Source organism: Limnohabitans sp. T6-5, assembly GCF_003063315.1.
GTDB lineage: Bacteria > Pseudomonadota > Gammaproteobacteria > Burkholderiales > Burkholderiaceae_C > Limnohabitans_A.
In genome coordinates, this window is the sequence record NZ_NERV01000003.1 from 567012 (window position 1) to 621287 (window position 54276).

A 54276-nucleotide genomic window follows, 5' to 3' on the forward strand; every position below is an offset into this window, starting at 1 on the left:
GTAATACTGGTGGTAAATGGCTTCAATGACGTGGTGCGACACGTCCAGCGCCGTCAGATCAAACAGCTCGAAGGGGCCGAGTTTGAAGCCGACCTGGTCGCGCAAGATGCGGTCAATCGTGGCGAAATCAGCAATGCCCTCACTCACGATGCGCAGGGCTTCGGTGCCGTAACCACGCCCTGCGTGGTTGACGATGAAGCCAGGCGTGTCTTGCGCCTGTACGGGGGTGTGCCCCATCTGGCGGGCATATTCGGACAGACGCTCGCAGACGGCAGCGTCAGTTTTCAGGCCCGCAATGACTTCCACCACTTTCATGAGCGGCACAGGGTTGAAGAAGTGGTAGCCCGCAAACTGGGCGGGGCGCTGCAAAGCGGCGGCAATGGCGGTCACCGACAGCGAGGAGGTGTTGGTCACCAGCACCGCCGTGGGGGGCAGCACCTTTTCCAGGTCTGTAAACAGGCTCTTTTTGATCTCGATCTTCTCGACAATGGCCTCGACCACCAATTCACAGTCGGCCAGGTCTTGCAGGCTTCTGGCCCCCAGCAGGCGGCTTTTGTAGCCAGCCACGATTTCGGCGGTCAGGCGGCCTTTTTCATGCAACTTGTCCCATTGCTGGAACACCGCGTCACGGGCTTTTTGAATGGCTTCGGCTTGCGTGTCATACAGCCAGACCTGGCTGCCCGCTTGTGCGGCGATTTGGGCGATGCCCCGGCCCATGGCGCCGGCGCCAATGATGGCGACTTTTGAAAATGCGAGGGTCATGTAGAAAAATGAAAAGTCATTGACCATAAGACCAGTTGCTTCACACCCGGTGACACCTGTCAGGTGTTCAAGGCGGTAACTGGCGCGTAACGGGGCATTATCGCCCCAGATTCAGGGTTCAACCGGGGCGGGGCAAAGGGTGAAGCCGGGCATAACGCGTGGCCAGCGCGCTCAGGCCCATGGCCACCAACATGCCCATCAGGCTGAAATGCGGCAAGGCGATCAAGCCCTGGTGAACAATCACGGCCCCACCGATGGTGGCCCCCAGGGCCTGCCCTGCATAGATGGCCGAGGTGTTCAAAGCCACCGAGGCTGACGCCAACCAAGGCGCTTGGACAACCAGGCGTGCTTGCTGGGCCGAGTTGGAGGCAAAAACACCCAACCCCCAGGGCAGCAGCGCCAGACCCATGGCGATCCAGCTGGTGGTCCAGGGGGTCAGCAGCATGCCTGTGGCAATGCACATCAGGGCCATGAGCACGGCGCGGGGTGTGCCCACCCGCTCAATGTGACGCGACAGCAAGGCATTGCCCACAAAGCCCATGGCGCCATAGCCCAGCAGAAGGGCGCTGAACTGGGCCGGACTGGTGGAAAAGCGGGTCGTCACATACGGCGCCAGATAACTGAACAAAATGAATTGACCGGCTGCCGACATCACCGTGACGCTGAGCGTGACCAGCAAGGTGCGTGACGACAAAGTTTGCCGCCAAGCCGCTGCAGACAAGGCGGGGGGGACCACACGCTCAGGCATGCGGCGCCAAAGCCACAAGGCACCCACGAAAGAAAGTGCCGAAATCAGAGCCATGGACCAGCGCCAACCCCACACGCCGCCGATCCAGGCGCCCAGTGGGATGCCGATCACCGACGCCACCGACCACCCCAGAAACACAAACGTGATGGCCCGCCCGCGCTGGTGCTCGGGCACCAGCAGGGCAATGCAAGAAGCCGCCTGGGGTGTGAAGATGGCTGCTGCCAGCATGGCCAACATGCGACATGCCAGCAAACTGGAGAAACCGGGTGCCACGGCCGCCATGGCATGCCAAAAGCCATACCAAACCAAGCTCCAGCTCAGCAGTTTTTTGCGATCCCAGCCGGCCACCCAGGCCGCCAGGAAGGGAGCGCCGAGGCAAACGATCAGGGCACTCACGGAGATCAGTTGCCCCGCTCGGGTCACTGAAACCTGCAATGAGGCGATGACGTCGTTCAGGATGCCGGTGGCGATCATCACGCCACTGCCAATGACCACATTGCCAAACAACATGGGCCACAAAACCCCCGGAAGACCTTGTCTGGCTGTGGATGCGGTGTGGAACCTCACCTGGTCAGCGCCGCACTTGCAAGGCGCCAGGATTGACGATGTTCGTCGGCGTGCCTTTGATGTAGTTCAGCACGTTGTCAAACGCGGCGCCCAAATACATTTCGTAGTTGTCTTTTTCGACGTAGCCTATGTGCGGTGTGCAAATGCAGTTTTCCAGCCGCAGCAGCGCCGTGCCTTGCAAAATCGGCTCGGATTCGAAGACATCGATGGCGGCCATGCCCGGTCGGCCCCGATTCAATGCCCCGATCAGGGCATTGGCTTCGACCAGCTCGGCACGGGAGGTGTTCACAAACAAAGCCGTGGGCTTCATGCGTCCCAGATCTTCGGATGTGACGATGCCTTCGGTGGCCTCATTCAGACGCAGGTGAACGCTGAGAACGTCTGCCTCTTCAAAAAATGATTCTCGGCTGGTGGAAGCTTCATAACCATCACGCACCGCCCGGACTCGGGATTCATCGCTCCCCCAGACCCTGACATTCATACCAAAGGCTTTGCCATAAGCTGCAACCAATTGACCGATCTTGCCGTAGCCCCAGATGCCCAGGGTTCGGCCCTTGAGTACTGTGCCCAGGCAAAAATTGGGGGGCATGGAACTCGACTTGAGTCCGGACTGTTGCCAGGCGCCGTGCTTGAGGCTGCTGATGTATTGGGGCAAGCGTCTGGATGCGGCCATGATCAGTGCCCAGGTCAACTCGGCCGGGGCCACGGGCGAGCCCACGCCTTCGGCCACGGCGATGCCGCGTTCGGTGCATGCGGCCAGATCAATGTGGCTGCCTGCACGACCCGTTTGAGCGATCAACTTTAAACGAGGGAGCTTTTCAAGCAAGGCTCTGGTCAGGTGGGTGCGCTCACGGATGAGCACAATGATGTCTGCATCTTTGAGCCGGACAGACAACTGACCAATGCCTTTGACAGTGTTGGTGTAAACCTTGGCGGGGAAGTTCTCGAGCTTGGTGGCGCAGTCGAGTTTGCGGACGGCATCCTGATAGTCGTCGAGGATCACAATATTCATCCCCTGATTGTGCCTTGACCAGACACAGATGAGGCGCCAGGCAAAGCATTTTGATGCGATGTGTTACGAGACCCACTGCCGATGCCTGGCAGCGGTAGGGGTGGCCAGCATGTCAGATGTGTGAGTGCAGGGCCTCAAGGGCTGCCAATCTGTCCAGTTCTGCGCACACATCGGCCATGCGGCCGGATATGACCATGCGCCCGGCGCCCGTGGTGCGCTGATCTGATTCGCTGATTCTCATCACTCGCAAGGGGCGTGCTGAGGGCATTGACGCCGGGGCATTGGGCATGTTCATGCGAGTCATGGTTTGCGAGGGTGACGGAGCGCATGTTGCGTGGCGCGTTGGCCAAACCGGGCGCAGTCGTTTGGCAGATGTCGGGCTTGTGATGGACGCTGGCGCAGCGCGTTGGAAAGCAGTCAGACCTTGAAACAGACCCGAAAAAGCAAGCAGAGCGATTCCCATGTGAAACCTTTCAGAAAATGGAGGTTGGACACAGGCAGGATTGCAAAATGGGCTCATTGCACCAGGGCTGACAAATAGGTTTGTCGGCGCCCGCCACCTGGTGTAACAAGCAGCAGATTTACATGAGCAAGGTGTTGCGGATCAGGCCCACGGCCAAGCCTTCAATGTCAAAAGGCTCTTCGGGGTTGACCACAATGGTTTGGTAATCGGGGTTTTCGGGCAGCAATTCGATGCCAGTGGCAGTTTTGCGCAGGCGCTTGACCGTGACCTCATCACCCAGGCGGGCCACCACAATTTGACCATTGCGCACGTCTTTGGTGGATTTGACGGCCAGCAGGTCGCCGTCCATGATGCCCGCGTCGCGCATGGACATGCCGCGCACACGCAGCAGGTAGTCGGGTTGCTCGGTGAACAAACTGCTTTCGACCTGGTACGTTCGGTCCACATGTTCTTGAGCCAGAATCGGCGAACCTGCGGCCACGCGACCCACCAATGGCAAACTCAGCTGACCCAGGCCGGGCAAGGTGAGGCTGAACATGTCCGACGGCGGGCGCAGCTGGCTGCGAGTGCCGCCCTTGAGGCGGATGCCGCGTGAGGTGCCGCTGACCAGTTCGATGGCGCCTTTGCGGGCCAGGGCCTTGAGGTGCTCTTCTGCCGCATTGGCCGACTTGAAGCCCAGAACACTGGCGATTTCGGCACGTGTGGGGGGGGCGCCGGTGTTGGCGATGGTGTTCTGGATCAGTTCCAGAATTTCCTGTTGCCGGGCGGTGAGTTTGGGGCTGTCGATCATGGCAGTTTCCTTTTTGAAGGACTGGGTGAGCTGTTTTTTCATCCAGTGACTGTATTTTTAACCAGTTTTTAAGGCTGTGCAAGTGGTCCAGGTAAAAAAAATCGAAAAAATCGTGGTTTTGGGAACCGGCGGCACCATTGCCGGCACGGCGGCCAGTGCCAGTGACCACACCGGCTACACCGCCGGGCAGCTGGGTGTGCAGCATCTGCTGGACGCTGTTCCTGGCCTGAATGACACCCTGCATGGGGCTGCCCTGGTGTGCGAACAAGTTGCGCAACTCGACAGCAAAGACATGGACCACGCCACCTGGCAGAAGTTGGCACAGCGCTGTACCCACTGGTTGGCGCAGCCCGATGTGGGCGGCATCGTCATCACCCATGGCACCGACACGCTGGAAGAAACCGCCTGGTTTTTGCAGCAGGTGCTCCACACCACCAAACCGGTGGTGCTGACGTGCGCCATGCGCCCAGCCACAGCTCTGGCGCCTGACGGCCCGCAAAACCTGCTGGACGCCATGGCCGTGGTCCTCGACCCGATGGCGCGGGGTGTGCGGGTGGTCTGTGCAGGCCGCATCCACCGTGCCCGCGATGTGCAAAAAGTCCACCCCTACCGGCTGGATGCCTTCAGCTCGGGTGAAGCCGGTCCGCGTGGCTGGATCGAGCAAGGCCGTGTGCGTTGGGCCGACCCGGGCAGCTGGCCGGTGGCGCATGTGCATGCCCGTCAGGTGCTGACACAGCCCACCGCCGACTGGCCTTGGGTGGCGCTGCTGCACAACCACGCAGGGGCCGATGCCCGCCAGGTGCATGCCCTGGTGGCCGCTGGTGTGCAGGGCCTGGTGGTGGCGGGCACGGGCAATGGCACTGTTCATCAAAGCTTGTTGACCGCCTTGTCCGAAGCGCAAACACAAGGCGTGGCCGTGCGCCTAGTCACGCGCTGCGCCGAAGGGCAGATCGTGGGGCAAGCCGCAGCGCTGCAAACGGCACCCCTGGGACTCAATGCCTACAAGGCGCGGGTGAGCTTGATGCTGGATTTGATAGTGGCCTGAGGTTTTTCGGTCAATTCACGCGGAGTGCGCTCGCTTCGCAATGCCCGAAGTAGTCGTCCCTGATAAACCCCTGAAACCCGCATGAATGCTAGCTTTCAGGGTCATTCCCAATGTTCAAAACTCCCACATTGATATTCAATTGAGCCTGTTTTCTGGGAGTTTTTGAGGCCCATATGTCCATCACCGCCGATTTCTTTCGCAACCGCCTCGATCAAATGATCGATCTGCGTCATCCATTGGCTGTTTTGGCCAACCGCATGCCTTGGCAAGAAATCGAAGCTTCTCTGGCCCACCTCTTTGCCCGCCAGGTTCGCGCAGGCAAGAAGATCGAAGACTCGGACTTGTTTGGAGCAACCGAAGTGATTGCCGGTGCTGGCGTCTCCAAAGCCGGACGCCCGCGTTTACCCACCCGCCTGATGGTCGCCCTGCTGTACCTCAAACACGCCTTCAACGAAAGCGATGAAGACCTCATCCAGCGCTGGGGCGAGACACCCACTTGGCAGTACTTTTCTGGCAACGAGTACTTTGAACACCGTTGGCCCTGCGATCCGACCCAACTGGTCAAGTTCCGCAAATTGCTTGGCGAAGAAGGCGTCGAGGAACTCCTGGCCCGCACGATAGAAGTGGCCGTGACCTTGAAGCTGATTGCCAAGAAAGAGCTCAGTCAAATCATTGTCGACTCCACTGTTCAAGAGAAAGCCATCGCCCACCCCACTGACAGCAAGTTGTTGGAGACCGCTCGCGTCAAACTGGTCGAAGCGGCCAAGGCCCAAGGGATCGAGCTCAAGCAAACCTACGCCAAAGAGGGTCAGCTGCTGGGCTACAAGGCTGGGCGCTACGCCCATGCCCGCCAGTTCAAACGCATGCGCAAGGCCATCAAACGCCAAGCCACCATCGTGGGCCGATTGCACCGCGAGATCGCACGCAAGATGACGACCTTGAGCCAGGCCGTTCAAGACGCTTTGGGCGTGAGCATCGACAAAGCCAAACGGCTGATCGCCCAGTCGCGCAGCAAAAAGGCGCAAGACAAACAACCCAAGCTATACAGTTGGCACGCCCCGGAAGTGGAGTGCATCTCCAAAGGCAAGAGCCGCAACCCGTATGAATTCGGCGTGAAGGTGGGCATAGCCACCACGCTCAAAGGCACCTTGATCGTGGGCGCCAGAGCCTTCCCTGGCAATCCGTATGACGGCCACACTTTGAATGAACAAGTGGAACAAGCCAGCATCCTCATGCAAGCCCTGGACACCAAGCCGCACAAGGCCATCGTTGACCTGGGCTACCGGGGTGTGGACAAAGCCAACCCAGACATTGACATCAAGCACCGGGGCAAATTCAAAAGTCTGACGGATGAAGACAAAAAAGATCTCAAGCGGCGACAAGCCATCGAGCCCATCATTGGACACTTGAAAGCAGATCACCGAATGAACCGGTGCCACCTGAAAGGGTCACTGGGCGACAGTTTGCACGCGGTGCTGTGCGCAGCCGGTTACAACATTCGGTGGCTGCTGCGCATGATCGTTAAAAAGGGCATCAGCCTTTTTTTGCGCCTGCTTTTGTCAACCGGTTTGGGGGAGTTGGGGCACCGATTGCGGCAGTTTTTTATGGGTCCCTCGGTCAAGTCCGGATCAATGAACTTGACCCTGGTCTGAAAGTGAATTTTTCAGGGACGACGAAGTAGCCTCATTGGCGGCTCTATTTGTCCCTCAAGTTGCATCAGTGCGCCGTTTTATCAGTCACGATTAGAAAGGATCCTTACCGCTTTAGCCAATATCAAAATAGCAGCTGAATTGACTGCTCGAATTTCGTTAACGAGTGATTGTTCATCTTGCGACAAGAACAAAGAGTTTGAATTTTTCCTATCTAGCCATTTTTCAGGAATATTAAGCGATTGCTCTATGCGCCGAGCATCAATAGTCTCTAGTTCACGCAAACCACGTTCATATTGACTATATAAAGATTGTCCTATAATTCCAAGAAGTGCGGCGAAATCATCTTGAGTTGCATTAAAGAATGCTCGGAGTAATCGAAGATTTTCTGGTCGATGCTCCGCACTGTAACTGATTCCATGAAACTCTGCATTTATAAGCTTTTCCTGCTCTCTTTCCTCTCGGTGAGCACGAAATTCGTTAACTCTCGATCTAAGTTCCTCTTTTGTTGACATTGAATTCTCTGAGTCAAAGAAAATTGATGTTTAGATTTTGTGTTTTGCGAGTTTTTTGCTTTTAAATATGGTTTTCAAAATGAGAGATTGTTAGGAATATTTTGTAAATCTCTTTTTACTTGATTGAAACGAGATTCAGTTGTCCATGTGAGTATTTGAATAATTTTTTCGTTTGTTTTTAATGTTGTTAAAACGTATCTAACTTTAAGGCCATTTTTGAGCGTGCCTCCGATTTCTCCTTGTAGTGCATCAAATCCATTGACTTTAATTTTTTCAAAATCGGAGAATGTACTGTTGGTTAAATTGCCGGTGAGCCTTGTTTTGGTGTTTTCGGAGTATGCTCCCCAATCAGAAATATCTGAAATATTATTTGTATTTATAATTAAATATGTATCGGCAGTGGGATTTTTTAAACTTAATTGCGGGGATTGATTTGGAACAAGTAGTGGCATCCAACCAGAATCCAGCGTGATCTTGAATGTTTGATCTTTAGAACTGAAGCTCAAAGGAGCTATAGGTGTTGATTGGGTAGAGGTTGCAGTAGTTTGCGAAATTTTTGGTGCATCTGCCTCACGATATCCTGCTTGCTTGTATTTGTTTATACATTCTTCAGTCATTGCATACGCTGCTGGTGCACCAATAATACCTATTCCAGAAGCTTCGCAATTGGCAGCATGTCCATTATCATTAATCATTTGGATGGAGCGAGAAACACAACCAGAAAGAAAAAAAGATATTGCAATGAATGCAGGAAAAATAATTTTTTTGTGATTCATAAATTTCCCTGATTGTAGTTTTCCTGTTGGCGAAAATACTTTTGAAGTTTAAATTTCAAGTTGAACGTCCTTTTGTTGGACGTTCAATGCCTTACTATTATAAATTCAGTATTTATTTTTAAGAAAAGCTTAAAAATCAGTCAGCCAGCGCCGCAAAGGCGCGTGCGGTGATGTCTTCCACGCTGCCGGTGCCGCTGATGGCGCGGTACTTGGGGGCGGCGGCTGCATCGGATTTGGCCCAGTTGGAGTAGTAGTCCACCAGTGGGCGGGTCTGGGCGCTGTAGACGTCCAGGCGTTTTTTGACGGTTTCTTCCTGGTCGTCGGCGCGCTGCACCAGGGGTTCGCCGGTCACATCGTCCATGCCTTCGACTTTGGGGGGGTTGAACTTGACGTGGTAGGTGCGGCCCGAAGCGGGGTGTGAGCGGCGGCCGCTCATGCGCTCGATGATGGCGTCGAAGGGCACATCAATTTCAAGCACGTAATCGAGCTTGACGCCTGCGGCCTTCATGGCATCGGCTTGGGGGATGGTGCGGGGAAAGCCGTCAAACAGGAAACCATTGGCGCAGTCGGCTTGGGCAATGCGTTCTTTGACCAGGTTGATGATCAGGTCGTCGCTGACCAGACCGCCGGACTCCATCACGGCTTTGGCTTGCAGACCCAAGGGGGTGCCAGCCTTCACAGCGGCGCGCAACATGTCGCCAGTGGAGATTTGAGGGATGTTGTATTTCTGGCAAATGAAGGTGGCTTGTGTGCCTTTGCCGGCGCCGGGTGCGCCCAACAGAATCAGTCTCATGGGAAGTCCTTATTGTTTGGAATCGTTTCAGTCAGGCTCGCCTGACGGTTGTTTTTGAGAATATCACGCCTGCCTCTAAGCAGACTTACGGCGCATGCCCAGGCTGCAGGGGGTCAGTTGGCCAGCAGTTTGCGCACGCGTTCGAGGTCTTCGGGGGTGTCCACGCCAGGGCCGGGCGCTTCGTCGGTGACGTGCACCGCAATGCGGTGACCGTGCCACATGGCGCGCAGTTGTTCCAGCGATTCCATGGTTTCGACAGGCGCAGGCGGCAGCTTCGGAAAGAGCGCCAGAAACCCGGCGCGGTAGCCATAAATGCCGATGTGGCGCAGGGGGGCAGGGTTGGGCAAGGCTTTGAAGGATGAGCCCGATTGCCCGTCACGCCACCAGGGGATGGGGGCGCGGCTGAAATACAGCGCCATCTGGCGCGCGTCCATGACCACTTTGACCACATTGGGGTTGGTGAATTCTTCCAGGCTGCTGATGGCGTGTGCTGCCGTGCTCATGCTGGCGTCAGGGCGATCGGTCAGCAGGCGGGCCACCTCGTTGATGAGTGCAGGGGGAATCACGGGCTCGTCGCCTTGCACATTGACCACGACGGCGTCATCGGGCAGGCCGAGCAGTTGGCAGGCTTCGGCCAGGCGGTCGCTGCCGCTGACGTGGTCCTGGCGCGTCAGCAGGGCCTCAATGCCATGCGCCCGGCAGGCCTGAACAATGCGTTGATCATCGGCGGCCACCACCACACGGCTGGCCTGCGACAGCAGCGCTCTTTGAGCCACGCGCACCACCATCGGGGTGCCTGCAATGTCGGCGATGGGTTTGTTGGGCAGACGGCTCGACGCCATGCGTGCCGGAATCAGGACCGTGAAGCCCTTGGAAGCAGGTGTGCTCATGGGCGGGGCTCAGAGTGCAGGGCGCAGGGCCGCGAGTTTGTCGATTTCTTCGTCGCTCAATGTGCGGGCTTCGTTTTCCAGCAGGATCGGGATGCCGTTATGCACCGGGTAAGCCAAGCGGGCGCTGCGTGAGAGGAGTTCCTGACGCTCGCGGTCAAAGTTCAGAGGGCCCTTGGTGACCGGGCAAACCAGCAGTTCAAGCAATTTGGTGTCCATGTGCCGATGATACCGGGCAGCGGGCGGCCCAGCGCGAGTCAACGCGACGCTGAAACGTTTACGGGCATTTTTTGTGCAATCAAGGCATCCAGCGCGCGCCAAAAGCCGTCTTCCGGCGTCAGTTGCAGCGGCACCGCCAGAGCGTGGGGATCGTGCTGCCACAATTTGGCGGCATCTTTTTCGGTGCACAGCAAAGGGCGCTGCGAGGTGCTGTGAGAAGTGGATGTGGGCCACTGGGCATAGTCGTGGTGGTCCGGCAAGGCGGTGGTCTGAGCCACGCGCATGCCTGATTGCCTGAGCATGTCAAAAAATGCCTGAGGCCTGGCCAAGCCAGCGACCGCATCCACGGCTTGAGCTTGCAAATCGCCCAGTAAAACAAGTTGCCCATCGGAGGCCCGTGCATGCGGGGCCAATTGCCTGCGGGCTTGATAACCGCCGCCCACCGCAGAGGGTCCGGTGTGCAGCAGCAAATCCACTTGGCGTGGCCAGGTTTCACGCAAGGGGCCTGCGGGCAGCAGCCAGCCATTGCCGACACCGCGCTCGTCCATCACGCAAATTTCAATGTCACGGGCCAGCGCCAGATGCTGCAAACCGTCGTCACAGACGAGGATTTGCACTTCGGGGTGGGCTTGCAGCAAGGCACGGGCGGCATCGGCGCGCAGCGCTGCCACCCACAAAGGGGCACCGGTGGTCTGGTGGATCAGCAGCGGTTCATCCCCCACGTCCTGCGGCTGACTGTCGCGTTCCACAGGCCGTGTGTCACGGGTCACGCGCCCATGGCCGCGTGAGATCACCCCGACACGCAGCCCCTGCGACATCAGGTGTTGCACCAGGGCGATGGTGGTCGGGGTTTTGCCAGCGCCGCCCGCCACCACATTGCCCACCACAATGACCAGAGCGGGCACGCGTTCGGACTTGAAGTAGCCCGCCCGATAGGCCCAGCGCCGCAACAGCATCAGCGCGCCATAAAGCCAGGCCACAGGCAGCAACAGCCTGGCGACCATGCCGCGACCTGACCAGACCTGGGGCAGATGCTGGTGAAGGTAGGCGCGCAGGCTCATGTCAACTCAGGAGCCGGGGACTTCGGCCGATTGGGTGGCGAAAGTGATTTGCGACAAGCCGCTGCGCCGCGCCGCTTCCATGGCATTGACCACGGCCTGGTGCGTAGCCGAGGCGTCGGCGCTGATGATCAAGGTCACATCTTTGCTGGCCAAAGGCGTCAGCACTGCTGCCAGCGCGCTCACCGAGGTGCCGCCTACGGGGGACTTGTTGATCGCGTATTGGCCCTGAGAGGTGACCGTCAGAATGATGTGCCGTGGACGCTCGGTTTGCTTTTGGGCGTCGGCCACAGGCAAGGTGAGGTTGATCTCGGTCAGGCGGGACCAGGTGGTGGTCAGCATCAGGAAGATCAGGATCACCAGCAACACGTCAATGAAGGGGATCAGGTTGATCTCCGGCTCGGGCGAGCCGTGGTTTTTTCGGAATTTCACAAACAACTCACTCAGTCGCGCAGGTGGGCCAGGTGGCGAGCGAAGCGTTCAGCAGCCACTTCCATGGCCAGCAGGTGGCCATCGACGACCGCTCTGAAATAGCGCCAGAACATCAAGGCCGGAATGGCCACGATCAGGCCCAACGCCGTGTTGTACAAGGCCACAGAGATGCCGTGGGCCAGTTGCGCGGGTTGGTTGTTGGCGGCAGTGTGGGCGCCAAAAATCTCGATCATGCCGACCACCGTACCCAGCAAGCCCAGCAAAGGTGCAGCAGAGGCGATGGTGGCCAGTGCGGGCAGATAGCGTTCGAGCTGCTGAGCGGCAATGCGACCCGCCATTTCCATGCTGGCATGGACGTCTTCGTTGGTGGCTTGCGGGTTTTTTTGCAGGCTGCGCAGGCCGCTGGCCAGCACGGTGCCCATGACGCCGGTGTTTTCCAGCCTGGTGATCACGTCCTCCGTGGGAAAGCCGCGGCGGGTGGCATCCAGTGCCTGCTCCATGACCTTGGCGGGCATGATTTTGTTCGTTTGCAGCTGGAACAAGCGTTCGACGATCAGCGCCAAAGCCAAAATTGAGCACACGATCAAGGGCCAAATGGGCCATCCAGCGGCTTGTATGATGGATAACAAAGCAATTCCTTCCAGTTTCATAACGTTCACAAACGGCAGTGATTATGGACGATGGTCAAAACTGTTCTGATGAGTGCGCCATGGCGTTCGGGAGCACATTTTGAGGCGGAGTTTCTGTGGATAACTTTGTGAAGAACTCCTAAATACAGTTTATTAGGTACTTGTGTTTGTGGGTGATTTTTAAAATTCATCTGAATCAATGAAGTCAAAAAATGTTTTAAATCAAAGACTTAAAGCGATTCTGGAATTTCTGCTCGATAGAGAATCGGTCTTTCATGAGAAGGTGCATGCCTGTGGAGTACTTGATGTACGCGGCATGCGCTTTAGCGGAGCAAATCGGTTTGAAACCCTTGAAAAATAAGACACCATGGCCCTTTTTGATGATTTGACGCCGCGTGCGTGGACAGTTTCGGCGCTGTGCCGCGCCGTGGCTGATGCGCTGGATCTGCGCTTCAACCCCGTCACGGTGCGCGGCGAGATTTCTGGCTTCTCTCGCGCAGCCAGCGGACATTGCTACTTTTCGATCAAGGACGATGCCGGGCAAATCCGTTGCGCCATGTTTCGCAGAGCGGCCAGCCTGATGAACTTTTCGCCCCGCGATGGTGAGTTGGTCGAAGTGCGTGGCCGATTGGGCGTCTACGAAGCCCGGGGAGACCTGCAGCTGGTGGTCGAATCCATGGAGCGGGCTGGGCAAGGGGCCTTGTTTGAGCAGTTTTTGCGGCTCAAAGCCAAGCTGGAGGCCGAGGGCCTGTTCGATCCGGCCCACAAGCGAGACCTCCCCGAACAAGCGCGAGCCATTGGCGTGGTCACCTCGCTGGGCGCCGCCGCCTGGCACGATGTGGTGACGGCCCTGCAAAGACGGGTGCCGCACATTCCCGTGCTCATGGCCCCCGCCTTGGTGCAAGGCGCGGGGGCCGCCGCCACGCTGGTTCAGGCCTTGCAGAACATGTACGCCCTGACCGCGGAAGACAACCCCCTGAGCCCACCTGTGGACGTGATCTTGCTGGTGCGTGGCGGTGGGGCCATGGAGGATTTGTGGTCTTTCAATGATGAAAACCTGGCCCGCGTGATCGCCCAAAGCCCAGTGCCTGTGATTTGTGGCGTGGGCCACGAGACCGACTTCACCATCGCCGACTTTGTGGCTGATGTCCGAGCCCCCACGCCCACCGCTGCCGCTGAAATGGCCGCGCCCGACCGGGGTGTCGGGCTCGAAAGCCTGTCCGTGCTCGAACACCGCTTGACCCGTGGCCTGTTGCGTCAGCAAGACCGCCAAGCCCAGCGTTTGGATGGCATCGCCTCGCGGCTGGGCCATGGCATGCAGCGTCAGCAAGACCGGCAGTCCCAGCGGCTGGACAGCGTGGCGGCCCGATGGGGCGTGGGCCTGGAGCGCCAACAAGAGCGCCAGGCACAGCGCCTGAGCGCCATCGCCGCTCGCCTGAGTCGCCCCCAGGCCTTGCTGGGCCAGCACAGCCAGTGGCTGGACCGCTTGGCGCATCGCCTGCAAGTGGGCGTGCAAAGCGCGCAGACCGCAAGCAGCCATCAGCTCGAACGCCTGGATGACCGTTTGCGTTTCAGTCAGGGCCAACAAATGCAACAGCGCACTGAACGGCTGGAGCGCGCCGCATTGCGCCTGTCGTCGGTCGACCCGCACCGCGTGCTGGAGCGCGGCTACGCCTGGCTCAGCGACGAAACCGGCCTGGCCATGACGCAGGTCGCCCAATTCCAACCCGGCCAGAAAGTTCGCGCCACCTTGGCCGATGGCGATGTGCCGCTCACCGTTCGGCCCAGTCGGTGATTTCAAAACGTCGAACTCTGCGAGTGCCGACGGGGTAAGGCCTGCGGATTTTGTGGGTCGGTGTTCGCAGACCCCGACATGAGGCTGAGGTCGGCGGTTTTTTGGAGGTCGAGGGGCTTCAGCCCCGACAACTGTGCGCTGACCCACAATGGGGGAGCTGGCAGGGGCGGTTGAATAACCCTGGCTCGAAGGGCGATCGCTCAGCCTCTAAAATGCACGGGTTGACCAACAACCCGTAACCCCACAAGAGGATCCATCATGGAACACACCTTGCCCGTACTGCCTTACGCGATTGACGCATTGGCCCCTCACTACAGCCAGGAAACTCTGGAGTTTCACCACGGCAAGCACCACAACGCTTACGTCGTGAACCTGAACAACCTGCAAAAAGGCACTGAATTCGAGAGCAAGAGCCTCGAAGAAATCGTCAAAAAGTCCAGCGGTGGCATCTACAACAACGCTGCCCAGATCTGGAACCACACCTTCTTTTGGAACTGCATGAAGCCCCAAGGCGGCGGCGAGCCCACTGGCGCTTTGGCTGAAGCCATCCATGCCAAATTCGGCAGCTACGCCGCATTCAAGGAAGCCTTTGTCAAGAGCGCAGTGGGCAATTTCGGCTCCGGCTGGACCTGGTTGGTCAAAAAGGCCGATGGCTCTGTGGACATCGTCAACATGGGCGCTGCGGGCACCCCCCTGACCACCGCTGACAAAGCGCTGCTGACTGTGGACGTGTGGGAACACGCCTACTACATCGACTACCGCAACCTGCGTCCAAAGTTCGTGGAAACTTTCCTGAGCAACTTGGTGAACTGGTCGTTCGCAGAAGCCAACTTCGCCTGATCGAAGTTCATCCTTCTGTCATAAGCCCGGCTTGTCCGGGCTTTTTTATCAGTCCATTGCGCCGCTATGTGCTCCATGTCTGCGACGCTGAAAGGTGTCTCTTTGATGCGTTTATTGGCTCTATTTCATGTTTTGTCGCGTCGTCGTCTGCTGACAACGGCATTGTCTTTGTTCGCCTTGACGGCCGCCGCACAATCGCCTGCGCCCATCAAGTTGGCACTCATTGAAGGCCTGAGCGGCCCTTTTGCCAACACCGGCGAAGCGGTGGTGCGCAACATCGCCTGGGCTGTAGAGCGCGTCAACGCCCGGGGCGGCGTCAAGACGGCGCAGGGCCTTCGCCCCTTCGCGCTGGAGCGCTACGACAGCAAGGGTCAAAACGAGGAAGCTTTGTCGGCCCTGAAGTCGGCCATTGACGATGGGGCGCAAGTGGTGTTGCAAGGCAATTCCTCGGCCAATGCCGCAGCCCTGATCGACGCCATCAACAAGCACAACGAGCGCGAACCGGGCAAGCGTGTGCTGTTTTTGAACTACTCGGCGGTCGATCCTGCACTGACCAACGAGAAATGCAGCTTTTGGCACTTTCGCTTTGATGCCCATGCCGACATGCGTGTGGCCGCCCTGATGCAGGTTTTGCGTGAAGACAAAAAGCTCCGATCGGTTTACCTGATCGGGCAGGACTACAGCTTTGGGCAATCTGTGTTGCGCGAAGCCCGCCAGCAACTGCAGGCCCAGCGCCCGGACGTTGCCGTTGTGGGCGAGGAGCTGCACCCCATGGGCCGCGTGAAGGACTTCTTGCCTTACGCGGCCAAGATCAAGGCCAGCGGCGCGCAGGCCGTGATCACCGGCAACTGGGGCAATGACCTGACGCTGCTCGTCAAGGCCGCCCGCGAGGCGGGTTACGAGGGCAAGTTCTACACCTTTTATGGAAATGCCTTGGGCGCCCCGGCGGCCATGGGTGATGCAGGTGTAGGCCGTGTGGTGGCGGTGGCCGACTGGCTGCCCAATGTGCCGGGCCAAGCCAGTGAGCAGTTTTACCGGGCTTTTCGCCAACGTTTTCCCAAGCCGAACGAAGACTACGTGCACTTGCGCATGCAACTCATGATCGAAGCCTTGGCGCAGGCCATGGAGCGCGCAGGCAGCACCGATCCGGTGGCCGTAGCCCTGGCACTTGAAAAAGCACGCGTCAGTCTGGCTGGGCAAACCGGCAGCATGCGCGCCGAGGATCACCAGTTCCAGCAAGGTCTGGTGGTCGGGACGATGGCACGCCAAGGCACGCCAGGGGTGCCTTTTGATGTGGAAGGCTCAGGCTACGGCTTCAAGGTCGTGCGTCAAATTCGGGCCGAACAGGCCCGCATGCCGACCACTTGCAAGATGATGCGCCCCGGTTGATGGGCGGGCATCCTCGCATTCAGCTCATTGGGTTTCGCCCACAGCCTCTTTGACACATTTCTTGATGTTGCTGGTTTTGGCAGCACCGGCCAGCTTGCGCTCGGCTGCTGCGGCTTCACATTTGCTGGTGGCATCGGCCTCGCACTTTTTCAGAAATGACGTTTTGGCGGCACCTGCCAGCTTCTTTTCGCTCAAGGCAGTGTTGCAAGTGGCGTCTTGAGCCCAGACGGAAGTGCAAAGCAGGGCGATCACTGCAAATGACAATTTTTTCATGATGATGATTTTGTGGGTTAAAAAATCAAAATCATAAGTCATTGGTGGCCAAGCCTTGAATGTGTCAAAAAGTAGCGGTGTTTGTCCCGCATGCACCATGCAACTGGCGTCAGGCAGTTTTTTTCAAACCCATCTGGCAGATCGGTCTTGCAGGTCGGCACTCGCAGAGTCCGACAAGTGCGCTCTGGCGTCATCGTCTGCATGGGGGCGCATGCAGTCCTTGTGGCCAAAAGCGCAGCAGCCCATTGGCCGAGTTAAAAAAAATGCGCCCCGGAGGGCGCATAAAAAAGAAAAGTCAGGCAACTGCAGGAAGCACTGACGACCTCAGTATACTGTTTTTTCATACAGCACCCAAGAAGCCGTCATCGCGAACTTGTCAGGTCTCCTGGTCCACATCCTGTTGGAAATTCGCCTGGCGCAAGGCGTTGTCGCCGCCCATCCAGGCGCCATAGAGTGCGTCAAAGTCGTGCACGATTTGCTCCAGAGGCATGTCGTCGAAGGCGCCCCGCTGGTTCACGTACTCCATGTGGCGGTGCCCCGATTTATCGAAGGGGTGATAGATCGAGTCGTTGCTGCCATCAAACTCCAGCGGCAGCAGCCCGAATTTGTCGCAAAGCTCGATGTTGAAGGCCGGGGTGGCCTTGACCCACTGGCCATCCAGCCAGATGTCGGCGTAGCCGTGCCAGATGAAGAGGTCGGTCTTCATGGTCTGGCGCATGCGTTCAGTGCTCAGGTGGTTGCGCACATCGGCATAACCAGGGCGGGCATGCAGCCCGGCCGCACGGCAGACCGCCACCATCAAGGCCGCTTTGGGCACGCACCAGCCGTAGCCGTTGGTGATGACCGTGCTGGCTTTCATGCCTGCGGGCGACAAATCAATGCGGTACGGGTCGTAACGGAACTGGTCGCGCACAGCCAAGTACAGGGACACGGCCTTTTCCCGGTCCGTGAGGCCCTGTGCGTGTTCATGGGCAAAGGCCATCACCGCAGGGTGATCGCTGTCCAACAACGTGGTGGGGGCCAGGGTGAGTGCAGAAAGCTGGTTGGTCATGCCTTTGACTGTAGCCTGTGTGGCAGCCGGGGCGGTGTCACCGTGGTTATCGTGCCTGACTGGCCGCTTCTGGGGCGTGTTTGTCGGATGCTTTTTTACTGTATCGGGTCATCAAGTTCTCCCGGATACGAATGAGGGCCTGAGCTCGCTGACCGTGCCTAAAAATCCAATGCACTCGTTGGGCATCGGTGGTGGGGGATTTCCATCATTGGATTCCTGAGCCCATGAGTTCTTCCTTTCGGTTCTTGACTTGAATCCCCAACTCATCCAGGTCCAGTTCGGTTTTCTTCGCTTTTGGAAACAACTCGGACTCTTCTTCTTTGACATGGTGATTGACGTATTCGCCCAGCACCTTGACTTTGGCGTTGTACAAAAAATCTGTCGGATCCATGTCCTGCAATTGCGTAACCAAGTCCTTGACGGATGCATGCTCAACTTCAGCTTCATCAAGCAGGTCTTTTGCGTCCTCTGAGCCTGTGCGTAAAGCCGGGTAGAACAATTCTTCTTCGACAGTCGCGTGGACCGTGAGCAGGGTGCATATTTGCTGAACTGCTATACGGCGCTGGGCCGTTGATGCTTCAAGGTCCACCAATCTTTGATAGGCCGTGAAAAGTTTTTTGACTTCTCGGTGATCCTCTTTCAGCAGCGTCAAAACGCCTTGGTTGGGGGGGCTCCTTGTGCTTTTGCTTGATCGAGGGGAGGTGCCTGTGGAGGCTGACTTGGAAATGGTCATGAATTTTCCTTTCATTGAAAAAGTGAAAAGTGAAGGGCAGTTGTTCCTTGTACAAATGCCCCGGCCTTCAAGACTTAAATTTCCCAATAGGGGCGTTTTTCATAGAACTTGTAGATGTCGCGATTCCATTCCTCGCTGGCCATTGTTGGCCAATTTGAAGAGTCAAAACCAGGTGCGCTGGTCAAACGCTCCTCGTTCACATCCAATCTGTAATCGTCTTGCTCATGGTTGTAGGTGAGCGCTGAAAATGGAACGGCAAAAAGTTTTTCGCCCAAGCCGAGAAAACCTCCAAATGAGAGCACCGCATAGGCCACTTTTCCGCTCACGGGGTCTAGCATGATCTCTTTGATATCGCCAAGATTTTTCCCCGCGGGGTTGACAACATCTTTGCCTATGACGTTGGAGGCCTTGATCGGTGAATTCCCGAAAGCTACCGATTGTGTTTGATTCATGTTGAATCTCCTGTTTAAAGTGAAGGAACCTGATACATGTCAATGCAGTCATCCCAACGCATTGATCAATGGGTCCCAAATCCACTCTATTTATCCCTCGTTGGGCGGTCTGTGCGTCTGCACACTGGGCGTGAAGTCTCACATTCAAGGCAAGAAGGGGATACCTGCTTGCTCAATGGATGTCGGATCAGGAACGGGATCAAGTTCACGCTGTGGCGTCGATGACGTGATATGGCTTTTGATGACTGCATCGGAAAGCGCATTTGTAGCGCCGTCTTCATGACCCAAGCCCAGAGCAGGCCATGTCATGCCGCACAGTGCGGCATATCCACGCCAGCGGCATCTTCAAGATGTTGATTTGAAAGCATCCGACGGAGGTTTTCCGCCGGGGCCAGGCACCATCTCGCTGCGTTTTTTCCCATCCAAACCTGGCGTAGCGCGCATATCGGTATCCACCAGTCCTGCGTCCAGGTCACGTTTAGCTTGCAGCATGACCGGGTCAGGTTCTTGGGTTGTATTGGGGATTGACTCGTCCCGCTCATGTGGCAGTGGCAAATCCAGACCAGGTCCACCTGTATCGCTCTTTTTCGGATCTTGCAGTGGATGCGTTCCAGGCGTCTTGACATCGTCGCTCGGTTCAGGCTCTGGATCGATGCCTGTCGGGTGATCGCCTGTGTATGGAATCGAAGGATCGTGCGGGGTTTCTATGCCCTCATGTTTCTTCTCAGGTGGGATTTCGCGGTTTGGTGTTGCAGAAACAATGGACATTTGAAATCTCCTTGAAATGGTGCAAGGAAAGCAAGGCTGCAAGCACCTTGGTCATATTAGGGTGGAGTTTCAATGCTGTTGGTTCGCCATTTAACGCAAGCCTATACAAAGTAGATGCAAGTCAAAAGCTGTCACCATGTCAATGCCGTCATTTAAAAGCTAAAGGGGGTTTGACTGAATACGCGTTTCAAATTGTTGTTGTGCAAAAGCCCAGACCATGCGTGAAGCGTCTGGCCCTTTCGGGTCCGAATAGGCTTGCGAGGCTGCGCCACCACTCCATGCATGACCTAAGCCATTGACTGCATGGAGCGTCACTTGCAATTGTTTCCCGACGAACCAGTCCGTAGAAAAGAAAGAATAACGCTTGCCCCGCTGAACCAGACGCGCTGCTTCAGGTTGCGCTTGGGCGTGGGCGGCCCATATTTGCGCCGCTCGCAAACCATTGGCTTGAGACACCACAGGATCCAGGTTTCCCTGGATCACCAGCAATGCGGGCAAGTTCAGGACCTGCTTAGGCGCGCGCAGGGATATTCGATAGCGTCCATGCATGGCGGCCACAGCAGCAGCAGAAGAATTTACCAAAGTAGGTTCAACACCCGAATGCATCACGACCGCGGTGAATCGATGGGGAAAATGCAGCGCTGTCAACGCGGCCATGCTGGCGCCCGCTGACATGCCTGCAATTGCTACGCGCGAAGAATCCACCGCATGCAAGTTGGCGGCATGGTCCAAAGCAGCCATGATGCTGGCCGCTTCCAACTGCGCGCGTCCGCCGCGTTTTTGAAACCAATTCCAACACCCCAGCGGATTCGTCATTCGGTCTTGTTCTGGATACAGCACCATAAATCCAAAAATCCTCGCCAGTCGATTCATGCGAGTGAGTGCAGAAAAATCCATCGCATTCTGATCACAGCCATGCAACATCACCACCATCGGACAGGCCTTCTTTGCCGGCAGGTGGGGTGGCCTGTATAGGCCATATTTCCGCACACCTGCAAGGCTGTGAGTCACGCCTGTCTTCCAACCCTTTTGAGGATTTTTAGAGATGATTTTTGATAGGTTTGCCGCCGCTTCAGAACGCAAGCTTGATCGCAACCATTTTTTTGTCGCACGGCCTGCGCCACTCAACACAGAGCGTGCTCCGTGTTCAACCATGTTCGACCAAAAATTCCAAGAAACACGACGGGCCATGATGTCAAAAACTGCCAATGGGTTTGAAAGGGGTTTTCACAGAAACAGCAAATCAGTCGTCATGATCGAGATCTTTCAGACTTGAGGATAAGCGCTTGCCGCTCGGGGTGGCGATGAAGTGAGACGGCTTGGATGAATGCATCGCGCAGGGCATTTGTATAGGTGTCCCCGACGATCAAGCCGGGGTCCATGCCTGCGTTCACCTGTTGCAATGGAACCTCCGCATATTTCAAAAGAGCTTGGGAGGCACCCATGACCAACAAGGTTTTACCGTGGCGATACGTGTCTTTGATGCAGTCCAGCGTGTGGGGTTCGTTGGCCAAATTGTTCACACATTGCTCCCCTTCAGGCAGCACCAAGGCGTCAAATAAAAAGCCCGGTTCGGTTTCGAGTGACGCATCCGCCACAAGCTCAACGCCATCGGCCGTTTTGACTGCACCGATACACGGCGCGACGAAAAGCGCAGCCGCGCCTTGCGCACAAAGTGCGGCATGCAAGGCGACGGCGCTTTTACCCAGCATGCCATCAGCGGCCAGGATGGCGATCTTGCGCCCGGTGATGGAACCATCTCCGGGGCGGGCAGTCAGCGACAGCAGTGAAGAAACCAAAACTTCAGCTTTGACGGGCTTGGCCAATGCCATCGGCATGGCGGGCGGAAGACTTGGCATGCCCAAGCCATCAGCCACCTGCTGAGCCAATGCTTCTGAGACGTTTCGCAGCGACGAGATCATGCGTTGGCGAATGGCGGGTACGGTCAGCTTGCTCAATTCAAAGCGGAATGCCGCGGCAATATGGGCCTGCTCCAGTGGTGTCTGACTTTTAAAAAACAAGGTGGCTTGGGTGTAATGGTCAGCAAACTTGTCGGGCTTGCCACGCATTTTTGAATGATCTTCCCGGGCCTGCAAACGCTCGGGCACCGTCACAAAGCCTTGGCTCGACCCTGCCTGAAACGGACACCCTCCACCGAGTGAATTGGGCTCATAAGACACGCGTCCTCGAGGAATGGCTTGACGGTGCATGCCATCGCGCTGGTTGTTGTGCACTTGATTGATCGGGCTGTTGATGGGGATTTCATGAAAATTGGGTCCACCCAAACGCGATATCTGGGTGTCCACATAGGAATGAATACGCCCGGCCAGCAAAGGATCGTTTGAGAAATCTATACCCGGTACGACATGTGCGGCGCAAAACGCCACCTGCTCGGTCTCTGCAAAAAAATTATCTGGATTGCGGTTCAGCACCATGCGCCCCACCAAGGTGACCGGAACAACTTCCTCAGGAATCAGCTTGGTGGCATCCAATACGTCGAAACTGAACTTGGCGGCTTGCTCTTCTGTGAAGATCTGCAGTCCCAACTCCCACTCAGGGAAGGCACCTGATTCAATGCGCTCCCACAGATCACGACGGTGGTAATCAGGGTCTGCTCCTGAAATTTTCACCGCCTCGTCCCACACCAATGAATGCGTGCCGAATTTGGGCTTCCAGTGGAACTTCACAAACACGGATTCGTCATCGGCATTCACCAATCGGAATGTGTGCACGCCAAAGCCTTCCATGGTCGCGTAACTGCGCGGAATCGCGCGATCACTCATGACCCACATGAGCATGTGAGTGGACTCGGGCATCAGCGAAACAAAGTCCCAAAAAGTGTCATGCGCACTTGCAGCCTGGGGCATTTGGTGATGCGGCTCGGGCTTCACCGCATGAATCAGGTCAGGGAATTTGATGGCATCCTGAATAAAGAAGACGGGCATGTTGTTGCCCACCAAATCCCAATTGCCCTCATCGGTGTAAAACTTGACGGCGAAGCCTCGCACATCACGCGCGGTGTCCTTGGAGCCGCGTTCGCCCGCCACGGTAGAAAAGCGAACAAACACCGGCGTGGACTTGTTGGCCGCTTGAAATGGTGCAGCGCGGGTGAGATGCGTCAAGGGCTCATAGCATTCGAAATAGCCATGTGCCCCTGAACCGCGTGCATGGACAATGCGCTCGGGAATGCGTTCATGGTCAAAGTGGGTAATCTTCTCGCGCAAAATGAAATCTTCCAACAAGACCGGGCCGCGCAAACCCGCCTTCAGGGAGTTTTGGTTATCGCTGACAGGCACGCCCTGGTTGGTCGTCAGCATTTGGCCGTCAGAATCCACGCGCACTCGGTCCAATGAAGCGATGCTCCCATTCATGCCTTGTGCTGCCACGCTCCCCGTCTTTTGCGTGCTGTTTTGCTCGGTCAGTGTGCTGCCCGAGGGCAGACGCGATTGGGCCTGTGCAGTCTGTCCAGCGCGCTGATTTCGAGCGTTTGCACGCCCATGCTCTAAACCTTTCTGGGTATTGAACGGCATACTCGCCGCCAAATTGTCTGTTTGCTGCGCCTTGTCGGCCGCACTGCTGCTCAGGTCTTGTGACGTACTTTTACTTTTGGTATTGCGTTTATTCATGCTGATACACCGCCTTTTCAATCATCAGGAAGCCAGAAAAAGAAATTGAAATCTCAAACCTATCGCATAAACAATGCAATCAAAATGATGATGGGAATTGGGATGCCGAGTAAATACAAAAGTACTGAACGCATAGATTTCCTTTTTGGGTTGTATGGATTGAAAAAATCCGGAGGCATTACCTGTCACGCTGGCGCCCGCCATAAATAGCGGTCCAGCTGGCCATAAAAGCCCCGGCAAGCATGGAAACGAATAACCATAAAGTCGCATAGGTGGATGCTTTGCGCGCCTTATCTGCTGCATCACGCGCAGACGTTTGTGCCGCCTTGAGTCTGGCTTGCATGCGGCTATAGACGTCATTGACCCGTTGTTCCGCTTCTTGCTGACTCAAACCCGTGCGTTGCGCAATGAGCTGAGCCGTGTAACTCGCATCCGCTGGAGGCAAAGGCCCAGAGCGCAAGGAATTCATGAAAATATGCGAGACCTCAGAACGCTGCTGCGCATTTCCCGACATGGCTCCACCCGTGTTGTCTCCAGCAGCATTACGAGGTGAGTTGGTTGAACCTGTAGAGGGCTGACTGCGAAACAGGGCGTCGAGAAAATAATCTGTTCGGTTGTTGTCTGCATCAAATTTTGAGGGCTCAGTATTGCCCAGTGCCACCCCCGCCATGGAGGCGCCATTGACAACGGTGGTGCCGACTTGAGTTGCCGTGCCAGCGATTGAACCGGCAAAAGAAGTCAATAAAGATGCCGTCGCCAAAGAAGCAATGGTCCAAGATAAAAAACCATGTGCCGTGTCGCGAAAATAGACTTCATTCGGATGAACCGATACCCAGCGTGTTCTCAGCCGACCCGCGATGTAACCCCCAAGTGCAGAGGCGATCACTTGTGTCAGGGCCAACCACCCGATCGTGGAGACCCCAAAACTGATGGCACTGATCCCTTTTTCGGACCAAGGCGATACGGCAGATAAACCTAAACCCGTCCCCAGTATCAACAAAATGAGCGACATGATGGCAGTCACTGCTGCTCCCGCTAAGATGGCGCCCCACGATACAGCACTGGCCTGAATATCAACAGATTTAGGCCTGTCAGCTCCGGTGTGTAAATCACGAGGGTCATGAATGATATTTCCCTCTGCAAGTGCTTCTGAAGTATTCATAATTATCCTGACTTGAATTGCAAATTGATAGAGTGCCTGTCATTGATAAACTGCATGGGCACCCCGAACAGGCAGTTATCTTTACGGTAAATGGATCTGTCCAATGCATCTGTGCGACTACCCACACATCCTGGAGGATATTGTTCGATGGTTCACCTTGTTGTTGCTTGGATTGGAATTTCAATGGAAATTAAATGTTCATTAAAATATAAATTTTATTAATTATTACTTACATTGTATTAATTTGCTTTCTAATTATTGCAGTTTAATAAATAAAACAATTGATGACGGTTTCAGCTGAATTTTCATAAACAAATTCATTTTCTGGACGTTTTTTTATGAGCGGCGTAAAGAAAATTGAGGGTGAATAAAATGCATGACAATCATGTAAATAACACGGACGACTTGAACTCAATTTGTTGAAATATTTACGAAATATTCAGTTGTTTTGTAAAGAGCCTGAGTCAGCCCCTCGCTGAGCTCAGGGTATTTTTCACAAATCACTTGTGTTGCGAACTGCCACGATCACCAGAACCTGACTTATTGCGGCTCCCTTGGCTCTTGTCATCGTCGTTCGTTTTTGATTTCTGATCACTTCCTTTGTGCTCACTCGATTTATGCGAAGTCGAAGATTCATGGGCACTCTTGGAACTTTTATCCCCAGACTTGGAACTGGAGTTGTCGGGCTGCTTTTGGGTCATGGAATATCCTTTTCATGGTTTGAAAATCAATGATCCGTAGGCCAACAGAACCTACAAATTCATACTAATCAAGGGGAAAATACCGCTCCGTGCGGTAGCCAACATGGCGCTGCAACAAATTGAAAAATTCAACAGGAGCGCTGACATGACCCCCGAAGAACTTTTGCAGCATCACGACCAAGGCCTTTTATGGGCGCAAGTGCCGGGCACAGTGGGCGGCCCCGATGGGGCGGCGGCCTATCAACAAGCCCTGGCAGTGCGTCAATTGCGCATGCAGCGCGGCGAAGTGCCCAAGGGCTACAAGATCGGCTTCACCAACCGCACGCTCTGGCAGCGCTACGATGTGTATGGCCCGATGTGGGGCACGGTCTGGGACACCGGACTGGTGTTTGCCGATGCGTCCGGCTCGGGCTCATGCAATATTGACCTGGCCCACACCTGTCAACCCCGGCTGGAGCCCGAAATTGTGTTTGGCATGCGCGCCACGCCACCAGCCAACGCCAGCTTGCAGCAATTGTTTGAGGCCATCGAATGGCTGGCGCCAGGCTTTGAAGTGGTGCAGTCGCATGCCCCAGACTGGAAATTCACCGCCACCGACACCATGGCCGACAGCGGTTTGCATGCCCGGTTGCTGGTGGGCCAGCGCCTGCCTGTGCGCAGCCTGGCCCCCGATGCGCAGGCCTTGCATGCCCTGTTGGCACAGGCTCAGGTCACACTGTTCAAAAATGACCAGAGGGTGGAGCAGGGCACGGGCGCCAACGTGCTGGACAGCCCGCTTAATGCCTTGCAGCACTTATTGCAAGAATTGCGCCAATGTCCAGGTTCCGCCGATTTGCAAGCGGGTGATGTGGTCACCACCGGCACCTGGACTGATGCATGGCCGCTGCTGTCCGGTGAAACCTGGCGCGCCGAGTTTTCGGCATCCTTGGGCAGCGTGAACGCCCGCATCCGTTAAAAGCCGAATGTCGGCCCTTCGCCGAAGCCAGCCATGTTGGAGTTGAAACTACCGACCTACGAGTGGGCTGTTGTAGGTCGGCGGCTTCAGCCCCGACACGGGCTCGCGCCAAAGCCAACAGGGTGGGGTCAGTTGCATTGACCCACAACAAGCCGTGCAGTGGCCCTTTCGTTAAAGCGGTTATTGACGCAAAGACCACTGAGCCGCGCTGCTAGACTCGGCCACTTTTAAAAATCCAACGCAGACATGCTCCACGATTCACCCATCGACATCGTTTATTTGTGGGTTGACGGGAACGATTCGAGCTGGCGTGCCAAACGTCAGGCGGCCCTGCAGCAACTCCCCAGCGACTCCAGCGCCGCCATGGCCCGTTACAGCAATGTCGAGGGCCGTTTTCGGGACAACCATGAGCTGCGCTACAGCCTGCGTGCGCTGGAGAAATTTTTCCCGGACCATGGCCATGTCTACATCGTCACCGATGCGCAGGCCCCCGATTGGTTGCGTCCATCTGACCGACTGACCCTGGTGGACCACCGCGACCTGATGCCCGAAGCGTCTTTGCCCACTTTTGACTCGGGGCATATCGAGTCCTGGATTCACCACATTCCGGGGTTGTCTGAGCGGTATTTCTATTTCAACGACGATGTGTTCTTTGGTGCCCCTGTGCAGTTGGATGACTGGTTTCATCCGGATGGCTTTCATGTGACGTGGTCGGATGACCCCGAGGTCAGCGACGAAGCCATGCGCATGGACGCCACTTCGCTTGAAAACGCTTGCCGTCTGTCGATCCAGTGGTTAAGCGACAAAGCTCGTTTGGGTTCAACCGCTTTGCGCGAGCAAGACCCGCTGTACCAAAACACATTCCGCACCTTTGCGCATTCACCCCGGCCCATGCTCAAGTCGATCTTGCTCGAGCTGGAAGAGACGGCCCCCGAATTGTTCGCAGCTGTCAGATCTACGGTTTTTCGCAGTTGGGACAAACCCACCATCGTGTCGGACTTTGTGCTGCGCTGGGCCTTGGCGCATGGGGTGGCGAGCGTCCGGCCATATCGCCATTGCTACGTGTCGACGGGCGAAGGCGACCAAGACGCGCAGTTGCAAGCCTTGGTGGCAGATTTCGGATCCTTGGATTTTTTTTGCATCAACGACACCACCGACGATGCACACACCAGTGACCCGCGCTTGCAAAATGTGCTGACAGTGTTGCAGTCGATCTTGGCCACGCCTTCGTGTTTTGAAAACGCGTGCTCGGCGGCGCAACAGATCGCAACGACCCATGTCACGTCGTTCGGTTTTCATGACCATTGCCCCTCTGCGCAGGCGCAGCATCCACCCAATGCTTTTGGGCTTCAGCAAAGGGCTTGAGCGTTCTGTCATGCCCTGGCGCATTGATTGTTAGCGCAAGGAATCAAGCGTGAGCTGTGAGGGCGGCAAGGGAAATTCCTCGTTGTCGAAATCATTCAGTGCTTGGCCCACAGCGGCGGTTGATGCCTGATGCGTATGCACAAGGTCTTTGCTGAGTTGTTTGGATTGGTGCTTGGTGGCGCGACCCCGAACCCGCATCCGCCACACTCTGAACGAGCGGGTTTTCAAGCGCGCACGCATCAAAGCGATCACCTGCGGTTCGCTCAATGCAAACTGCAAAGCAATGGCTTCAAACGGTGTCTCATCCTGCCAGGCCATGGCCACGACGATTGACGCATCAACTTCAGACAAGGCCGTTTGTGGTCGTGTATGTGGGGTCATGTCGAGGCCATCAATGGGCGATGTCAATGGGCCCTGTCAATGGGCGATGGCGGTTGATCGGGGATGCTGCCGGGTTGGTCGCTGTGCTGAACCTCAAAGCCATCGGCAATAAAGGCGGGGCCTTTCATCAGCATCACGATCACACAACCGATGCCCACCGTCAGCACCAGGGGCCAGTGCGCCACAACCACGCCGATGGCGATGTAAAGCCATTGGGTCCATACCCGCTGCGCCTCTGGTGTGCTGACCTCAAGCGTCCAGAGGTAAAACAAACCGACCAAGATCAGCGGTAAAAACGTACCCACCAGCCAAATCCATGGCAGTTTCTTCCAAAGAACCCATTCCAGACCAGAGGCGGTTCGGGTAAAACCCGGTAATTTTTTGAGCCAATTCATGCTGCTTTCCTTTGACGCCGTATTGACCGTTTGGTGGGGCCAGGCCGCGTGATGCATGCGAGCCCTGTTTCGCGCATCCCTGATTTCACACCTTCTGAAAACCCACGCGCAGCAGATGGGCAATGGTCAGACCGTCTAGCGATGGGGCTTATGGCAATAAGGCTGTTGTTTCTTGCCGCAGCATGCGCACCATTTCTTGCGCTGCGGGCGACAGGCTGCGGTTGCGCCGGGTCACCACGCCTATCGGGCGCTGGATGTCCGGGCCGGTCAGGCGCCGGGTGACCACGCCTTCTTGCTGGACAAAGGCGGCGGCCAGCTCGGGCAGGGCGGCCACGCCCAAACCTGCCTTGACCATGGCGTGGATGGTGGCGATGTGCTCGACTTCGTAACGTGGCTGGAAGGCGATGCGGTGCGCCATGAAGGCGGCGTTGGCGTATTGCCGCACGCTGGCGGGCAGCGGCATGGAGATGTGCGTCAACTCGAGCACTTGCAGCCAGTTCAGGGGGGCTTGGCTTTTGGCCAGGCGATGGCCCAGGGGCATCAGCAAGACAAAGCCATCGGCCGACAAAGGGGTGTAGTCCAGGTCGGCGTAGTCGGGGTTGGCGGCTGTGAGCGCAAAGTCCACCGTGCCTGCGCGCACCAGGTCAAACGCAGGGCCGGACAGGGTGTCGTGCAATTGCAGCGGAATCTGCGGGTACTGCGCCGCAAAGCGGGCCATGACGCGGGGCACCACCGTGGCCGCCAGTGAGGGCAGGGCGGCCAGGCTGACCTTGCCGGTCTGGACTTGCGTGATGTGTTGCACCCGCTGCACGGCTTCTTGCGTTTGGGCGTTGAGCAATTGGGCTTGTTCGACAAACACCTGGCCTGCGGCGGTCAGGTGCACGCTGCGGGTGGTGCGGTCAAACAGGCGCGTGGCCAGGGCCTCTTCGAGTCGGGCGATCACCCCCGACACCGCTGATTGAGACAAATGCACCTGCGCGGCGGTGCGCCTGAAGCTGCCGGTTTCGGCCAGCACCAAAAAGATGTCCAGGTCGCGGGGCGTCCAGTTGAGTTGCGCATTGATCTGCATAACGAATCAGTTTATAGAAAAATACGGCTGGACGAAGCAATGCACGGTTCCTAGACTGGGTGCACTTTCACAGACACTTGCTGGACTCATGATTTCTTCACACCTTTCACAAGCCCGCACCGTGGTGGTGGGCGGCGGCACCATGGGCATGGACGTGGCCATTGTGCTGGCCCGTGGCGGCAGCCAGGTTACCGTCATCGAGCCCGATGCGGCCAAGCGCCAAGCACTGGCTGCGCATGTGCGCCACAACCTGGAGCCCTTGGGCATGGCCCACCGCACTGAGCGCGTGCAAGCCGTGGCCGATTTGGCCGACGTGAGCTGGCCCGGCGTGAGCCTGCTGATCGAATGCATTCCTGAAAAATTGCCGCTCAAGCAAGCCCTGTTTGCGCGTCTGGCGCAACTGGCTGCGCCCGCGACGCTGCTGTGCAGCAACAGCTCCAGTTTCCCGATCAGCGCCATCGCCCAAGGCCTGCCCACGGCCGAGCGCATGCTGGGCCTGCACTTTTTCATGCCTGCGCATTTGGTACCGCTGGTGGAGGTGGTGCTGGGCTCCCAATCCCATGTTCAAGAAGCCGAGCAGCTGTGCGATTTCATGCGCGGCTGCGGCAGCGTGCCGGTGTTGGTGCGCAAAGACAAGCCCGGTTTTTTGGCCAACCGCATGCAGCACGCCCTGGCGCGTGAGGCCTTCGCCCTGATCGACGAAGGCGTGGCCTCGCCCGAAGACGTGGACGCAGCCGTCCGTTTTGGCTTTGGTTTCCGTTTTCTGGCGGCAGGCCCGGTCATGCAGCGCGACCATGCGGGCCTGGAGGTGCACACCGCAGCGGCGGCCAGCATGTACCCCAGCCTGGCCGTGAACGCTGAGCCCGCCCGCGTATTGCAAGAGCGTGTGGCCCGGGGCGACTTGGGCATGAAGACGGGCCAAGGCTTTTTCACCTGGACGCCCGAGACCCAAAAGGCCGAGCGCGAGCGCTACGACCGCTTGCTGCGCCAGGGCCTGGACCTGCTGGCGTCTGAGCTGCCGCCGCTGAACCCGCTCGATTGATTCCCCTTCCCAGTTTTTGACAAGGCAAAACCATGGCTGTTTTTTCGCACCCCCTGCTGATCACCGTCGCGCCCAATGGCGCCTACAAGCAGCGCCCTGACCACCCGGCCTTGCCGATTACCGCCACCGAGCTGGGGCAAACCGCCAAGCAGTGCCTGGATGCCGGTGCGGCCATGATCCACATGCACATCCGCGACGCAGAGAGCCGCCACAGCCTGGACGTGCAGGGCTACCGCGATGCACAGCAAGCGGTCAAGGCGGCGGTGGGCGATGAGCTCATCATCCAGATCACCAGTGAAGCGGCCCGTGTTTACAAGGCGCCCGAGCAAATCGCCATGGTCACCGCGCTCAAGCCCGAGGCCGTGTCCGTGGGTTTGCGTGAAGTGGATCAGCCCGAGATCGGCGAGGCCGGTCTGGCGCAGTTCTTTGGCTGGTTGGCCCAGGAACGCGTGATGACCCAGGTCATCGTGTACGACGTGGCCGACCTCCAGCGCTGGCAAGCCTTGCGGGCGCAAGGCGTGATCCCCGATGCGCCGTGGTCGCTCTTGTTTGTGCTGGGCCGTTATTCGGTCGGCCAGACCTCCGAGGCCAAAGACTTGTTGCCCTTTGTCATGGCCCACACTGGGCAAGAGCCGTGGTCCATGTGCGCTTTTGGTGCGGGCGAACACGCTTGCGCCACCACCGCTGCGGCCTTGGGCGGGCATGTGCGGGTGGGTTTTGAAAACAACCTCTTGCTCAACAACGGCCAGGTTGCCCCCGACAACGCCGCGCTGGTGCGGCAAGTGGCCGATTCGGCCCGCGTGCTGGGCCGCAGCCTCTACACCGCGCTGCAGGCGCGTGAAGCCTTTTTCGCGGCTTGAACATTACAAATATCACCGGAGACCACACCATGAAACGCAGCACTTTTTTCGCCGCCATGTCAGCAGCACTCTCAGCAGCCTTGCTGAGCGCCGCCTTGCCCTCACTGGCCCAGGACAACTACCCCAGCAAAACCATCCGTTTTGTCGTGCCTTACCCACCGGGCGGTCCGACCGACCTGATGGCGCGGTTGATTCAAGGCGAGCTGACCACGCGCCTGGGCGTGACGGTGGTGGTGGACAACAAGAGCGGCGCCGGTGGCAACCTGGGCAGCGCCGAAGTGGCCAAGCAGGCGCCTGCAGACGGCTACACCTTGCTGCTGGCCGCCAGCGGCCCCATGGCCGTGAACCCCACGCTGTACCGCAGCATGCCCTTTGTGCCCATGACCGATTTGGCGCCCGTGATCCAGATTTCTGCCTTCCCGCTGGTGCTTGAAGTGCACCCCAGCGTGCCGGTCAACAACGTCAAGGAGCTGATCGCGCTGGCCCAAAAGCCCGACAGCAAACTCGCTTTTGCCTCCGCTGGCAACGGCACGCCCCAGCATTTGGCCGGTGAGATTTTCAACACCCAGGAGAGCACCAAAATCACGCACATCCCCTACCGGGGTGCGGGGCCAGCACTCAACGACTTGATCGGTGGTCAGGTGCAAGTGATGTTCGACATTCTGGGCAGCTCCTTGCCCCACATCCAGGGCGGCAAGCTCAAGCCCCTGGCCGTGACTTCGGCCAAGCGTCACCCCTCATTGCCCAATGTGCCCACCATGATCGAGGCCGGTGTGCCGGGTTACGAGCTGACCGGCTGGCATGGCATCGCGGTGCGTGCGGGCACGCCAGCGCCCATCATCCAAAAGCTCAACACCACGCTGAACGCCATGTTCAATGAGCCCGAGTTCAAGAAAAAGTGGGAAGCCATTGGCACGCCCGTGGTGGGCGGTACAGCGGCGCAGTTTGGTGACTTGATCCGCAAAGAGACGGTTCGTTTGGGTCAGGTCGTCAAGAACGCCGGGGTCACGCTGGACTGAACCCCCTGTGAATGCACCCGGCCGCCAGGCCGGGTGTGAGGCGCAAGCCCGGCCTGGCGAGCGTTGGGTCAGACCCCGCCTTGCGGGTGTGTGGGGTCGATCCAGAGCACGGTCTCGGGCTTTTCGGCGGGCTCGATGTCCATGTTGACGGCCACCGCTTGACCATCGCTGCGGCACAGCACGCATTCGAGCGTTTCGTCTGCGCTGGCATTGATTTCCTGGTGCGGCACATAGGGCGGCACGTAAATGAAATCGCCCGGCCCGGCTTCGGCGGTGAACTCCAGCGCATTGCCCCAGCGCATGCGGGCTCGGCCTTTGACCACATAGATCACGCTCTCCAGTGGCCCGTGGTGGTGCGCCCCGGTTTTGGCATTGGGGTGGATGTGCACCGTACCGGCCCAGAGTTTTTGGGCGCCGACGCGGGCAAAGTTGATGGCCGCCTTGCGGTCCATGCCGGGTGTGGAGGGCACGTTGCCGTCGAGTTGGTCACCTGGCACGACGCGCACGCCGTCGTGTTTCCAGTCGGTGTGGGGGTGGTCGTGGTGAATGTCGTGTGTCATGTGGGTGGCTTTCTTGAAGGGGCTTGGGACGTGCGCGAGTCTCAGCTGCGTTGCCAGCTTTCGGGACGGTACAGCTTGAACAACTGCTCGGGCCCGATGGTGAAATAGTCGGCCGGGCCGCCCGCGCGCAAAACGTGCTCGGCATTGGCAGTGTCGTACACGCCGTCTTTGAGCAAACGCTCATCAATGTGCACCCCCACCACCTGGCCAAAAATCATCCAGGTGCTGACCTTCTGGCCGTCCAGGCCTTCCAACTGCAGGATCTGGGTGCACTTGCACTCAAAGCTGACCGGGCTTTCAGCCACGCGGGGCACGCTGACAATGCGCGACGCTTGCGGCGTGAGGCCTGCCACGTCGAACTCGCTGACCTCGGGCGGCACCGCATCGCAGGTCTTGTTCATGGCTTCGGTCAGCGGGCGCGTCACCAGGTTCCAGACAAATTCGCCCGTGGCTTCGATGTTGTTGAGCGTGTCCTTGCGTCCGATGCTGGAAAAGCCGATCAGCGGCGGCACGTAATTGAAAGCGCTGAAAAAGCTGTAAGGCGCCAGATTGAGCACGCCGCTGGCGCTGCGGCTCGACACCCAGCCGATCGGGCGCGGCCCGACGATGGAATTGAAAGGATCGTGTTTGAGACCGTGACCCAGGTGGGGTTCGTAAAAATGCGTCATGTCTGCACTGTATAGCGCGCAGCCCATGCCAAGCAGTCATGCGCAAGACATGTTGATCTTGCCGCACGCGTTTTAATGCGTCGGTGACCAAGTCGCTCAATACCGGTCAGCCATGCAGGCGCTGAGCCACCTGACACCCACGGAGACAACACATGGAATTTTCAGAACTCATCAAGGCCCGCAAAAGCGTTCGCGGCTACCAACAAAAACCAGTTCCTCGCGAGGTGATCGAAGAGATCCTCTCGGTGGCTAAATGGTCGCCCTCGTCGATGAACGCACAGCCCTGGCATGTGCATGTGGTCACGGGCGAACCACTGGATCGGATTCGCCGGGGCAACACCGAAAACATGGTCAAGGGTGTGCCACCCAAGCGTGATTTCCCGATGAAAGAGGCCTATGAGGGCATCCACCGCAAGCGCCAGGTGGACATCGCGATTCAGTTGTTCGACGCCATGGGCATCGCCCGTGATGACAAAGAGCGCCGCACCGATTGGGTCATGCGGGGTTTCCGCCAGTTCGACGCGCCTGTGTCGCTGGTGCTGACCTACGACAAATACCTGGAGCCCGCCGCCATCAGCCAGTTTGACCTGGGTGCTTTGTCGCACGCCATCGTGCTCGCCGCCTGGGAGCGGGGTCTGGGCACCGTGATCAACGGGCAGGGCATCATGCAGTCGGCTGTGGTGCGCGAGCACGCGGGCATTCCGGACGACCAGAACATCATGATCTGTATCGCTTTGGGCTACCCGGACGAAGACTTTGTGGCCAACACCGTCAAGTCGGTGCGCGAGGACGAAGCCAACTTTGTGCGTTATGTCGGTTTTTGACCGGATGGCCCGGCATGGCGCATTTCCCTGTAGGCGCTTGCCCTGCAAGCAAAAAGCCAGAGGTCCACATGCGCCGCATCGCCAGCAGGGCTGGCTCCTACAAAAACCATGACCTCGCTCAACGCCTTTCCTTGTGATTATTTTTCCTTTTGAGCTAAGACCACCATGACCGATTCATTGACGAGCGACGAACTGACCTTTCGCGACGAAGTGCGCGCCTTTTTGGCCGCTGAGCTGACCGACGAGATCCGTCTGGGCGGGCACCGCACCTCGGGCATTTTTTCGGACTACGAGGTGGGCATTCCGTGGCAGCGGATTCTGGCCAAGCGCGGCTGGGCTGCGCCGCACTGGCCAGTTGAGTGGGGTGGCTGCGGCTGGACGCCCCGGCAACACGACATTTTTGCCAGCGAGATGGCGGCAGCCGATGCTCCCAAGGTCTCGCCCCTGGGCTTGGTGATGGCTGCGCCCGTGCTGGTCGCCTTTGGCACACAGGCTCAAAAAGAGCGCTGGCTGCCCGACTTGCGCAACGGCGTGAGTTACTGGTGCCAGGGCTACAGCGAGCCGGGCTCCGGCTCCGACCTGGCCTCTCTGCAATGCCGTGCCCGCCGCGAAGGCAACGAATGGGTGATCAATGGCTCCAAAATCTGGACCACCCACGCCCACCGCGCCACGCACATGTTTTGCCTGGTGCGCACCGACAGCAGCGGCAAACCGCAGCAAGGCATCAGCTTTTTGATGTTTGAGTTGAACAACCCAGGCATCCAGATCCGGCCGATCACCAGCATCTCGGGCGACCACGAGTTCAATCAGGTCTTTTTTGACGAAGCCCGCGTGCCCGCTGACGCCCTGATTGGCGAAGAAAACCAGGGCTGGACCATTGCCAAATTTTTGCTGGAGCACGAGCGGGGCGGCTCCTCTGCGCCGTTCTTGCGGGGTCGTCTGGCGCGGCTGCACGAGTCCTTGCGCGATGCGTTTGCATCAGGACACGCAGACTCCGAGCACGAAGACATCACCTTGACCCTGGCCAACGCGCAGTGCCGCATCGACGCCTTGCACGCCTGGGAACAACAGGTGCTCACGGCGCGCATCGGTGGCGGCGCGCAGCCTTGCTGGTTGCCTGCAGCCCCCTCGATGGGCAAAGTGCTGGCGACCGAGCTCAAGCAGTACCTGACCGAGCTGGGACTGAGCATTGCCGGCCCTTACGGTGCCACCAGCCTCACGGTGGAGGAGGCCAGTGCGCACACGCTGCCTGTGCCCGAAGAGTCGGTGTTCGCCACTCGTGCGTATTTGAACGACCGTGCCGCATCGATTTATGGCGGCACCAACGAAGTGCAGCGCAACCTGATTGCACGCCACATTTTGGGCGCCGAAGTGGTAGAGCCCGTGGTGCCCACCGACGAAACGCAGGCCATGCTGCTGGCCAGTTTGCAAGGCTGGCTGCAAGACAAGTTTCCTTTCGACAAACGCGCTCAAATGATTGCCACACCTGAAGCGATGGCGCCGCTGTGGCAAGGCTTGAGCCGTGAGCTGGGCCTCTTGGGTGCGGCACTGCCCGAACACTTGGGTGGCATGGGCGGTGGTTTGCCCGAGCAAATGCTGATCTGCCAGGCCCTGGGCGCGGCCTTGGTGGCCGAGCCATATAGCAGCACCGCCGTGCTGGGCGCGACCTTGCTGCAAGCGCTGAGCGACCCGGCAGCCGATGCTTTGCTGCAAGGCCTGGCCGACGGCCAAGTGCGCTTGGCCGTGGCGGCGCTGGAGCCCGCTGGGCGGACTGACTTGAGTCGGGTACAGACCCGTTTGCACAACTCGAACGGCCAGTTAAACATCAGCGGGCTCAAAGCCCTGGTTCGCGGCGCAACTGGGGCGACGCACTGGCTGGTGAGTGCGCGAGACGAATCGGGCCAACTTCGTATTGGCCTGATCGACCCCGCAGCCAGCGGCGTGCAGCGGCGCGATGTTCACCTGATCGACGGTGCCTGGGCGTCAGAGCTGGCCTTTGACCAAACGCCCGTGCACGCCGTCTTGGGCCAGGCAGACGCAACGGCTGCACTCATGCAAGCCTGGGACACAGCCACCTTGGCCGCAGGCGCCGAAGCTGTGGGCGTGATGCAGGCCCTGATGCGCGACACGCTCAACTACACCAGCCAGCGCAAACAGTTCGGTCAGCCTTTGGCGGCCTTCCAGGCCCTGCAACACCGCATGGCCGACATGTACCTCGCGCTCGTTCAAGCTGCTGCCGCAGTAGGTGCTTGTGCCGATGTGACGGGCGACAGCCCGGAGCGCCGCGTCGAGCGGGTGTCATCGGCCCATGTGACGGTGCTGCGTGCGGCCCGCTTGGTGGGGCAGGGCGCGGTGCAGTTGCATGGCGGCATGGGCATGACCGACGAGCTGGCTGTGGGCCATGGCTTCAAGCGGCTGACGGTGATTGAGCAGCAATTTGGCGGGGTGGCGCAGCATTTGCGGCGGGTGGCGGCTTCTCGTTCAGGCCTTGGGTCATGAGCATGTCTTCTTGGCAGACCCCATGTCGGGGCTGAAGCCACCGACCTACAAGGCAAAGTCTTTGTGTTGTGTAGGTCGGTGGTCGAAGACCCCGACATGAACCCGCGCAACCCCCATCGCCGTGCTTGATGCCGTGCTTGTGGCCCCAGTGTCGGACTCTTCGTGTGCCGACCTGCGAAAGTCAAGATTTTCGCGCTGTAGGTCGGCAGCTTCAGCTCCGACGTTTTAGGCGTTGGCACAGGCCCATGTCGGGGCTGAAGCCACCGACCTACAAAAATCAAAATTTGGCCCTGTAGGGTGGTACTTGAAGAGTTCGAAAGGGTGATGGAACGGGTGCCTCAGCCTCGCATCAACTTCTGAATCAAATCCGCCGCGCCTGAAGCTTCGTATTTGCGCATGAGCTTGACGCGGTAAATCTCCACGGTGCGGTGGCTGATGCCCAAAGCTTTGCCAATCTCTTTGCTGGTCAGGCCGTCCATCAGGTGGGCGGCGACTTCGCGTTCGCGGGCGGTGAGTTCGGCCTTCACGGGTTTGCGCTCCGACAGGTCTTCAAAGGTCCAGATGCCTGCCTCGTGCGGCGCGTCACGGTTCAGGGCTCGGCCCGTCACATGGCACCAGAAGGTCTCGCCTTTGAAGCGGCCATCGACCCGTTTCATGACGCGGTCGTCGGCGTACACGCCCTTGGCGTTCAGGATGGGGGTGATGCGCTGGCCGGTGCGCTCATACTCGTCAGCGCTGGGGTAGAGCAGCTGAAAGGTCTGGCCAATCAGTTGTTCGCGGGGTACACCAAACATTTCGCACACGCGCTGGTTGCAGTCGACCATGGTGCGGTTTCGCGAGAGCACCATGCCGATGGGGGCCAGGTCAAAGGCCAGGCGGTAATCGATGTCCTGTGTCATGGGGACGCTTTTTGTAGGCGCCAGCCTGCTGGCGATGGATTTTGGTGAGCGCGTTATCGCTTGCAGGCGATCTCCCACACAACAGCCCATGTCGGCTGGGTTGCTCTAAGGGCCGCCCTCTACGAAAAACTACGTAGTTGATTACGTAGTATCGTAGCGTTCTCTTTCCTGAATGGAGTTTGGCGTGAACAAGATTTTTCCATCCGCAGCCGAGGCCTTGAAGGGCATCGTGGCTGACGGGCAACTCATTGGCGTGGGCGGTTTTGGCCTGTGCGGCATTCCCGAAGCCCTGATCGACGCTTTGCGCGACAGCGGCATGCAAAACCTGACCGCGATTTCCAACAACGCAGGCGTGGACGATTTTGGTCTGGGCAAGCTGCTGCAAACCCGCCAGATCAAGAAGATGATTTCTTCTTATGTGGGCGAAAACAAAGAGTTTGAGCGCCAATACTTGGCCGGTGAACTTGCGCTGGAATTCACGCCCCAAGGCACGCTGGCCGAGAAGCTGCGCGCGGGCGGCGCGGGCATCCCGGCCTTCTTCACCAAGACCGGTGTGGGCACCTTGGTTGCCGAAGGCAAGGAGCTGCGCGAGTTCGACGGCGAGACCTATGTGATGGAGCGCTCTTTGGTGCCCGACGTGTCGCTGGTCAAGGCGCACCGCGCCGACAAGTCCGGCAACCTGCAGTTCCGCTACACCTCGCGCAACTTCAACCCTGCGGTGGCCATGGCGGGCAAGATCTGCGTGGTCGAGGTCGAGGAGATCGTTGAGACCGGCGAGATGCACCCCGACAGCGTGCACCTGCCTGGCATTTATGTGCACCGCATTGTGCTGAACAAGCACCCTGAAAAGCGCATCGAGAAACGCACGATCACCGAGAAAGCAGGAGCCTGATATGAGCTGGAGTCAAGACCAAATGGCCGCGCGTGCGGCCCACGAACTGGAAGACGGTTTCTATGTGAACCTGGGCATCGGCATCCCGACGCTGGTGGCCAACTTTGTGCCTGCAGATAAAGAAGTTTGGCTGCAAAGTGAAAACGGCATGCTGGGCATTGGCCCTTTCCCGGTCGAAGACGAAGTCGATGCCGACCTGATCAACGCGGGCAAGCAGACGGTGACGACCATCAAGGGTTCGTCGATTTTTGGCAGCGAGCAGTCGTTTGCCATGATCCGTGGCGGCAAGATCAACCTGTCGATCCTGGGCGCGATGCAGGTGAGTGAAAAGGGCGATCTCGCCAACTGGATGATCCCCGGCAAGATGGTCAAGGGCATGGGCGGTGCGATGGATTTGGTGGCGGGCGTCAAGCGCGTGATCATCTTGATGGAACATGTGGCCAAGAAAAAAGACGGTACCGAAGACCTGAAGATTTTGCCCAGCTGCACCTTGCCTCTGACGGGCGTGGGCGTGGTCGACCGCATCATCACCGACTTGGCCGTGATGGACGTGACCGACGCGGGCCTGATGGTGGTTGAGTTGGCCCCGGGTGTGACGCCGGAGTTGCTGCAAAGCAAGACGGGTGTGAAGCTGATTTTCTGAACCTGAAATACTCGAACTTCATAAAAAGCCACGAATTTCGTGGCTTTTTTATTTTTTATGACAAATTTTCGAATTGAATTCAAATAATTAAAATCAATTTCTGGCTGCTACGTATTCTCGAATGATCAAATTTCGTACAAAATAGTAATTTTTGACGGTTTCTGGAATGTCGACTCCAAATTCAGATCGCGTACGCGGTGACCTCTTGCGCGAATGGCGTGTTGCGCAGCAGCTTGAAATGAGCACGGTGGCCAGGCGCGTGAATTTGTCATCCGCCCAGATTCAGCAATTGGAGGAGGGGGGGGCCTCCTTGTTTTATTCCGAAGCCATCAAGCACAACGCCGCCCGTAAAGTGGCGTTGGCTTTGAACGGGGATCCTGCCAGCGTCATTCGCATCGTGGCTCACGAAGACGGTCAAGGCGCTCTGGCGCATCAAGGTGTACAGGTTCTCGATGAGTTGGTTCAGTTGTCTGAACTGCAAGCGAAATCGGAAAAAAACAAATCATCTTCCGCGCATCGAATTATTCACCCGCTCGTTTGGTTGGGGGCTTTGTCGGCGGTGTCTGTTGGCGCCGCGTGGCTGTATCAGCAGCCTGAACTGATCAAACCTTGGGTGTCCATGGATTGGGTGCCTATGCATTGGTTTGAATCCAAACCGCCCGTGCTTCCTGCCCCCGAGCCACAAGCGCCTGCGCCAGATACGGTGGCCGATGCATCGGATGCGCAGCCCAGCTCGGTGGCATCCCAATCAGAAGCCTCTGCACCTATTGCTTTGGCGCCCGCTGACACTGCGTCGCCCAGCAGTCCAGCATCGACAGCGGTGGTGGCTGTAGCGTCGCCCGATGCGCTGTGCCAGAGCACCGAGCCGGGCACCTTGTTGACCTCAAAAATCCCCAGCAAAGCCGGTGACATGGTGTACATCGTGCCGCTCAAAGCGGGATCGGTTTGTGCCAAGGATGGCGCTGGCAAGAACACGGTGCTGACTTTGCAGGCGAAAGAGGGACGCAGTGTGTATGGTCCCCCTCCATGGCGTTTGTATTTTGAACACATGGATCAGGCGCAGGTGTATTTCCAGGGCGAGCGTTTGCGTTGGCCCGAGGTGCCCACGCGCTCGATTGTCCTGCGCGAAGTCAAACCGCAATAAGCCGCTTGGTGTGCACCGCGCACCAGCCCTTGATGACTTGCTGGGCCCCTTTGGGGGCCTTGTTTTTTGGTGCGTTCAGTTGGCTTCAAAAATTTGGTGTTGGGGCCGTTTGCAGCTGGGCCTCAAGTTGAGCCACTTGATGACGCAAGCGCTCATTTTCTGCAGTCAATTCCGCCACCTTTTGCTGCAAGACGCCAAGAGTTGGAGGCTCTGAGTCTTCATGCGCCGTTGACTCTTCCTTGGGGGGCTTGCGGTTCACTTCACGCACGCGTTTAGCCGCTTGCTTGAGCTCGTCCTTGCCGCCCAGCGCGGCGGTTTTTTGCTCTTCTGCGGGCAGTGAAGCCACAGCCGCAGCCGCGTTGATGGAGATCGTGCCTGCTTTGACCGCCGCCACCAACTCAGGCGCTGCCTGCTTCTGGATTTTTTCGATCTGCACGACCTGGCTGTTGCTCAGGCGGGCGGCTTTGGCAATGTCGGCGCGGCTTTTGAGTGGGTTGGCTTCGCTTGCAGCGATGTCCTGTGACCCTTCTTGCGTTGACGGATCGGCCGAAGTCGCATCTGTTTCTACCGTGGCGGCCACGGCAGTGGCACGGCGCTCGGCCAGAATCTCGCGCTTGCGCAAAGCCAGCACGCCGCGCTGAAAATCCGACACGCTGCGCCTGCCCAAGTGCTGGTCGATCATCCACAGGTGCACATCTTCCATGGATTGAAAGCGCGGGTTTTGCACCGTCTGAAAGGGCAGGCCGTGTTTTTGGCAAATGCCATAGCGGTTGTGCCCGTCGACCAGCACATCGCCCCACAACACCAACGCATCGCGGCAGCCTTCCGCCAGGATGCTGCGTTCCAGCGCGGCGTGTTCGTCGGGCGTCAAGGGGTCGATGTAGGCTTTGAGTTCTTCGAGGACGGTGATGTTCATGGGCGCTGCCATTCAAAATGCCGAAGGCCCCTTGCGGGGCCTTCTTTCATGCTGGAGCGGGCGAAGGGAATCGAACCCTCGTTATTTGCTTGGGAAGCAAAAGTCCTACCATTAAACGACACCCGCGAAGGCGTGTAGTTTACTTCAGGATATCGCCCATGCAGAGGTATTTGATTTCCACGTAATCGTCGATCCCGTGGTGTGAGCCTTCGCGGCCCAGGCCGGACTGTTTGACGCCACCAAAGGGCACATGCTCGGTGGCCAAAATGCCCACGTTGATGCCCACCATGCCGTATTCCAGCGCTTCGCTCACGCGGAAGATGCGGCCCACGTCGCGGCTGTAGAAGTAGCTGGCCAGGCCAAACTCGGTGTTGTTGGCCGCGTCAATGGCTTCTTGTTCGGTCTTGAATTTGAAGATGGGTGCAAACGGGCCGAAGGTTTCTTCCTTGGCGCAGACCATGTCGGCCGTGGCATCGGCGATCACCGTGGGTTCAAAGAACTGGCCGCTCAGGCGCTTGCCACCGGTCAGCACGCGGCCGCCTTTGGCGATGGCGTCTTTCACATGGCGCTCGACCTTGTCGAGTGCGGCAGGCTCGATCAGCGGACCCTGGTTCACGCCGTCCTCAAAGCCGTTTCCGACCTTGGCAGTTTGGACCTTGGCGGCGAACTTGGTGGCGAACTCTTCGTACACCGCTTCTTGCACATAGATGCGGTTGGAGCACACACAGGTCTGGCCCGCGTTGCGGTATTTGCTGGCAAAGGCACCTTCCACGGCGCTGTCGATGTCGGCGTCTTCAAACACGATGAAGGGCGCGTTGCCGCCCAGCTCCAAAGACATTTTCTTGACGGTGGGGGCCGATTGCGCCATCAGGATGCGACCCACTTCGGTGGAGCCGGTGAAGCTGATGTGGCGCACCACGTCGCTCGCGCACAGCACCTTGCCCACGGCAATCGAGTTGTCGCTGTCGGCGGTGACCATGTTGAGCACTCCGGCGGGGATGCCCGCACGAATGGCCAGTTCGGCTGCTGCCAAGGCGGTGAGCGGTGTCAGCTCGGCTGGCTTGATGATCACCGGGCAACCCGCAGCCAGGGCCGGTGCGACTTTGCGGGTGATCATGGCCAGCGGGAAGTTCCAGGGCGTGATGGCCGCGCACACGCCAATCGGCTGCTTGAGCACCAGCAGGCGCCGGTTGTTGTCGAACTGGGGCAGGGTCTCGCCATTGATGCGCTTGGCTTCTTCGGCAAACCACTCGACAAAGCTGGCGCCATAGGCCACTTCGCCTTTGGCCTCGGGCAGGGGCTTGCCTTGCTCGGCGGTCATGATGCGGCCCAAGTCGTCTTGGTTGGCCATCAGCAGGTCGTACCACTTGCGCAAGATGATGCTGCGCTCTTTGGCGGTTTTGGCTTTCCAGGCGGGCCAGGCAGCGTTGGCTGCGGCAATGGCTTGCTCGGCCTCGGCAGGGCCCAGATTGGCCACATCGGCTAAGTGCGCGCCTGTGGCCGGGTCGGTCACGGCAAAGCGGCTTGGGCCAGCGACCCATTGGCCGTTGATCAGGGCGTCGGTCTTGAGCAGGCTGGGGTCGTTCAGCTTGGCGAGGGGTGGGGCGAGGGGGGATGTGGTCATGGTGTTGTGGGCTTGTGGTGTTGGAGCAGGTGCCGGGCCGCTGGGCGCTGGCTGTTCAAAACGCTGAGCATATCGGGCAAAAAAGGGCCGCTGTGTCGCGCAGTTAACGCAGCGCTTTGGCGCTTGTCAATTTGGGAAGGCGTCAGCTTGAAGCGAAGGGATTGACCAACTTCACCCCGGCCAGTATTTCACCGGTGCCCATGTCCTCGGTGAGCAACACTGAGCACCCCGCAATGTGGGCGCTGGCCACGATCAGGGCATCCCAGTAGCTCAAGGCGTGTTTTTGGTGCAAATCCAGCGCCAAGTCGATGGTGTCCGGGGTCACCGCCGCACAGTCGAGTTGGCGGTAGCAATGCAGCTGTTCGCGGATGTGTGTGTGTGACAGGCCCAGCTTGAGCAGTCCGACCTGGATGTATTCGTTGAGCACCTGCGTGGAGAGCACGCCCAAGCGCTCAAAACGCAGGTGGCGCAGCACATCGATGGCGATGCGCTGTTTGCGGGGCTCGTCGGTGCTGTCGGCATAAACCAGAACATTGGTGTCGATGAAGCAACGGGCTTTGGGCAGGGCCAACAACGGACCCCAAGGCGGCGTGGGCTCAGCCGCGATCATGCAAAGCGTCCCGGTCGAGCATGTAACCCTGCAGCCGTCCCCCGCCACCCAGGCAGCGCTGCTCCCAAAGTTGCCATTCGGTGGCTTGGCGCTCTTGACCGGCCAGCTGTTCCAGATAGTCGCGCACGGCTTGGTTCAGGCTTTTGCCCATCTTGCGCGCCGCCTCGCGGGCGGCTTCGGCAACGCGTTCGTCGACTGACAGGGTGATGTTCATGGCGGTCCTTCATGAAAGGAAGAGGCGGAGTTTGCCTTTTCGAATGGCATATTCGCACATATTATGTGTAATTTCTATTTTGAACGCCAATCAGCCCCATCTGCACAGCGCGCTCGAATACGCCCCAAACTTATAATGCGGGGTTGCACTTTGAGCGAAAACACCCCCATGAGCCAAGCCACTTTCTCCGTCGCCGACATCCGCAAGACTTTCCTGGACTTTTTCGAGTCCAAGGGCCACACCGTGGTGGCGTCCAGCCCCCTGGTGCCGGGCAATGACCCGACTTTGATGTTCACCAACTCGGGCATGGTCCAGTTCAAGGACGTGTTTTTGGGTTCCGACAAGCGCTCTTATGTGCGCGCAGCGTCCGTACAAGCCTGCCTGCGCGCCGGTGGCAAGCACAACGACCTCGAAAACGTGGGCTACACCGCCCGCCATCACACCTTTTTTGAGATGCTGGGCAATTGGTCGTTTGGCGACTACTTCAAGCGCGAGTCGCTGCAGTGGGCTTGGGAACTGCTGACCCAAGTCTATAAATTGCCCGCCGACAAGTTGTACGCCACGGTGTACATGGAAGACGACGAAGCCTATGGCATTTGGGAAGGCATTTTTGTCAAAGCCGGCTGGACGCCTGAGCGCATCAAAGAAGAAAACCGCATCATCCGCATCGGCGACAACAAGGGCGGTCGCTACAAGTCCGACAACTTCTGGATGATGGCCGACACCGGCCCTTGCGGTCCTTGCTCCGAAATTTTCTACGACCACGGTGCCCACATTCCCGGTGGCCCACCCGGCAGCCCCGATGAAGATGGTGACCGCTTCATCGAAATCTGGAACAACGTGTTCATGCAGTTCAACATGGACGAAACCGGTGCCGTCACGCCACTGCCCGCACCTTGCGTGGACACCGGCATGGGCCTGGAGCGCCTGGCCGCCATCTTGCAGCACGTTCACAGCAACTACGAAATTGACATTTTTGACGCGCTGATCAAGGCCGCATCACGCGAGACCGGTTGCACCGACCTTAACAACAAGTCGCTGCGCGTGATCGCCGACCACATCCGCGCCACCGCGTTCTTGGTGAGCGACGGCGTGGTGCCGAGCAACGAAGGCCGCGGCTATGTGCAGCGCCGCATCATCCGCCGTGCCATTCGCCACGGTTATTTGTTGGGCCAAAAGACCCCGTTCTTCCACAAGCTGGTGCCCGATTTGGTCAAGCTCATGGGCGCGGCCTACCCCAACATGGCCGATCAGGCCGATCGCATTGCCGAGGTTTTGCGTGTGGAAGAAGAGCGCTTCTTTGAGACCCTGCAAAGCGGTATGCAAATTCTGGATTCGGCCCTCGAAGGTGGCGTCAAAGTGCTGCCCGGCGAAGTGGCCTTCAAGCTGCACGACACCTACGGCTTCCCGCTCGACCTGTCGGCCGACGTCTGCCGCGAGCGCGGTCTGAGCGTGGACGAAGCCGGTTTTGCCACCGCCATGGAAAAGCAAAAAGCCCAGGCCCGCGCCGCTGGCAAGTTCAAGATGGACAAGGCGCTGGACTATTCGGGCGCTGGCAACGACTTTGTGGGCTACGACGACCTGACGGCCAACGCCAAAGTGCTGGCCTTGTACGCTGACGGCAATGCCGTGACCGAACTCAAAGCCGGCCAAGCGGGCGTGGTGGTGCTGGACACGACCCCGTTCTATGCCGAGTCCGGCGGCCAAGTGGGCGACCAGGGCATGGTCCACAACGCGGGCGGCCAGTTCAACGTGGCCGACACCCTCAAGATCAAGGCCGATGTGTTTGGCCACCACGGCGAGGTGAAATCCGGCAGCCTCAAGGTGGGCGACGCGGTGCAAGCCCATGTGGACTTGGGCCTACGCGCTGCCACCGTGCGCAACCACAGCGCCACCCACCTGATGCACAAAGCCCTGCGCGAAGTGCTGGGCAGCCATGTGCAGCAAAAGGGTAGCTTGGTCAATGCCGAGCGCACCCGCTTTGACTTTGCGCACAACGCGCCCGTGACGGACGCCGAGATCCGCCAGATCGAAGCCCAAGTCAACGCCGAAATTTTGGCCAACGCTGCGGCACAAGCCCGTGTGATGGACATCGAAAGCGCGCAGAAAACCGGCGCGATGATGCTGTTTGGCGAGAAGTACGGTGAGACTGTTCGTGTTTTGGACATCGGCTCCAGCCGCGAGCTGTGTGGTGGCACCCACGTCAAAGCGACGGGCGACATTGGTTTGTTCAAGATCGTCAGCGAAGGTGGCGTGGCTGCTGGCGTGCGCCGCATCGAAGCCGTGACCGGTGAAAACGCTTTGGCTTATCTGCAATCGTTGGAAGACACCGTGACGCAAGCTGCAGGCTCGCTCAAGGCCCAGCCTGCCGAGCTGAACGCCCGCATTGCGCAGGTGCTGGACCAAGTCAAAGCGCTCGAAAAAGAACTGGCTGCCGCCAAAGGCAAGCTGGCTTCGGCCCAGGGCGACGAGCTGATGAAGCAAGCGGTGGATGTCAAAGGCATCCAGCTGCTGGTGGCCACGCTCGAAGGCGCCGACGCCAAGACCCTGCGCGACACCATGGACAAGCTCAAAGACAAGCTCAAGACCTCTGCCGTGATCGTCTTGACCGCTGTGGACGGTGAGAAGGTGCAGATCGCCGCTGGCGTGACCGCCGACACCACAGGCAAAGTCAAGGCGGGCGAGTTGGCCAGCTTTGTGGCGGGCCAGGTGGGCGGTAAAGGCGGCGGCAAGCCCGACATGGCCATGGCCGGGGGCACCAACCCCGCAGCCTTGCCCGCCGCCATGGCCAGCGTTCAGGCTTGGGTGACTGAACGCGTCTGAGTCTTTCGTAGCACGCAACATCTGTCCAGGGAGGACTTCGATGACACGCAATCGATGGGGTGTTGAAATGGCGGGCGTGGTCTTGGCCTTGGCCGCCGGTGCGGCCCAGGCTCAGTATGAAAAATCGGCCTGGCCCGCCGCTTCGCCTTCACCCGTCATTCAGATGACTGATTTGAATGATCAGCCCTGGAACACGGCTGAGCTCAAAGGCAAGTTGGTGGTGTTGAACTTCTGGGCCACCTGGTGCGGCCCCTGCAAGCAGGAGTTGCCGTCCTTGCAGGCCTTGAGTGATGCCAGCGGCGGCAACCCGGTGGTCATCACGGTCGACGTCAAGGAGCCTGCGTCCAAGGTGACCACGTTTGTCTTTGGCAACCGCATCCGTTTGCCTGTGGTGCTCGATAAATCAGGCGAGATAGCCCGGCAGTGGGGAGTGCGCGCGTTTCCGACCACTGTGCTGATTGGCGCAGATGGCCAGGCCCGCTGGCGGATCCAAGGCGCGTTGGACTGGAATGGTCCTGAAGCCCGAGCCTGGGTGAATGGCCTCAAACTCGATCAATAAAACCGTTGTCGGGGTCTGCGACCACCGACCTACACGATGCATTTGCCTGTAGGTCGGGAGGACTCGAAGAGTCCGACATGAGCCCCAAAAGCATCGCTTCTTCTAGCGCTTGAGGGCTCGTCCCATCATCATCTTGAACATGCTGCCTGCCAAGCCGCGTGACATGAGGCGGCTCATCATGAAGGCCATCATTTTGTTGCGCGGGCCGGGCACGGCGTCCAGCTTGCGGCCCAGGGCGGCCAGTCCGCAGGCGGCTACCTCTTCGGGACGCATGATGCTCATGCCCATGGACGCAAAGTCAATGCCCGTGGCCGCTGCCATGGGTGTGTCGGTGGGGCCGGGCGAGAGCACCGACACATCCACCCCCAGGCTTTTCATCTCGAAGTGCAGACCGGCGGCCAGGCCCATCACGTACGACTTGGTCGCGCCGTATTGGGCCATGAAGGGCTGCGGCATCCAGCCCGAGAGGCTGGAGACAAACAAGATCGCGCCACGTCCGCGCTGGGCCATGCCCGCACCAAAGTGGCGGGCCAGCGTCATGGGGGCGATCACGTTCATGTGCACCATCTCCTGGTGGCGGGCCTGGGACGATTCCACAAACAGACCAATGGTTTCGATGGCTGCGCAGGGCACCAGCATGTCAATGATCAGGTCTTGCGTGGTGTCCAACACTTGGTTCAAGCCTTCGGGCCTTGTCAGGTCGGCCGAGATGGTGCGAACCTGTACGCCGGTTTGCTGGCGCAGTTTTTCGGCCTGGGTGTCGAGTTGGCTGGTGTTACGGGCCACCATCACGATGTTCAGGCCTTCTTGGGCCAGTTGCTGGACCAACGCGGCGCCAATGCCCGAGGTGCCGCCGGTGACCAAGGCCCAGGCGCCATAACGTTGTTTGAAGTTGCGCATGAGAAAAATCCTTATTTCTAACTGATCGGTTAGAAATTATAATCACAAAAAATTCAAGGTCGAATATGGGACGTTACAAAAAGTACGAACGTGATGACATCGCCAGAAAAGCGATGGAGATTTTTTGGCGTAATGGTTTCCAGGGCACCTCCACGCAGACTCTGGTGGAGTCCATGGGGGTGAACCGTTTCAGCCTGTATGCGGAGTTCGGCAACAAGCAGAACCTGTACGAGGCCGCGCTCCAGCTGTATGCCCATGAGGTGGTGGACCAGCATTTCCGGGCGCTGGAGTCCGAAGATGGCGGTTTACCGCAGATCGAGGCGATGTTGGCGGGTTTTGCCGCAGCGGCCGGAGAGCTGGGCTCGGAGCTGGGCTGCTTCATGTGCAATTGCGCCACAGAGCGCGGGGCCGAAGATCCGGGTAGCCAGGTGTTTGTGCACGCGCATGTGTCGCGCATCAGCGCGGCATTGAGCAACGCCCTGAACAACGCCCGTCAAGACGGGGTCATTCGCCCTGAGGTGGATACGGTGCAAGAAGGCCAGTTTCTGGCCACCCTGTTGCTGGGTTTATTTGTGCTGCTGCGCGCCAAGGTAGAGCCAGCCGTGGTGCGCTCGTCGGCGCATATCGCGATGGCGCATTTGCAGCAACTGCAGCTCAGATCACAGGTTCAAGGTCAAAGCGCTGCTCAATGAGCGTTCCTGCCCCGTGACGGGGTCTGTGAAGGCGATGCGCTCAGCCAGCAATTGCAGGGGACTGCTGAAGTCTTCGGCCTCATCGGGGCCGCGTAAGACCTGGGGGTAGAACTGATCGCCTTCAATCGGAGCACCCAGCGCGAGCATGTGCACCCGCAGCTGATGGCGTTTGCCGGTGACGGGCTCCAGTTGATAAAGCGCGCGTTCGCCCTCGGTACGCAGCATCTGCAGGTGGGTCTCGCTGTTGGGCTCGCCGGGCACCTCGCGCATTCTGAAAAACGCGCTGTCTTCGGCCAAGCGGCTGGTGTGCATGCGCGGCTGCACCAGATGGGCACGCCAGGGCGCCACCGCCAGGTAGTGTTTGTGGACTTGCCGGTTTCTGAACAGGGCCTGGTAGGCGTCGCGGTCTTGCGGGCGTTTGCTCAGCAGCACCAGACCAGCGGTTTCCCGGTCAATGCGGTGGACCGGTGTCAAGTCGGTGCAGCCGGTCAGGCGCTTGAGTTGTACCAGCAGGCTTTGCTGCACGTAGCGGCCCGACGGGGTCACGGGCATGAAGTGAGGTTTGTCGGCCACCAGCAGTTGTTCGTCTTCAAACACGATCCGCGCATGTACCGGCAGCTGCGGCTCGTTGTCCAAATGGCGGTAGTAGTAGATGCGCTGGCCGGGCAAAAATGCTTGTTCGGGGGGGAGGGCATGGCCTTGTGAGGCCAGCACCAGGCCCTGGCGCATGCGTTCGGTCCATTGGGCTCGCGTCACGGTGCCCATGCGATCACTCAAAAAATCCAGCACCGTGGGCCAAGCACCGGCAGGCAAGGCCACGCAACTGGCGCTCACGCCGTCACGGGTGGGCAGTTGGGCCTGGCGGGCGGGGCGGGCCATGGCGGCACAGGTCAGACCCGGCGAAACACCAGGTCCCAGACACCGTGGCCCAGCTTCAGGCCCCGGTTTTCAAACTTGGTCAAAGGCCGGTAGTCGGGTTTGGCCGCATAGCCACCTTGCGCGGCATCGCCCGTGTTGCGCAGCAGTTTTTCGGCGCTGATGACGTCCATCATCTGCTCGGCATAGGGCTGCCAGTCGGTGGCGCAATGCAGGTAGCCGCCCACCTTGAGGCGTTTGGCCAACTTGTTGACCAATTCGGCCTGGATCAGGCGGCGTTTGTGGTGCTTGGTTTTGTGCCAGGGGTCAGGAAAGTAGATGTGCACACCGTCCAGGCTTTGCTCGGGCAGCATGTGGTCGATGACTTCCACCGCGTCGTGCCGCAGGATGCGGATGTTGTGGATGTCCTGCTCGCCAATGCGTTTGAGCAGAGCGCCGACACCCGCCTCGTGCACTTCGCAGCACAAAAAGTTGTCATCGGGCCGCACTTTGGCGATGTGGGCGGTGGCTTCGCCCATGCCAAAGCCGATTTCCAGAATCAGCGGCGCTGTGCGGCCAAAGGCGGCTTCGGCGTTGAACGCGCCAGGGGCGTAGTTCAGCAAATTGGTCGGGCCATAGAGTTCGTAGGCCTTGGCCTGGCCAATGGTGGTGCGGCCAGCGCGCAGCACATAGCTTTTGATGGTGCGCAAAAAAGGCACGTCAGCAGGGATGTCCGAGGGCTTGCGGCCTTCAGAGGGGGTGTTTTCGGTCATGGGGTGGGATTGTAGGATGCGCGCCGTCTGTGCCTGCGGGGCTCTGGGATAATCCGGGCATGAGCGGCAATACCTTCGGAACACTTTTCTCGGTCACCAACTTTGGTGAATCCCACGGCCCGGCCATTGGCTGCGTGATTGACGGCTGCCCGCCGGGCATGTCCCTGAGCGAGGCCGACATCCAGCCCGATCTGGACCGCCGCCGCCCCGGCACCAGCAAATTCGTCACCCAACGCAACGAACCCGATGCGGTGCAGATCATCTCGGGCGTGTACCAGGGTCAAACCACCGGCACCCCGATCTGCCTGCTCATTCAGAACACCGACCAGCGCAGCAAGGACTACGGCGACATCCTGCAGACCTTCCGCCCGGGCCACGCCGACTACACCTACTGGCGCAAATACGGTCTGCGTGACCCGCGTGGCGGTGGTCGTTCGTCGGCTCGTCTCACAGCCCCCATGGTGGCCGCAGGTGCGGTGGCCAAGAAGTGGCTGAAAGAACAGTTTGGCACCACCTTTGTCGGCTGCATGACCCAGATCGGTGATGTGCCGATTGGCTTTGAGAGCTGGGACCATGTGCCGAACAACCCGTTTTTTGCCCCGGTGGCCGATGTGTCGGCCCTGGAGGACTACATGAACGCGCTGCGCAAGTCGGGCGATTCGTGTGGTGCGCGTCTGCGCGTGGTGGCCCGTGGCGTGCCCGTAGGCCTGGGTCAGCCGCTGTTTGACAAGATCGACGCCGACATCGCTTTTGCCATGATGGGCATCAACGCCGTCAAAGGCGTGGAGATTGGCGCGGGCTTCGGCTGCGTCACCCAAAAGGGCAGCACGGCGGGCGACTCGCTCACCCCCGAGGGCTTTGTGGGCAACAACGCGGGCGGCGTGCTGGGTGGCATCAGCACCGGGCAGGACATCGAGGTGTCGATCGCCATCAAGCCAACCAGTTCGATTTTGATTGCGCGCGACACCATCGACTCCGAGGGCCACACGACCGAGGTCATCACCAAGGGCCGCCACGACCCTTGCGTGGGCATCCGCGCCACGCCCATTGCCGAGGCCATGCTGGCCCTGGTGGTGATGGAGCACGCCCTGCAACACCGTGCCCAGTGCGGTGATGTGGTGCACGCTTTGGCCCCGATCGCCGCCGCCAAGCCCTGATGCCGCAGACCCGCCGGGCATTGTTTCCGTTCGCGGCCCTGTCGGCCAGCTATTTCGCACACATCGGCTTCTTCAACCCCTACCTGCCGCTGTGGCTCAAAGAGATGGGCCTGGGCCTGGTGGCCATCAGCCTGCTGACGTCGGTGCAGGCCGCCACGCGCCTGTTTGCACCCTACGTCTGGGGCTGGATCAGCGACCACACGGGCGAGCGCGTCAAGTTGCTGCGCATCGGCGCGGCGGTGGCACTGGCCTCGGCCTGTCTTTTGTGGCTGCAGCTCACCCCCGTGTGGCTGGGCGTGGTCTTGCTGGTGATGTTCACCCACACCAGCTCGATGATGCCCATGAGCGAAGCGGCCATGGCGCACCTGGTCAGCCAGGGCGGGGCGTTTGATGCCAAGCGTTATGGCCGTGTGCGCCTGTGGGGCTCCATCGGTTTTCTGGTCACGGTGTTTGTGGCGGGGGCCTGGTTCGAGGCCTTTGGCATGCACCAGTTCCCGACCATGACCATCCTGAGCTTGCTGGCGGTGTTGGTCAGCGCCATGGCTCTGCCCGACCTCAAGGAAGCCGGGCATGCCGAGCTGGAGCCGGTGCCCGTGCGCAGCGTGCTGGCGCAGCCAGCGGTGCGCTGGTTTTTTGCCGGGGCGTTTTTTCACGTGCTCTCGCACATTGGCATTTACGTTTTCTTTTCGCTCTACCTGGACTCGCTCGGTTACAGCAAGACCCTGATTGGGGTGATGTGGGCGGTGTCGGTGGTGGTCGAGATCGCCTGGTTCTTCTGGCAGTCGCGCTGGCTTCATCTCTTGCCGCTGTCGGGCTGGATGTTTTTGTGCTCGGTGGCCATGGCGCTGCGCATGGTGCTCACGGCCGCCTGGGCCGATGTGCTGCTGGTGCTGGTGCTGGCGCAGGCCCTGCATGCGCTCACGTTCGCGGCCCACCACACGGCTTGCATTGCCTTGCTGTCGCACCACTTTCCGGGCCGTTTGCGTGGGCGTGGGCAGGCGCTCTACACCGTGCTGGCTTATGGTTTTTCGGGCGTCATTGGCGGCTTGCTGGGCGGACTGCTCAGTGAGCGCTGGGGCCTGGCTTCGGTCTTTTGGGTCTCGGTGCTCACCAGCCTGGTGGCCGTGGCCGCCACCTGGAAAGTCTGGCGTCACCACCACCCTGCCGCTGAGGTGAATGCATGAAGTCCACCCCCATTGTTTGCCCTGATTTCTTGCCCGCAGACCTGGCCTCTGCATTGGCGGACGGCCAACGCTTCGTCACAACGAGCGATGGTGTGTCCTTGGTTTGGCACAGCTGGGGGGCGCAGGACCGGCCCACAGTGGTCTTGCTGCACGGCGGCAGTGGCAGCTGGACGCATTGGGTGCGCTGCATTGCACCCCTGCGTGACGCAGGCTGGCGTGTGCTGGCGCCTGATTTGCCCGGCTTTGGCGACTCGGACTTGCCCCCGGGCTGCACCGATGTGCCGCAATTGCCCGTGCACCTGCACGCCGGGCTGCAGCAGTTGGCCCCGCAAGGCCCGGTGCAGATCGCGGGCTTTTCGTTTGGTGGCATGACGGGGGCGCTTTGGTTGGCCGAGTTTCCCGACGATGCGCAGGCCCTGGTGCTGGTGGGCGCACCCGGCATGGGCTTGTCTTCTGCCCAGCGCACATCCCTCAAGGGCTGGCGCCACCTGGCCACAGCGGAGGCGCAAGACGAGGTGCACCGCTACAACTTGATGGCCCTGATGCTGCAGCACCCCGAGAGTCTGGACAAGTTGGCGCTCGAGGTGCACCGCGCCAATGTGCAACGCGACCGCATGCCGCGCCGCCGCCTGTCGAGCACACCCATCGTGGCCGAAGCGCTGCCGCGGGTTCGCGCCCGGGTCAGCGCCATTTACGGTGAGCACGACGCCCTGTACACGGGCCGTCTGCCCGAGCTGCGCGCGGCGATCATGCGGCTGTCACCAAACTGGGGCCAATGGCACACCGTCCCCGGGGCGGGGCATTGGGTGGTTTACGAGGCGGCTGACGCCTTCAATGCCGCGTTGTTGAAAGTATTGGCTTTGTAGCTGTGTTGTGTGGGAGCGGCGCTCTGTGGGCTTGCTGCTGTGGGGGAGCGGCGCCCTCGCCGCGAAAGAGCGCCCACATACCACAAGCCATCGCCCCGAGGGCGGGGCTCCCACAATGGATGCCATAGCCCGAGGGCATGGCACCTGTATCAGAACGCCTCAGCCCTTGATGGCCGAAACGGCCGCCCGCAGGCCCAGCAGGTAGCTGTCCACGCCGAAACCAGCGATCTGGCCTTTGGCAATGGGGGCGATCACCGAGTGGTGGCGGAATTCTTCGCGGGCGTGGATGTTGGACATGTGCACCTCGATGATGGGGCACTTCAGGATGGCCAGCGCGTCGCGGATGCCGTAGCTGTAATGCGTCCAGGCCCCAGCGTTGATCAGCACCGCTTGGGTGCCGTCGGTGTGGGCGCGGTGGATGCGCTCGGCCATTTCGCCTTCGATGTTGGTCTGGAAGCACTCGACTTCGGCGCCCAGTTCTTGGCCCAGTGCCACCAGCTGGGCGTCGATTTCGGCCAGGGTGATGGTGCCGTACTGCGCAGGGTCGCGCTTGCCGAACATGTTGAGGTTGATGCCGTTGAGGGTCAGGATTTTCATGGTGGTGTGCAAGGACTTGTGGGCCTGAGCCGACATTGTCGGTCATTTGCGGCAAGATGGCGGCTGTTGACCCGATGCAAAAAAACCATGACCACTACCCTCAAAATCGATTTCGTCTCCGACATTGCCTGCCCCTGGTGCGCCGTTGGGCTGTAT

The 54276-nt window shown here is 58.9% G+C and carries 57 protein-coding genes and 1 tRNA gene (2 of these 58 running past the window's edge); 22 read left to right on the forward strand and 36 right to left on the reverse strand.

The genetic code is table 11. The annotated features are described in order from the left end of the window. The 5 genes from B9Z51_RS14300 to lexA form a co-directional block, all read right to left on the reverse strand. Positions 1–762 carry the 5' portion of a 3-hydroxyacyl-CoA dehydrogenase gene (locus B9Z51_RS14300; protein WP_108376029.1) on the reverse strand. It extends 759 nt beyond the left edge of the window, so the window shows 762 of its 1521 coding nt (coding positions 1–762); the start codon lies at positions 760–762; the stop codon falls past the left edge of the window. A gap of 118 nt (positions 763–880) precedes the next feature. Then, complete coding sequence (locus B9Z51_RS14305) at positions 881–2020, reverse strand: MFS transporter (protein ID WP_108375791.1); 1140 nt, start codon at positions 2018–2020, stop codon at positions 881–883. A gap of 61 nt (positions 2021–2081) precedes the next feature. Beyond that, positions 2082–3089: a D-2-hydroxyacid dehydrogenase family protein gene (locus tag B9Z51_RS14310; RefSeq protein WP_108375792.1), complete on the reverse strand. Its 1008-nt coding sequence runs from the start codon at positions 3087–3089 to the stop codon at positions 2082–2084. A gap of 112 nt (positions 3090–3201) precedes the next feature. After that, positions 3202–3330 carry a hypothetical protein gene (locus B9Z51_RS18985; RefSeq protein WP_255419314.1) on the reverse strand — a complete coding sequence of 43 codons (129 nt, stop codon included), beginning with the start codon at positions 3328–3330 and terminating at the stop codon, positions 3202–3204. 340 nt (positions 3331–3670) lie between these two features. Further along, entirely contained in the window at positions 3671–4342 is a 672-nt protein-coding gene (gene lexA / locus B9Z51_RS14320; RefSeq protein WP_108376030.1) for a transcriptional repressor LexA, read from the reverse strand. A gap of 112 nt (positions 4343–4454) precedes the next feature. Here lexA and B9Z51_RS14325 point away from each other — a divergent pair, with 112 nt between their 5' ends. Both B9Z51_RS14325 and B9Z51_RS14330 read left to right on the forward strand, forming a co-directional pair. Continuing rightward, positions 4455–5387, forward strand: coding sequence for an asparaginase (locus B9Z51_RS14325; protein ID WP_233254974.1), 933 nt, complete (start codon positions 4455–4457; stop codon positions 5385–5387). A gap of 173 nt (positions 5388–5560) precedes the next feature. Further along, positions 5561–7039: an IS5 family transposase gene (locus B9Z51_RS14330; protein ID WP_233254975.1), complete on the forward strand. Its 1479-nt coding sequence runs from the start codon at positions 5561–5563 to the stop codon at positions 7037–7039. 80 nt (positions 7040–7119) lie between these two features. Here B9Z51_RS14330 and B9Z51_RS14335 read toward each other — a convergent pair whose 3' ends face one another. The 8 genes from B9Z51_RS14335 to B9Z51_RS14365 all read right to left on the reverse strand — a co-directional run bounded on the left by B9Z51_RS14335 (position 7120) and on the right by B9Z51_RS14365 (position 12345). Next, a complete protein-coding gene (locus B9Z51_RS14335) occupies positions 7120–7551 on the reverse strand; it encodes a helix-turn-helix transcriptional regulator (protein ID WP_108375795.1) in 432 nt (143 codons plus the stop codon). A 74-nt stretch (positions 7552–7625) separates the two neighbouring features. Then, entirely contained in the window at positions 7626–8327 is a 702-nt protein-coding gene (locus tag B9Z51_RS18290) for a hypothetical protein (RefSeq protein WP_146187775.1), read from the reverse strand. A gap of 136 nt (positions 8328–8463) precedes the next feature. Continuing rightward, a complete protein-coding gene (adk, locus tag B9Z51_RS14340) occupies positions 8464–9120 on the reverse strand; it encodes an adenylate kinase (RefSeq protein WP_108375796.1) in 657 nt (218 codons plus the stop codon). Positions 9121–9233: 113 nt separating this feature from the next. After that, complete coding sequence (gene kdsB, locus B9Z51_RS14345) at positions 9234–10010, reverse strand: 3-deoxy-manno-octulosonate cytidylyltransferase (protein ID WP_108375797.1); 777 nt, start codon at positions 10008–10010, stop codon at positions 9234–9236. A gap of 9 nt (positions 10011–10019) precedes the next feature. Next, on the reverse strand, positions 10020–10226 hold the full coding sequence (locus B9Z51_RS14350) for a Trm112 family protein (protein WP_108375798.1): 207 nt from the start codon (positions 10224–10226) through the stop codon (positions 10020–10022). Positions 10227–10264: 38 nt separating this feature from the next. Then, on the reverse strand, positions 10265–11287 hold the full coding sequence (gene lpxK / locus B9Z51_RS14355; RefSeq protein WP_108375799.1) for a tetraacyldisaccharide 4'-kinase: 1023 nt from the start codon (positions 11285–11287) through the stop codon (positions 10265–10267). A gap of 6 nt (positions 11288–11293) precedes the next feature. Then, positions 11294–11716, reverse strand: a complete 423-nt coding sequence (locus B9Z51_RS14360; protein WP_108376031.1) for a biopolymer transporter ExbD — start codon at positions 11714–11716, stop codon at positions 11294–11296. 11 nt (positions 11717–11727) lie between these two features. After that, positions 11728–12345 (reverse strand): MotA/TolQ/ExbB proton channel family protein, encoded by a 618-nt coding sequence (locus tag B9Z51_RS14365; RefSeq protein ID WP_108376032.1) that lies wholly within the window; start codon positions 12343–12345, stop codon positions 11728–11730. A gap of 367 nt (positions 12346–12712) precedes the next feature. On the opposite strand from B9Z51_RS14365, the gene xseA reads away from it, so the two are divergent. The 3 genes from xseA to B9Z51_RS14380 all read left to right on the forward strand — a co-directional run bounded on the left by xseA (position 12713) and on the right by B9Z51_RS14380 (position 16369). Further along, positions 12713–14140: an exodeoxyribonuclease VII large subunit gene (xseA, locus tag B9Z51_RS14370; RefSeq protein ID WP_108375800.1), complete on the forward strand. Its 1428-nt coding sequence runs from the start codon at positions 12713–12715 to the stop codon at positions 14138–14140. 258 nt (positions 14141–14398) lie between these two features. After that, positions 14399–14980, forward strand: coding sequence for a Fe-Mn family superoxide dismutase (locus tag B9Z51_RS14375; protein ID WP_108375801.1), 582 nt, complete (start codon positions 14399–14401; stop codon positions 14978–14980). Between the two features lie 105 nt (positions 14981–15085). Further along, positions 15086–16369, forward strand: a complete 1284-nt coding sequence (locus tag B9Z51_RS14380; RefSeq protein ID WP_108376033.1) for a branched-chain amino acid ABC transporter substrate-binding protein — start codon at positions 15086–15088, stop codon at positions 16367–16369. A gap of 24 nt (positions 16370–16393) precedes the next feature. On the opposite strand, the gene B9Z51_RS14385 is transcribed toward B9Z51_RS14380, so the two are convergent. From B9Z51_RS14385 to B9Z51_RS14420, 8 genes are all read right to left on the reverse strand, one after another. Beyond that, positions 16394–16642: a hypothetical protein gene (locus B9Z51_RS14385; RefSeq protein ID WP_108376034.1), complete on the reverse strand. Its 249-nt coding sequence runs from the start codon at positions 16640–16642 to the stop codon at positions 16394–16396. A 376-nt stretch (positions 16643–17018) separates the two neighbouring features. Continuing rightward, entirely contained in the window at positions 17019–17693 is a 675-nt protein-coding gene (locus B9Z51_RS14390) for a transglutaminase family protein (protein WP_108375802.1), read from the reverse strand. Between the two features lie 205 nt (positions 17694–17898). Continuing rightward, positions 17899–18426 carry a hemerythrin domain-containing protein gene (locus B9Z51_RS14395; RefSeq protein WP_108376035.1) on the reverse strand — a complete coding sequence of 176 codons (528 nt, stop codon included), beginning with the start codon at positions 18424–18426 and terminating at the stop codon, positions 17899–17901. A gap of 74 nt (positions 18427–18500) precedes the next feature. Continuing rightward, positions 18501–18878 (reverse strand): PRC-barrel domain-containing protein, encoded by a 378-nt coding sequence (locus B9Z51_RS14400; RefSeq protein ID WP_108375803.1) that lies wholly within the window; start codon positions 18876–18878, stop codon positions 18501–18503. 345 nt (positions 18879–19223) lie between these two features. Then, complete coding sequence (locus B9Z51_RS18295; RefSeq protein WP_146187776.1) at positions 19224–19646, reverse strand: hypothetical protein; 423 nt, start codon at positions 19644–19646, stop codon at positions 19224–19226. 159 nt (positions 19647–19805) lie between these two features. Continuing rightward, the gene (locus tag B9Z51_RS14410; protein ID WP_146187777.1) at positions 19806–20837 is read right to left on the reverse strand and encodes a PHB depolymerase family esterase; all 1032 of its coding nucleotides are present in this window, start codon (positions 20835–20837) and stop codon (positions 19806–19808) included. A 59-nt stretch (positions 20838–20896) separates the two neighbouring features. Continuing rightward, positions 20897–23272, reverse strand: coding sequence for a catalase (locus B9Z51_RS14415; protein WP_108375806.1), 2376 nt, complete (start codon positions 23270–23272; stop codon positions 20897–20899). A gap of 178 nt (positions 23273–23450) precedes the next feature. Further along, positions 23451–24434, reverse strand: a complete 984-nt coding sequence (locus tag B9Z51_RS14420; protein WP_233254976.1) for a hypothetical protein — start codon at positions 24432–24434, stop codon at positions 23451–23453. A gap of 846 nt (positions 24435–25280) precedes the next feature. On the opposite strand from B9Z51_RS14420, the gene B9Z51_RS14425 reads away from it, so the two are divergent. Together B9Z51_RS14425 and B9Z51_RS14430 are read left to right on the forward strand one after the other, a co-directional pair. Then, positions 25281–26090, forward strand: coding sequence for a 2-keto-4-pentenoate hydratase (locus B9Z51_RS14425; protein WP_108376037.1), 810 nt, complete (start codon positions 25281–25283; stop codon positions 26088–26090). Positions 26091–26336: 246 nt separating this feature from the next. Beyond that, positions 26337–27455, forward strand: a complete 1119-nt coding sequence (locus B9Z51_RS14430) for a stealth family protein (RefSeq protein WP_233254977.1) — start codon at positions 26337–26339, stop codon at positions 27453–27455. 30 nt (positions 27456–27485) lie between these two features. Here B9Z51_RS14430 and B9Z51_RS14435 read toward each other — a convergent pair whose 3' ends face one another. The 3 genes from B9Z51_RS14435 to B9Z51_RS14445 form a co-directional block, all read right to left on the reverse strand. Continuing rightward, positions 27486–27836: a TIGR03643 family protein gene (locus tag B9Z51_RS14435; protein WP_108376038.1), complete on the reverse strand. Its 351-nt coding sequence runs from the start codon at positions 27834–27836 to the stop codon at positions 27486–27488. 23 nt (positions 27837–27859) lie between these two features. Further along, positions 27860–28231: a hypothetical protein gene (locus tag B9Z51_RS14440; RefSeq protein ID WP_108376039.1), complete on the reverse strand. Its 372-nt coding sequence runs from the start codon at positions 28229–28231 to the stop codon at positions 27860–27862. Positions 28232–28379: 148 nt separating this feature from the next. Next, positions 28380–29300: a LysR family transcriptional regulator gene (locus B9Z51_RS14445; RefSeq protein ID WP_108375807.1), complete on the reverse strand. Its 921-nt coding sequence runs from the start codon at positions 29298–29300 to the stop codon at positions 28380–28382. 88 nt (positions 29301–29388) lie between these two features. On the opposite strand from B9Z51_RS14445, the gene B9Z51_RS14450 reads away from it, so the two are divergent. The 3 genes from B9Z51_RS14450 to B9Z51_RS14460 are packed head-to-tail and all read left to right on the forward strand — an operon-like array spanning position 29389 to position 32221. Then, positions 29389–30342 carry a 3-hydroxyacyl-CoA dehydrogenase family protein gene (locus B9Z51_RS14450; RefSeq protein WP_108375808.1) on the forward strand — a complete coding sequence of 318 codons (954 nt, stop codon included), beginning with the start codon at positions 29389–29391 and terminating at the stop codon, positions 30340–30342. A 32-nt stretch (positions 30343–30374) separates the two neighbouring features. Next, positions 30375–31202: a 3-keto-5-aminohexanoate cleavage protein gene (locus B9Z51_RS14455; RefSeq protein WP_108375809.1), complete on the forward strand. Its 828-nt coding sequence runs from the start codon at positions 30375–30377 to the stop codon at positions 31200–31202. Positions 31203–31231: 29 nt separating this feature from the next. Continuing rightward, complete coding sequence (locus B9Z51_RS14460; RefSeq protein ID WP_108375810.1) at positions 31232–32221, forward strand: tripartite tricarboxylate transporter substrate binding protein; 990 nt, start codon at positions 31232–31234, stop codon at positions 32219–32221. Positions 32222–32289: 68 nt separating this feature from the next. Here B9Z51_RS14460 and B9Z51_RS14465 read toward each other — a convergent pair whose 3' ends face one another. Together B9Z51_RS14465 and B9Z51_RS14470 are read right to left on the reverse strand one after the other, a co-directional pair. Continuing rightward, on the reverse strand, positions 32290–32781 hold the full coding sequence (locus tag B9Z51_RS14465; protein ID WP_108375811.1) for a cupin domain-containing protein: 492 nt from the start codon (positions 32779–32781) through the stop codon (positions 32290–32292). 41 nt (positions 32782–32822) lie between these two features. Next, the gene (locus tag B9Z51_RS14470; protein ID WP_108375812.1) at positions 32823–33449 is read right to left on the reverse strand and encodes a flavin reductase family protein; all 627 of its coding nucleotides are present in this window, start codon (positions 33447–33449) and stop codon (positions 32823–32825) included. Positions 33450–33601: 152 nt separating this feature from the next. On the opposite strand from B9Z51_RS14470, the gene B9Z51_RS14475 reads away from it, so the two are divergent. Next, positions 33602–34273 (forward strand): nitroreductase, encoded by a 672-nt coding sequence (locus B9Z51_RS14475; protein ID WP_108375813.1) that lies wholly within the window; start codon positions 33602–33604, stop codon positions 34271–34273. Positions 34274–34438: 165 nt separating this feature from the next. After that, positions 34439–36772, forward strand: a complete 2334-nt coding sequence (locus B9Z51_RS18905) for an acyl-CoA dehydrogenase family protein (RefSeq protein WP_108375814.1) — start codon at positions 34439–34441, stop codon at positions 36770–36772. Between the two features lie 338 nt (positions 36773–37110). On the opposite strand, the gene B9Z51_RS14485 is transcribed toward B9Z51_RS18905, so the two are convergent. Continuing rightward, positions 37111–37671, reverse strand: a complete 561-nt coding sequence (locus B9Z51_RS14485; RefSeq protein ID WP_108375815.1) for a PAS and helix-turn-helix domain-containing protein — start codon at positions 37669–37671, stop codon at positions 37111–37113. A 184-nt stretch (positions 37672–37855) separates the two neighbouring features. On the opposite strand from B9Z51_RS14485, the gene B9Z51_RS14490 reads away from it, so the two are divergent. From B9Z51_RS14490 to B9Z51_RS14500, 3 genes are all read left to right on the forward strand, one after another. Continuing rightward, complete coding sequence (locus tag B9Z51_RS14490; RefSeq protein WP_108376040.1) at positions 37856–38563, forward strand: CoA transferase subunit A; 708 nt, start codon at positions 37856–37858, stop codon at positions 38561–38563. Position 38564: 1 nt separating this feature from the next. Continuing rightward, positions 38565–39206 (forward strand): 3-oxoacid CoA-transferase subunit B, encoded by a 642-nt coding sequence (locus tag B9Z51_RS14495; RefSeq protein ID WP_108375816.1) that lies wholly within the window; start codon positions 38565–38567, stop codon positions 39204–39206. 259 nt (positions 39207–39465) lie between these two features. Next, positions 39466–40350, forward strand: a complete 885-nt coding sequence (locus tag B9Z51_RS14500; RefSeq protein ID WP_233254978.1) for a hypothetical protein — start codon at positions 39466–39468, stop codon at positions 40348–40350. A gap of 85 nt (positions 40351–40435) precedes the next feature. Here B9Z51_RS14500 and B9Z51_RS14505 read toward each other — a convergent pair whose 3' ends face one another. From B9Z51_RS14505 to B9Z51_RS14525, 5 genes are all read right to left on the reverse strand, one after another. Further along, entirely contained in the window at positions 40436–41266 is an 831-nt protein-coding gene (locus B9Z51_RS14505) for a plasmid replication/partition related protein (RefSeq protein WP_108375818.1), read from the reverse strand. Positions 41267–41318: 52 nt separating this feature from the next. After that, positions 41319–41392 (reverse strand) — tRNA-Gly (locus tag B9Z51_RS14510). Positions 41393–41405: 13 nt separating this feature from the next. Beyond that, positions 41406–42890: an NAD-dependent succinate-semialdehyde dehydrogenase gene (locus tag B9Z51_RS14515; protein WP_108375819.1), complete on the reverse strand. Its 1485-nt coding sequence runs from the start codon at positions 42888–42890 to the stop codon at positions 41406–41408. Positions 42891–43032: 142 nt separating this feature from the next. Further along, positions 43033–43500, reverse strand: a complete 468-nt coding sequence (locus tag B9Z51_RS14520) for a PIN domain-containing protein (protein WP_108375820.1) — start codon at positions 43498–43500, stop codon at positions 43033–43035. Next, positions 43487–43714 carry a DUF6364 family protein gene (locus B9Z51_RS14525; RefSeq protein WP_108375821.1) on the reverse strand — a complete coding sequence of 76 codons (228 nt, stop codon included), beginning with the start codon at positions 43712–43714 and terminating at the stop codon, positions 43487–43489. Before B9Z51_RS14525 ends, B9Z51_RS14520 begins: the two co-directional genes overlap by 14 nt. 168 nt (positions 43715–43882) lie before the next feature. Here B9Z51_RS14525 and alaS point away from each other — a divergent pair, with 168 nt between their 5' ends. Both alaS and B9Z51_RS14535 read left to right on the forward strand, forming a co-directional pair. After that, positions 43883–46537 carry an alanine--tRNA ligase gene (alaS, locus tag B9Z51_RS14530; protein ID WP_108375822.1) on the forward strand — a complete coding sequence of 885 codons (2655 nt, stop codon included), beginning with the start codon at positions 43883–43885 and terminating at the stop codon, positions 46535–46537. 40 nt (positions 46538–46577) lie between these two features. Next, positions 46578–47096, forward strand: coding sequence for a TlpA disulfide reductase family protein (locus B9Z51_RS14535; RefSeq protein ID WP_108375823.1), 519 nt, complete (start codon positions 46578–46580; stop codon positions 47094–47096). A gap of 102 nt (positions 47097–47198) precedes the next feature. Here the strand turns inward: B9Z51_RS14535 and B9Z51_RS14540 are convergent, their stop codons facing one another. Beyond that, positions 47199–47996, reverse strand: a complete 798-nt coding sequence (locus B9Z51_RS14540; protein WP_108375824.1) for an SDR family oxidoreductase — start codon at positions 47994–47996, stop codon at positions 47199–47201. A gap of 65 nt (positions 47997–48061) precedes the next feature. Between B9Z51_RS14540 and B9Z51_RS14545 the strand changes: the two genes are divergently transcribed. Then, positions 48062–48688 (forward strand): TetR/AcrR family transcriptional regulator, encoded by a 627-nt coding sequence (locus B9Z51_RS14545; protein WP_108375825.1) that lies wholly within the window; start codon positions 48062–48064, stop codon positions 48686–48688. On the opposite strand, the gene B9Z51_RS14550 is transcribed toward B9Z51_RS14545, so the two are convergent. Then, entirely contained in the window at positions 48656–49567 is a 912-nt protein-coding gene (locus B9Z51_RS14550) for a pseudouridine synthase (protein ID WP_108375826.1), read from the reverse strand. The two genes, B9Z51_RS14545 and B9Z51_RS14550, sit on opposite strands and share 33 nt — an antisense overlap. A gap of 11 nt (positions 49568–49578) precedes the next feature. Next, on the reverse strand, positions 49579–50316 hold the full coding sequence (gene trmB / locus B9Z51_RS14555; protein WP_108375827.1) for a tRNA (guanosine(46)-N7)-methyltransferase TrmB: 738 nt from the start codon (positions 50314–50316) through the stop codon (positions 49579–49581). A 59-nt stretch (positions 50317–50375) separates the two neighbouring features. Between trmB and aroC the strand changes: the two genes are divergently transcribed. From aroC to B9Z51_RS14570, 3 genes are read left to right on the forward strand one after another with little or no spacing between them, the layout of a single operon-like run. After that, on the forward strand, positions 50376–51473 hold the full coding sequence (gene aroC / locus B9Z51_RS14560) for a chorismate synthase (RefSeq protein WP_108375828.1): 1098 nt from the start codon (positions 50376–50378) through the stop codon (positions 51471–51473). Next, entirely contained in the window at positions 51473–52657 is a 1185-nt protein-coding gene (locus tag B9Z51_RS14565) for an MFS transporter (RefSeq protein WP_108375829.1), read from the forward strand. The genes aroC and B9Z51_RS14565 overlap by 1 nt, the downstream gene beginning before the upstream one ends. After that, complete coding sequence (locus tag B9Z51_RS14570) at positions 52654–53523, forward strand: alpha/beta fold hydrolase (protein ID WP_108375830.1); 870 nt, start codon at positions 52654–52656, stop codon at positions 53521–53523. Before B9Z51_RS14565 ends, B9Z51_RS14570 begins: the two co-directional genes overlap by 4 nt. Positions 53524–53682: 159 nt before the next feature. Here B9Z51_RS14570 and aroQ read toward each other — a convergent pair whose 3' ends face one another. After that, positions 53683–54120 carry a type II 3-dehydroquinate dehydratase gene (gene aroQ / locus B9Z51_RS14575; protein WP_108376041.1) on the reverse strand — a complete coding sequence of 146 codons (438 nt, stop codon included), beginning with the start codon at positions 54118–54120 and terminating at the stop codon, positions 53683–53685. Between the two features lie 87 nt (positions 54121–54207). On the opposite strand from aroQ, the gene B9Z51_RS14580 reads away from it, so the two are divergent. Beyond that, on the forward strand, positions 54208–54276 hold the 5' portion of the coding sequence (locus tag B9Z51_RS14580; protein ID WP_108376042.1) for a DsbA family oxidoreductase. 588 nt of this gene lie beyond the right edge of the window; 69 of the gene's 657 nt are visible here — the first part of the coding sequence; its start codon is at positions 54208–54210; its stop codon lies off the right edge, out of view.

What these genes read in the sequence shown, in the direction of transcription:
- B9Z51_RS14305 (WP_108375791.1), bottom strand. Translation starts at nt 2,020, where the DNA reads ATGTTGTTTGGCAATGTGGTCATTGGCAGTGGCGTGATGATCGCCACC.
- B9Z51_RS14310 (WP_108375792.1), bottom strand. Translation starts at nt 3,089, where the DNA reads ATGAATATTGTGATCCTCGACGACTATCAGGATGCCGTCCGCAAACTC.
- B9Z51_RS18985 (WP_255419314.1), bottom strand. Translation starts at nt 3,330, where the DNA reads ATGAGAATCAGCGAATCAGATCAGCGCACCACGGGCGCCGGGCGCATG.
- lexA (WP_108376030.1), bottom strand. Translation starts at nt 4,342, where the DNA reads ATGATCGACAGCCCCAAACTCACCGCCCGGCAACAGGAAATTCTGGAA.
- B9Z51_RS14330 (WP_233254975.1), top strand. Translation starts at nt 5,561, where the DNA reads ATGTCCATCACCGCCGATTTCTTTCGCAACCGCCTCGATCAAATGATC.
- B9Z51_RS14335 (WP_108375795.1), bottom strand. Translation starts at nt 7,551, where the DNA reads ATGTCAACAAAAGAGGAACTTAGATCGAGAGTTAACGAATTTCGTGCT.
- B9Z51_RS18290 (WP_146187775.1), bottom strand. Translation starts at nt 8,327, where the DNA reads ATGAATCACAAAAAAATTATTTTTCCTGCATTCATTGCAATATCTTTT.
- adk (WP_108375796.1), bottom strand. Translation starts at nt 9,120, where the DNA reads ATGAGACTGATTCTGTTGGGCGCACCCGGCGCCGGCAAAGGCACACAA.
- kdsB (WP_108375797.1), bottom strand. Translation starts at nt 10,010, where the DNA reads ATGAGCACACCTGCTTCCAAGGGCTTCACGGTCCTGATTCCGGCACGC.
- B9Z51_RS14350 (WP_108375798.1), bottom strand. Translation starts at nt 10,226, where the DNA reads ATGGACACCAAATTGCTTGAACTGCTGGTTTGCCCGGTCACCAAGGGC.
- lpxK (WP_108375799.1), bottom strand. Translation starts at nt 11,287, where the DNA reads ATGAGCCTGCGCGCCTACCTTCACCAGCATCTGCCCCAGGTCTGGTCA.
- xseA (WP_108375800.1), top strand. Translation starts at nt 12,713, where the DNA reads ATGGCCCTTTTTGATGATTTGACGCCGCGTGCGTGGACAGTTTCGGCG.
- B9Z51_RS14375 (WP_108375801.1), top strand. Translation starts at nt 14,399, where the DNA reads ATGGAACACACCTTGCCCGTACTGCCTTACGCGATTGACGCATTGGCC.
- B9Z51_RS14380 (WP_108376033.1), top strand. Translation starts at nt 15,086, where the DNA reads ATGCGTTTATTGGCTCTATTTCATGTTTTGTCGCGTCGTCGTCTGCTG.
- B9Z51_RS14385 (WP_108376034.1), bottom strand. Translation starts at nt 16,642, where the DNA reads ATGAAAAAATTGTCATTTGCAGTGATCGCCCTGCTTTGCACTTCCGTC.
- B9Z51_RS14390 (WP_108375802.1), bottom strand. Translation starts at nt 17,693, where the DNA reads ATGACCAACCAGCTTTCTGCACTCACCCTGGCCCCCACCACGTTGTTG.
- B9Z51_RS14395 (WP_108376035.1), bottom strand. Translation starts at nt 18,426, where the DNA reads ATGACCATTTCCAAGTCAGCCTCCACAGGCACCTCCCCTCGATCAAGC.
- B9Z51_RS14400 (WP_108375803.1), bottom strand. Translation starts at nt 18,878, where the DNA reads ATGAATCAAACACAATCGGTAGCTTTCGGGAATTCACCGATCAAGGCC.
- B9Z51_RS18295 (WP_146187776.1), bottom strand. Translation starts at nt 19,646, where the DNA reads ATGTCCATTGTTTCTGCAACACCAAACCGCGAAATCCCACCTGAGAAG.
- B9Z51_RS14410 (WP_146187777.1), bottom strand. Translation starts at nt 20,837, where the DNA reads ATGGCCCGTCGTGTTTCTTGGAATTTTTGGTCGAACATGGTTGAACAC.
- B9Z51_RS14415 (WP_108375806.1), bottom strand. Translation starts at nt 23,272, where the DNA reads ATGAATAAACGCAATACCAAAAGTAAAAGTACGTCACAAGACCTGAGC.
- B9Z51_RS14420 (WP_233254976.1), bottom strand. Translation starts at nt 24,434, where the DNA reads ATGAATACTTCAGAAGCACTTGCAGAGGGAAATATCATTCATGACCCT.
- B9Z51_RS14425 (WP_108376037.1), top strand. Translation starts at nt 25,281, where the DNA reads ATGACCCCCGAAGAACTTTTGCAGCATCACGACCAAGGCCTTTTATGG.
- B9Z51_RS14430 (WP_233254977.1), top strand. Translation starts at nt 26,337, where the DNA reads ATGCTCCACGATTCACCCATCGACATCGTTTATTTGTGGGTTGACGGG.
- B9Z51_RS14435 (WP_108376038.1), bottom strand. Translation starts at nt 27,836, where the DNA reads ATGACCCCACATACACGACCACAAACGGCCTTGTCTGAAGTTGATGCG.
- B9Z51_RS14440 (WP_108376039.1), bottom strand. Translation starts at nt 28,231, where the DNA reads ATGAATTGGCTCAAAAAATTACCGGGTTTTACCCGAACCGCCTCTGGT.
- B9Z51_RS14445 (WP_108375807.1), bottom strand. Translation starts at nt 29,300, where the DNA reads ATGCAGATCAATGCGCAACTCAACTGGACGCCCCGCGACCTGGACATC.
- B9Z51_RS14450 (WP_108375808.1), top strand. Translation starts at nt 29,389, where the DNA reads ATGATTTCTTCACACCTTTCACAAGCCCGCACCGTGGTGGTGGGCGGC.
- B9Z51_RS14455 (WP_108375809.1), top strand. Translation starts at nt 30,375, where the DNA reads ATGGCTGTTTTTTCGCACCCCCTGCTGATCACCGTCGCGCCCAATGGC.
- B9Z51_RS14460 (WP_108375810.1), top strand. Translation starts at nt 31,232, where the DNA reads ATGAAACGCAGCACTTTTTTCGCCGCCATGTCAGCAGCACTCTCAGCA.
- B9Z51_RS14465 (WP_108375811.1), bottom strand. Translation starts at nt 32,781, where the DNA reads ATGACACACGACATTCACCACGACCACCCCCACACCGACTGGAAACAC.
- B9Z51_RS14470 (WP_108375812.1), bottom strand. Translation starts at nt 33,449, where the DNA reads ATGACGCATTTTTACGAACCCCACCTGGGTCACGGTCTCAAACACGAT.
- B9Z51_RS14475 (WP_108375813.1), top strand. Translation starts at nt 33,602, where the DNA reads ATGGAATTTTCAGAACTCATCAAGGCCCGCAAAAGCGTTCGCGGCTAC.
- B9Z51_RS18905 (WP_108375814.1), top strand. Translation starts at nt 34,439, where the DNA reads ATGACCGATTCATTGACGAGCGACGAACTGACCTTTCGCGACGAAGTG.
- B9Z51_RS14485 (WP_108375815.1), bottom strand. Translation starts at nt 37,671, where the DNA reads ATGACACAGGACATCGATTACCGCCTGGCCTTTGACCTGGCCCCCATC.
- B9Z51_RS14495 (WP_108375816.1), top strand. Translation starts at nt 38,565, where the DNA reads ATGAGCTGGAGTCAAGACCAAATGGCCGCGCGTGCGGCCCACGAACTG.
- B9Z51_RS14505 (WP_108375818.1), bottom strand. Translation starts at nt 41,266, where the DNA reads ATGAACATCACCGTCCTCGAAGAACTCAAAGCCTACATCGACCCCTTG.
- B9Z51_RS14515 (WP_108375819.1), bottom strand. Translation starts at nt 42,890, where the DNA reads ATGACCACATCCCCCCTCGCCCCACCCCTCGCCAAGCTGAACGACCCC.
- B9Z51_RS14520 (WP_108375820.1), bottom strand. Translation starts at nt 43,500, where the DNA reads ATGATCGCGGCTGAGCCCACGCCGCCTTGGGGTCCGTTGTTGGCCCTG.
- B9Z51_RS14525 (WP_108375821.1), bottom strand. Translation starts at nt 43,714, where the DNA reads ATGAACATCACCCTGTCAGTCGACGAACGCGTTGCCGAAGCCGCCCGC.
- alaS (WP_108375822.1), top strand. Translation starts at nt 43,883, where the DNA reads ATGAGCCAAGCCACTTTCTCCGTCGCCGACATCCGCAAGACTTTCCTG.
- B9Z51_RS14535 (WP_108375823.1), top strand. Translation starts at nt 46,578, where the DNA reads ATGACACGCAATCGATGGGGTGTTGAAATGGCGGGCGTGGTCTTGGCC.
- B9Z51_RS14540 (WP_108375824.1), bottom strand. Translation starts at nt 47,996, where the DNA reads ATGCGCAACTTCAAACAACGTTATGGCGCCTGGGCCTTGGTCACCGGC.
- B9Z51_RS14545 (WP_108375825.1), top strand. Translation starts at nt 48,062, where the DNA reads ATGGGACGTTACAAAAAGTACGAACGTGATGACATCGCCAGAAAAGCG.
- B9Z51_RS14550 (WP_108375826.1), bottom strand. Translation starts at nt 49,567, where the DNA reads ATGGCCCGCCCCGCCCGCCAGGCCCAACTGCCCACCCGTGACGGCGTG.
- trmB (WP_108375827.1), bottom strand. Translation starts at nt 50,316, where the DNA reads ATGACCGAAAACACCCCCTCTGAAGGCCGCAAGCCCTCGGACATCCCT.
- aroC (WP_108375828.1), top strand. Translation starts at nt 50,376, where the DNA reads ATGAGCGGCAATACCTTCGGAACACTTTTCTCGGTCACCAACTTTGGT.
- B9Z51_RS14565 (WP_108375829.1), top strand. Translation starts at nt 51,473, where the DNA reads ATGCCGCAGACCCGCCGGGCATTGTTTCCGTTCGCGGCCCTGTCGGCC.
- B9Z51_RS14570 (WP_108375830.1), top strand. Translation starts at nt 52,654, where the DNA reads ATGAAGTCCACCCCCATTGTTTGCCCTGATTTCTTGCCCGCAGACCTG.
- aroQ (WP_108376041.1), bottom strand. Translation starts at nt 54,120, where the DNA reads ATGAAAATCCTGACCCTCAACGGCATCAACCTCAACATGTTCGGCAAG.